58 protein-coding genes, 1 tRNA gene and 2 pseudogenes (1 of these 61 cut by a window edge) are annotated in these 54,949 nt (G+C 62.1%); 19 read left to right on the top strand and 42 right to left on the bottom strand.

Annotation, left to right across the window (positions count from 1 at the left end):
• Both OQZ28_RS12505 and OQZ28_RS12500 read left to right on the top strand, forming a co-directional pair.
• Positions 1–560, top strand: the 3' portion of a protein-coding gene (locus OQZ28_RS12505; protein ID WP_458136344.1) for an alpha/beta fold hydrolase. Its footprint begins 523 nt before the window's first position; only the last 560 of its 1,083 coding nucleotides appear in the window; its start codon lies off the left edge, out of view; its stop codon occupies positions 558–560.
• Between the two features lie 55 nt (positions 561–615).
• Positions 616–692: transfer RNA gene (locus OQZ28_RS12500), tRNA-Arg, on the top strand.
• Between the two features lie 160 nt (positions 693–852).
• Here the strand turns inward: OQZ28_RS12500 and OQZ28_RS12495 are convergent.
• The 4 genes from OQZ28_RS12495 to OQZ28_RS12480 all read right to left on the bottom strand — a co-directional run bounded on the left by OQZ28_RS12495 (position 853) and on the right by OQZ28_RS12480 (position 4,060).
• Positions 853–1,467 carry a hypothetical protein gene (locus tag OQZ28_RS12495; RefSeq protein WP_458136314.1) on the bottom strand — a complete coding sequence of 205 codons (615 nt, stop codon included), beginning with the start codon at positions 1,465–1,467 and terminating at the stop codon, positions 853–855.
• 121 nt (positions 1,468–1,588) lie between these two features.
• Positions 1,589–2,395 carry a hypothetical protein gene (locus OQZ28_RS12490; RefSeq protein WP_458136313.1) on the bottom strand — a complete coding sequence of 269 codons (807 nt, stop codon included), beginning with the start codon at positions 2,393–2,395 and terminating at the stop codon, positions 1,589–1,591.
• 72 nt (positions 2,396–2,467) lie between these two features.
• Entirely contained in the window at positions 2,468–2,710 is a 243-nt protein-coding gene (locus OQZ28_RS12485) for a hypothetical protein (protein ID WP_130732778.1), read from the bottom strand.
• A 57-nt stretch (positions 2,711–2,767) separates the two neighbouring features.
• Positions 2,768–4,060, bottom strand: coding sequence for a glycoside hydrolase family 68 protein (locus tag OQZ28_RS12480; protein WP_458136312.1), 1,293 nt, complete (start codon positions 4,058–4,060; stop codon positions 2,768–2,770).
• A 912-nt stretch (positions 4,061–4,972) separates the two neighbouring features.
• Between OQZ28_RS12480 and OQZ28_RS12475 the strand changes: the two genes are divergently transcribed.
• From OQZ28_RS12475 to OQZ28_RS12465, 3 genes are all read left to right on the top strand, one after another.
• Positions 4,973–5,824 carry a 23S rRNA (adenine(2030)-N(6))-methyltransferase RlmJ gene (locus OQZ28_RS12475; protein ID WP_458136311.1) on the top strand — a complete coding sequence of 284 codons (852 nt, stop codon included), beginning with the start codon at positions 4,973–4,975 and terminating at the stop codon, positions 5,822–5,824.
• Between the two features lie 213 nt (positions 5,825–6,037).
• Positions 6,038–6,934: a hypothetical protein gene (locus tag OQZ28_RS12470; protein ID WP_458136310.1), complete on the top strand. Its 897-nt coding sequence runs from the start codon at positions 6,038–6,040 to the stop codon at positions 6,932–6,934.
• Positions 6,935–7,130: 196 nt separating this feature from the next.
• Positions 7,131–8,333 (top strand): MFS transporter, encoded by a 1,203-nt coding sequence (locus tag OQZ28_RS12465; RefSeq protein WP_458136309.1) that lies wholly within the window; start codon positions 7,131–7,133, stop codon positions 8,331–8,333.
• Positions 8,334–8,681: 348 nt separating this feature from the next.
• On the opposite strand, the pseudogene OQZ28_RS12460 reads toward OQZ28_RS12465, so the two are convergent.
• The 8 genes and pseudogenes from OQZ28_RS12460 to OQZ28_RS12425 all read right to left on the bottom strand — a co-directional run.
• Positions 8,682–8,930 (bottom strand): annotated as a pseudogene (locus OQZ28_RS12460) (immunity protein Imm33 domain-containing protein); the annotation flags it as partial.
• Between the two features lie 119 nt (positions 8,931–9,049).
• Positions 9,050–9,682 (bottom strand): O-methyltransferase, encoded by a 633-nt coding sequence (locus OQZ28_RS12455; RefSeq protein WP_458136308.1) that lies wholly within the window; start codon positions 9,680–9,682, stop codon positions 9,050–9,052.
• 28 nt (positions 9,683–9,710) lie between these two features.
• Positions 9,711–10,331 carry a PadR family transcriptional regulator gene (locus OQZ28_RS12450; RefSeq protein WP_458136307.1) on the bottom strand — a complete coding sequence of 207 codons (621 nt, stop codon included), beginning with the start codon at positions 10,329–10,331 and terminating at the stop codon, positions 9,711–9,713.
• A 54-nt stretch (positions 10,332–10,385) separates the two neighbouring features.
• Positions 10,386–11,168, bottom strand: a complete 783-nt coding sequence (locus OQZ28_RS12445; protein WP_458136306.1) for a siderophore-interacting protein — start codon at positions 11,166–11,168, stop codon at positions 10,386–10,388.
• 391 nt (positions 11,169–11,559) lie between these two features.
• The gene (locus OQZ28_RS12440) at positions 11,560–12,291 is read right to left on the bottom strand and encodes a pirin family protein (protein ID WP_458136305.1); all 732 of its coding nucleotides are present in this window, start codon (positions 12,289–12,291) and stop codon (positions 11,560–11,562) included.
• Between the two features lie 150 nt (positions 12,292–12,441).
• On the bottom strand, positions 12,442–13,968 hold the full coding sequence (locus OQZ28_RS12435; protein WP_458136304.1) for an efflux transporter outer membrane subunit: 1,527 nt from the start codon (positions 13,966–13,968) through the stop codon (positions 12,442–12,444).
• A 4-nt stretch (positions 13,969–13,972) separates the two neighbouring features.
• Positions 13,973–15,049 carry an HlyD family secretion protein gene (locus OQZ28_RS12430; protein WP_130732786.1) on the bottom strand — a complete coding sequence of 359 codons (1,077 nt, stop codon included), beginning with the start codon at positions 15,047–15,049 and terminating at the stop codon, positions 13,973–13,975.
• A gap of 16 nt (positions 15,050–15,065) precedes the next feature.
• Positions 15,066–16,703: an MFS transporter gene (locus OQZ28_RS12425; protein WP_458136303.1), complete on the bottom strand. Its 1,638-nt coding sequence runs from the start codon at positions 16,701–16,703 to the stop codon at positions 15,066–15,068.
• Here OQZ28_RS12425 and OQZ28_RS12420 point away from each other — a divergent pair.
• Genes OQZ28_RS12420 through OQZ28_RS12410 form a run of 3 tightly spaced genes read left to right on the top strand, consistent with a single transcriptional unit; the run spans position 16,702 to position 18,700 of the window.
• On the top strand, positions 16,702–16,932 hold the full coding sequence (locus OQZ28_RS12420; RefSeq protein WP_458136302.1) for a hypothetical protein: 231 nt from the start codon (positions 16,702–16,704) through the stop codon (positions 16,930–16,932). The two genes, OQZ28_RS12425 and OQZ28_RS12420, sit on opposite strands and share 2 nt — an antisense overlap.
• Positions 16,933–16,961: 29 nt before the next feature.
• On the top strand, positions 16,962–18,155 hold the full coding sequence (locus OQZ28_RS12415) for a DUF3500 domain-containing protein (RefSeq protein ID WP_458136301.1): 1,194 nt from the start codon (positions 16,962–16,964) through the stop codon (positions 18,153–18,155).
• Entirely contained in the window at positions 18,152–18,700 is a 549-nt protein-coding gene (locus tag OQZ28_RS12410) for a hypothetical protein (protein ID WP_458136300.1), read from the top strand. Before OQZ28_RS12415 ends, OQZ28_RS12410 begins: the two co-directional genes overlap by 4 nt.
• Before the next feature lie 436 nt (positions 18,701–19,136).
• On the opposite strand, the gene OQZ28_RS12405 is transcribed toward OQZ28_RS12410, so the two are convergent.
• Positions 19,137–20,027 (bottom strand): AraC family transcriptional regulator, encoded by an 891-nt coding sequence (locus tag OQZ28_RS12405; RefSeq protein WP_034930645.1) that lies wholly within the window; start codon positions 20,025–20,027, stop codon positions 19,137–19,139.
• Positions 20,028–20,245: 218 nt separating this feature from the next.
• On the opposite strand from OQZ28_RS12405, the gene OQZ28_RS12400 reads away from it, so the two are divergent.
• The 6 genes from OQZ28_RS12400 (at position 20,246) to OQZ28_RS12375 (ending at position 24,573) form a co-directional block, all read left to right on the top strand.
• Positions 20,246–20,647 (top strand): VOC family protein, encoded by a 402-nt coding sequence (locus OQZ28_RS12400; protein ID WP_034930657.1) that lies wholly within the window; start codon positions 20,246–20,248, stop codon positions 20,645–20,647.
• Positions 20,559–21,662 carry a saccharopine dehydrogenase family protein gene (locus OQZ28_RS12395; protein WP_458136299.1) on the top strand — a complete coding sequence of 368 codons (1,104 nt, stop codon included), beginning with the start codon at positions 20,559–20,561 and terminating at the stop codon, positions 21,660–21,662. Before OQZ28_RS12400 ends, OQZ28_RS12395 begins: the two co-directional genes overlap by 89 nt.
• A 20-nt stretch (positions 21,663–21,682) precedes the next feature.
• The gene (locus OQZ28_RS12390) at positions 21,683–22,270 is read left to right on the top strand and encodes a DNA-3-methyladenine glycosylase I (protein ID WP_034930661.1); all 588 of its coding nucleotides are present in this window, start codon (positions 21,683–21,685) and stop codon (positions 22,268–22,270) included.
• A gap of 70 nt (positions 22,271–22,340) precedes the next feature.
• Positions 22,341–23,117, top strand: a complete 777-nt coding sequence (locus OQZ28_RS12385) for an SDR family oxidoreductase (protein WP_034930663.1) — start codon at positions 22,341–22,343, stop codon at positions 23,115–23,117.
• 60 nt (positions 23,118–23,177) lie between these two features.
• Positions 23,178–23,462 carry an SDR family oxidoreductase gene (locus OQZ28_RS12380; RefSeq protein ID WP_082266968.1) on the top strand — a complete coding sequence of 95 codons (285 nt, stop codon included), beginning with the start codon at positions 23,178–23,180 and terminating at the stop codon, positions 23,460–23,462.
• A 190-nt stretch (positions 23,463–23,652) separates the two neighbouring features.
• Complete coding sequence (locus OQZ28_RS12375) at positions 23,653–24,573, top strand: LysR family transcriptional regulator (RefSeq protein ID WP_034930666.1); 921 nt, start codon at positions 23,653–23,655, stop codon at positions 24,571–24,573.
• Between the two features lie 2 nt (positions 24,574–24,575).
• Here OQZ28_RS12375 and OQZ28_RS12370 read toward each other — a convergent pair whose 3' ends face one another.
• From OQZ28_RS12370 to OQZ28_RS12315, 12 genes are all read right to left on the bottom strand, one after another.
• A complete protein-coding gene (locus OQZ28_RS12370) occupies positions 24,576–24,809 on the bottom strand; it encodes a DUF2274 domain-containing protein (protein ID WP_010515992.1) in 234 nt (77 codons plus the stop codon).
• Entirely contained in the window at positions 24,809–25,978 is a 1,170-nt protein-coding gene (locus OQZ28_RS12365; protein ID WP_034930671.1) for a TraB/TrbI/VirB10 family type IV secretion system protein, read from the bottom strand. Before OQZ28_RS12365 ends, OQZ28_RS12370 begins: the two co-directional genes overlap by 1 nt.
• Positions 25,975–26,976: a P-type conjugative transfer protein TrbG gene (gene trbG / locus OQZ28_RS12360; protein ID WP_458136298.1), complete on the bottom strand. Its 1,002-nt coding sequence runs from the start codon at positions 26,974–26,976 to the stop codon at positions 25,975–25,977. Before trbG ends, OQZ28_RS12365 begins: the two co-directional genes overlap by 4 nt.
• Positions 26,973–27,656, bottom strand: coding sequence for a conjugal transfer protein TrbF (gene trbF / locus OQZ28_RS12355; protein WP_034930677.1), 684 nt, complete (start codon positions 27,654–27,656; stop codon positions 26,973–26,975). The genes trbG and trbF overlap by 4 nt, the downstream gene beginning before the upstream one ends.
• A 5-nt stretch (positions 27,657–27,661) precedes the next feature.
• Positions 27,662–29,089, bottom strand: a complete 1,428-nt coding sequence (trbL, locus tag OQZ28_RS12350; RefSeq protein WP_034930681.1) for a P-type conjugative transfer protein TrbL — start codon at positions 29,087–29,089, stop codon at positions 27,662–27,664.
• A gap of 5 nt (positions 29,090–29,094) precedes the next feature.
• Positions 29,095–29,829 carry a P-type conjugative transfer protein TrbJ gene (gene trbJ, locus OQZ28_RS12345; RefSeq protein WP_034930684.1) on the bottom strand — a complete coding sequence of 245 codons (735 nt, stop codon included), beginning with the start codon at positions 29,827–29,829 and terminating at the stop codon, positions 29,095–29,097.
• Complete coding sequence (gene trbE / locus OQZ28_RS12340) at positions 29,826–32,267, bottom strand: conjugal transfer protein TrbE (protein ID WP_034930687.1); 2,442 nt, start codon at positions 32,265–32,267, stop codon at positions 29,826–29,828. Before trbE ends, trbJ begins: the two co-directional genes overlap by 4 nt.
• Positions 32,268–32,280: 13 nt before the next feature.
• The gene (locus OQZ28_RS12335) at positions 32,281–32,556 is read right to left on the bottom strand and encodes a VirB3 family type IV secretion system protein (RefSeq protein WP_034930690.1); all 276 of its coding nucleotides are present in this window, start codon (positions 32,554–32,556) and stop codon (positions 32,281–32,283) included.
• The gene (locus OQZ28_RS12330) at positions 32,556–32,924 is read right to left on the bottom strand and encodes a TrbC/VirB2 family type IV secretion system protein (RefSeq protein ID WP_082266969.1); all 369 of its coding nucleotides are present in this window, start codon (positions 32,922–32,924) and stop codon (positions 32,556–32,558) included. Before OQZ28_RS12330 ends, OQZ28_RS12335 begins: the two co-directional genes overlap by 1 nt.
• Entirely contained in the window at positions 32,921–33,925 is a 1,005-nt protein-coding gene (gene trbB / locus OQZ28_RS12325; protein WP_200906093.1) for a P-type conjugative transfer ATPase TrbB, read from the bottom strand. The genes OQZ28_RS12330 and trbB overlap by 4 nt, the downstream gene beginning before the upstream one ends.
• A gap of 147 nt (positions 33,926–34,072) precedes the next feature.
• Positions 34,073–34,504 (bottom strand): ribbon-helix-helix protein, CopG family, encoded by a 432-nt coding sequence (locus tag OQZ28_RS12320; protein ID WP_034930719.1) that lies wholly within the window; start codon positions 34,502–34,504, stop codon positions 34,073–34,075.
• A gap of 7 nt (positions 34,505–34,511) precedes the next feature.
• Positions 34,512–36,512, bottom strand: coding sequence for a conjugal transfer protein TraG (locus OQZ28_RS12315; protein WP_034930692.1), 2,001 nt, complete (start codon positions 36,510–36,512; stop codon positions 34,512–34,514).
• Between the two features lie 188 nt (positions 36,513–36,700).
• Between OQZ28_RS12315 and OQZ28_RS12310 the strand changes: the two genes are divergently transcribed.
• The gene (locus OQZ28_RS12310) at positions 36,701–36,952 is read left to right on the top strand and encodes a type II toxin-antitoxin system Phd/YefM family antitoxin (RefSeq protein WP_012222748.1); all 252 of its coding nucleotides are present in this window, start codon (positions 36,701–36,703) and stop codon (positions 36,950–36,952) included.
• A 9-nt stretch (positions 36,953–36,961) separates the two neighbouring features.
• Complete coding sequence (locus tag OQZ28_RS12305) at positions 36,962–37,393, top strand: hypothetical protein (RefSeq protein ID WP_034930696.1); 432 nt, start codon at positions 36,962–36,964, stop codon at positions 37,391–37,393.
• Positions 37,394–37,404: 11 nt separating this feature from the next.
• On the opposite strand, the gene OQZ28_RS12300 is transcribed toward OQZ28_RS12305, so the two are convergent.
• From OQZ28_RS12300 to OQZ28_RS12255, 10 genes are all read right to left on the bottom strand, one after another.
• Complete coding sequence (locus OQZ28_RS12300; RefSeq protein WP_026018703.1) at positions 37,405–37,962, bottom strand: flavin reductase family protein; 558 nt, start codon at positions 37,960–37,962, stop codon at positions 37,405–37,407.
• A gap of 129 nt (positions 37,963–38,091) precedes the next feature.
• The gene (locus tag OQZ28_RS12295; RefSeq protein WP_034930698.1) at positions 38,092–39,831 is read right to left on the bottom strand and encodes a relaxase/mobilization nuclease domain-containing protein; all 1,740 of its coding nucleotides are present in this window, start codon (positions 39,829–39,831) and stop codon (positions 38,092–38,094) included.
• A gap of 201 nt (positions 39,832–40,032) precedes the next feature.
• A complete protein-coding gene (locus tag OQZ28_RS12290) occupies positions 40,033–40,701 on the bottom strand; it encodes a lytic transglycosylase domain-containing protein (RefSeq protein WP_034930701.1) in 669 nt (222 codons plus the stop codon).
• A 106-nt stretch (positions 40,702–40,807) separates the two neighbouring features.
• Entirely contained in the window at positions 40,808–41,146 is a 339-nt protein-coding gene (locus OQZ28_RS12285; RefSeq protein ID WP_010516012.1) for a DUF736 domain-containing protein, read from the bottom strand.
• Between the two features lie 43 nt (positions 41,147–41,189).
• Positions 41,190–41,777 (bottom strand): S26 family signal peptidase, encoded by a 588-nt coding sequence (locus OQZ28_RS12280; protein ID WP_010516013.1) that lies wholly within the window; start codon positions 41,775–41,777, stop codon positions 41,190–41,192.
• Positions 41,774–42,250 (bottom strand): DUF2840 domain-containing protein, encoded by a 477-nt coding sequence (locus OQZ28_RS12275; protein ID WP_010516014.1) that lies wholly within the window; start codon positions 42,248–42,250, stop codon positions 41,774–41,776. Before OQZ28_RS12275 ends, OQZ28_RS12280 begins: the two co-directional genes overlap by 4 nt.
• Positions 42,247–43,296 (bottom strand): replication initiator protein A, encoded by a 1,050-nt coding sequence (locus OQZ28_RS12270; protein WP_042710850.1) that lies wholly within the window; start codon positions 43,294–43,296, stop codon positions 42,247–42,249. Before OQZ28_RS12270 ends, OQZ28_RS12275 begins: the two co-directional genes overlap by 4 nt.
• Positions 43,293–43,589: a helix-turn-helix transcriptional regulator gene (locus OQZ28_RS12265; protein ID WP_053323123.1), complete on the bottom strand. Its 297-nt coding sequence runs from the start codon at positions 43,587–43,589 to the stop codon at positions 43,293–43,295. Before OQZ28_RS12265 ends, OQZ28_RS12270 begins: the two co-directional genes overlap by 4 nt.
• 97 nt (positions 43,590–43,686) lie before the next feature.
• Positions 43,687–44,172 carry a DUF2285 domain-containing protein gene (locus tag OQZ28_RS12260; protein WP_010516020.1) on the bottom strand — a complete coding sequence of 162 codons (486 nt, stop codon included), beginning with the start codon at positions 44,170–44,172 and terminating at the stop codon, positions 43,687–43,689.
• 97 nt (positions 44,173–44,269) lie between these two features.
• Complete coding sequence (locus tag OQZ28_RS12255) at positions 44,270–44,470, bottom strand: transcriptional regulator domain-containing protein (RefSeq protein ID WP_010516021.1); 201 nt, start codon at positions 44,468–44,470, stop codon at positions 44,270–44,272.
• A gap of 324 nt (positions 44,471–44,794) precedes the next feature.
• Between OQZ28_RS12255 and OQZ28_RS12250 the strand changes: the two genes are divergently transcribed.
• A complete protein-coding gene (locus OQZ28_RS12250; RefSeq protein WP_010516022.1) occupies positions 44,795–45,028 on the top strand; it encodes a helix-turn-helix domain-containing protein in 234 nt (77 codons plus the stop codon).
• A gap of 26 nt (positions 45,029–45,054) precedes the next feature.
• Here OQZ28_RS12250 and OQZ28_RS12245 read toward each other — a convergent pair whose 3' ends face one another.
• Positions 45,055–45,210, bottom strand: coding sequence for a hypothetical protein (locus OQZ28_RS12245; protein WP_019086285.1), 156 nt, complete (start codon positions 45,208–45,210; stop codon positions 45,055–45,057).
• 339 nt (positions 45,211–45,549) lie between these two features.
• Positions 45,550–45,873 (bottom strand): DUF736 domain-containing protein, encoded by a 324-nt coding sequence (locus OQZ28_RS12240; protein ID WP_006560122.1) that lies wholly within the window; start codon positions 45,871–45,873, stop codon positions 45,550–45,552.
• 871 nt (positions 45,874–46,744) lie between these two features.
• Here OQZ28_RS12240 and OQZ28_RS12235 point away from each other — a divergent pair.
• On the top strand, positions 46,745–47,347 hold the full coding sequence (locus OQZ28_RS12235; RefSeq protein WP_235450282.1) for a plasmid pRiA4b ORF-3 family protein: 603 nt from the start codon (positions 46,745–46,747) through the stop codon (positions 47,345–47,347).
• A 201-nt stretch (positions 47,348–47,548) separates the two neighbouring features.
• Here OQZ28_RS12235 and OQZ28_RS12230 read toward each other — a convergent pair whose 3' ends face one another.
• Positions 47,549–48,484: a DUF2493 domain-containing protein gene (locus tag OQZ28_RS12230; protein ID WP_053323106.1), complete on the bottom strand. Its 936-nt coding sequence runs from the start codon at positions 48,482–48,484 to the stop codon at positions 47,549–47,551.
• Between the two features lie 306 nt (positions 48,485–48,790).
• Entirely contained in the window at positions 48,791–49,861 is a 1,071-nt protein-coding gene (locus tag OQZ28_RS12225) for a DUF7146 domain-containing protein (protein WP_034932038.1), read from the bottom strand.
• Between the two features lie 89 nt (positions 49,862–49,950).
• Between OQZ28_RS12225 and OQZ28_RS12220 the strand changes: the two genes are divergently transcribed.
• Positions 49,951–50,226, top strand: coding sequence for an HU family DNA-binding protein (locus tag OQZ28_RS12220; RefSeq protein ID WP_010669131.1), 276 nt, complete (start codon positions 49,951–49,953; stop codon positions 50,224–50,226).
• Positions 50,227–50,303: 77 nt separating this feature from the next.
• On the opposite strand, the gene OQZ28_RS12215 is transcribed toward OQZ28_RS12220, so the two are convergent.
• The 3 genes and pseudogenes from OQZ28_RS12215 to tnpC all read right to left on the bottom strand — a co-directional run.
• Complete coding sequence (locus tag OQZ28_RS12215; protein ID WP_034927448.1) at positions 50,304–51,506, bottom strand: hypothetical protein; 1,203 nt, start codon at positions 51,504–51,506, stop codon at positions 50,304–50,306.
• Positions 51,507–51,644: 138 nt separating this feature from the next.
• Positions 51,645–53,672, bottom strand: a complete 2,028-nt coding sequence (locus OQZ28_RS12210; protein ID WP_051671982.1) for a ParB/RepB/Spo0J family partition protein — start codon at positions 53,670–53,672, stop codon at positions 51,645–51,647.
• A 22-nt stretch (positions 53,673–53,694) separates the two neighbouring features.
• Positions 53,695–54,834 (bottom strand): annotated as a pseudogene (gene tnpC / locus OQZ28_RS12205) (IS66 family transposase); the annotation flags it as partial.
• Positions 54,835–54,949 lie beyond the last annotated feature (115 nt).

Genomic DNA, 54,949 nt, shown 5'->3' with positions numbered 1-54,949 from the left:
CGATCCTACTCGCCCCCGCGCTGTGGGACCTGGACGCAGGCGCGCGCCTGACCACCCACCTGATGGCGGCCATGGCCCCGCGCTGGCGGCTGAGCGGGCGCGAACTGCCCGTGCACGTGACCGCAGCCGATGACCAGATGGCCCTTGCCCGCCTGTATTACGACCCGCTGACCCTGCGCGACACATCCACCACAGCACTCGCCGGGCTGACCGACCTCATGCATCAGGCCGCCCATGCCAGCGCCCGCATGCATGGCCCCGTGCTGGTGGTGTATGGCGGGCGCGACCAGATCGTGCCCGCCGCCGCCATGGCGCGGGCATGGCGGCACATGCCCGCGGGCACAAGGCTGGATTACATACCCAACGGCTACCACCTGCTGACCCGCGGGCGGGCGGGCGGCAAGGTGACGGCGGACATGACCAGCTGGATCCTGCACCCCGAGCGCTTCCTGCCCTCGGGCGGGGATGCGGCGACGGCGGCATGGATGGCCGAACCCGCAGGCCACGACGCCCCGCTGCCCATCCTGCCCGGACGGATGGACGCAATCGCGCCGCGATGATTTTTCCCGATTGGGGCTGGCGTTCCGGCCTGTGGCGATGTATGCAGGCGTGAGTGGACTCGTAGCTCAGCTGGATAGAGCGTCGCCCTCCGAAGGCGAAGGTCGAAGGTTCGAATCCTTTCGAGTCCGCCATTTTCCAGATAAAATATAATAATACCATTTATTCAGATGGCAGTTTGTTATCAGGTAAAAGTTTTCGGGTGTGCCTTTTTTCAAAGCTTTTTGAAAAAAGCTTTACCAAAAACTTTTATACTTCCAAGACATTACTGGTCCTGCCTTTTCAAACGGCCTTTTATCGCCGCAGCGTGGCAAAAGGCCGCAGTGGCTGCGGGGCAGGCGCGCAGTCATTCGCGTGCCATGACCGGATCAGCCCGTCAGTGACCTGCCGCAAGGCATCGCGCCCGGCCAGCAGGCGCGTGGCCTCGGCGTGGCGTATGGCGTCGTTCTGGCCCAGCAGGGTGGTTTCATAAGTCGCCTGCCGCGCCATTTCCACCTCCGGCATGGAGGAAAGCGGTGCGTAGGAGACCGGCAGGCTGACCTGCTGGCTGGTGGTCCGGCTGGCATCCGCAGCAATGCCAAAGGTGGGCGCGGTTGTCAGCGCGCCTACGCTAAACTGCCCTCCATGCGTAAAACTGCCTGATAGCTGGAGCGTCACATCCCCCACGATCGCGCCGATAACGGGGTCTGCCACGTTCTGGCGGCACTGGGCGGCGCGGATGGCGGCGGCAAAGCGCGTGGCCTGCGCCTGTGACCAGTCGGCAGGGTGCGAGACGGACACAATGCCCGCCTGCCCCAGCGTGGTTTCAAGCCCGGCCATGGCGGCGGGGATGGTTGTCGGCACGGGCCTGCCCTGCGCGCAGCCCCACAGGCACACCGCAAGAAGCAGTAAATACGAAAGTAATTTCATGATTTATTGCAGATTCCAGCAGTCATTTAAAAAAACAGAAATTTGCGGGGGCCGCTTTTTTCAAGAAGGCCGCGTTATTCCGAAGCTTTTCGACAAAAGCTTCACCAAAAACTTTTCCAGTTCACATCGCTTGCGGCCCGGCCAGATAGGCTTCATTGGCGCTGACCAGGGCATCCCAGTCCTGATGGGTGGGGCTGAGTACCCCCGCAGGCAGCAGTTGCCGCCACGCCAGGCCATGGGCTTCCATGAGGCGTGAGCGCACCCAGCGCCATGTCGCCTTCTGCCGCGTGCCCCATGTCAGCAGCGTCACCACATCCGTGTCGGCTGTGCCGGCATAGTCCCATAACAGCAGGCAGTGGCCGCCCGCGCTGCCGGGGGTGGGGTCGCCACGCCCGGCAGGAGTTGGCGTATCCCATAACGGCGGCGGGTTGCCGACAGCGTCGGTCCACATATCCGCCACGGCAAGCTGCACGCCCAGATAGGCTGCCGACAGCCCCGCTGTTACGTTACGGATTGCATTGAGGTCGGCAGGCTCCAGCGTGCCCCAGAGCGGGAACAGCGTCTGCCGGGCCAGCGCGTAGCCCTGTTGCAGGGCGGTGGTCAGCACATCCACTTCCACCCCGCCATGATCCGTGGCCGGGTTGCCAGGCACATAACCGGTGGAAAGCGCGTAGAACCGCACGGCATCAGGCGTATCCACCGCCACCTGGTAGCCCGCAAGTGCGGCAGTGGCGCGGATATGGTTGCCAATGCCCGCCGCCGTGCAGTTACCCAGCACATCATTGCCCAGCATGAGCGGGGCGGGATCGATGCCATCGCGGATCAGGCGCTGCGGCGCGGGGCGGGCCATGAAGCCCTTCATGGTCGTGAGCATGGGCTGGCGCGCCCGCCTTTCGGCAGGGCGGCAGCCAAGTTTGCGCAACATCATTTTTGCCCTGCTGTTTTTGAAAAGGCAGTGTTCTTCAGGATGTTTTGAAAAAATCGTCGCCCGAAAACTTCTTTACGGTTTCCTGTCCGTCGCATCGCCCTTCCTGTCGGAGGGCCGGTTCCAGCCACGCAGTTGCGCCATGGCGGTAACAACGGTCCACACGACCACCCATTTCGACCCGGCTGCGGGCGGCCGCCAGAAGCGCGCGACCACCGCGCAGCCGGAAATGAGGAAGGAGAAGATGACAACCACATCCGCGGCATACCGGGCTGGCAGGAGAGAGAGGATGGTCTGGGTCGTGAGCATGGTGTCCATGACGCATGGTTCCGGCAGGGAGGCCGCCTTGTCAGGCGGCCTCCCCTGTGGCTGGTGTCAGGTGGCGGGGCGCGGGTCGGGCTGGTTGCTTGCGGCCCATTCGTCAAAGGCGAAGATCTGCCCGTAATCATGCACCTCGGTCAGGAAGGTGCGGTCATCCTCCAGGGCTATGCGCACGGTGGGGGCAAGCGTGCCGCCAATGCGGTAGGTTGCAGGGTTCTGCGGGTCGGTGCCGGGGGCCGGCAGCGTGTCGATGAAGGACTGCACGTAGCCCATCGGGTCAACAAAATGGCTGTAGGTCTCGTAGGGCGCGGAAGACGGATTGCCCAGCACCAGCCCCGAACTGTTCAGCGGCGTGTAGGGGCCAAAAATGCCGTGGCGCGACACGAACCCGTACACCCCGTCCGGCCCTTCCAGCCCGCCGGTATAGGTGGAGTGGTGGCTGATGGTGAACAGGTAGGTCAGCCCGTTGCGGAACACCACATGCGGCCGTTCGGTCTGGTCGTTCACCCCAAGGGCGGTGACCAGGGCGGGCAGCATTTCCCAACGCGAGAAATCACCCTGCGCATAGGACGAGACCAACCGCGCAATGCCGATGGCGGCGGCGCCATAGCCTGCCCCTTCGCCCACGGTGTAGCCCGGCGGCAGGTGGCCCGCCTCGCGGTCGGTGATGACAAAGTCGCCGCGCATGCCGGGCACGTTGCCTTCAAACAGGCAGTAGACTTGCCCATCGGCGGGGTTGATGAACGGGTGCGGATCGCGGAAATCGAAATACGGGTCCTGGGAGGCATTGGCGTAATGCAGCCCGTCGGCCGAGAACATCTCGGTCGTGGCCGTGAAGCCCTCGAACCACACACCGCTGTCATCGGCATGGATCGTGCCGGTGGAAACGGAGGGCACGCTCTGGTTCACATCCGTGTTGACGGAAGTGTAGAACATGTCGACCACGTTCTCGCTGCCGTGGCGCATGACCAGGCTGCCCGACCATTCATCGGGCCGCAGATCAGCGCTGGTGTTGAGCAGGCGGCCGCCAAAGGTCCAGTCAATGCCGTTGCGGCTGTAGTAATAACCAATGAAGGCGAAGGCGTTGCGGTTGTGCCAGCCGGCTGCGTCGTCACCTGTCTGGGCGCGTTCGGCCACAAGCGACCACATGACGTACCAGCCCTTGAAGGTGACCGTCTCGCCGGTGATGCGGCGCAGGGCGCCCGTGTCCCACTGCCACAGGGCGTCATCCATGACCGGGAAATCCTGGGCGATGACGGGCATGGTGGTGGTGGGGTCATCGGCATGCACTTTCAGTGCATCGGCGATGGTCCAGGCGGACGGAAGGCGTGCATTGGAGGAAACCATGTTCTGATCCTCTCGTCAGGGCATTATTACTGCCCATGATCCATTTATATGCAGGTATACGTTCCGTATAATGCATTATTCATGCCATTATACTTGTCGTGTCAGGATAATCGCGCTGTCTTGTCGCTCCTGACATGATGAAATATAGGGCGCAGCCATGCAGGCAGCAAAAGAAAGCATGTACCGCTGGCAGCATTTCATGAAAGGAGGCAGGCGCCCTGCTGGATGATACGGGCAAGGCCTGCCGTTTGCGTACCTGCCCGACCTGACCGGGTGGTTACCACCAGCGCAGCGCGCGCCTGCGGCAGATGAAACGCCAATTGCAGGCCGCTGCCAGCTGGGCGCGAATCGTGGCCGGGCGATATCTTTCGGGCCGGATTGTGACGCGCAGTTCCGTGCCCCATGGCACGTAAAGCAGGCTGCGCGGGCTGCCGCCGGGCCGGTGGCTGAGCCCATGGCTTTTGCAGAAGCGTTTGTTAACGCCCGCTTTTCGCGCTTTCGGCACGAATTCAGGTCGCCGCAATGATGGCAGTTTAAGTAAAATTGATTGACAGCAGATCGTGTTATTTTTAAGGCAGGATTGTGGTGTTGCTCCACAATTGGGGGTGCTTTTTCCCCTTTCCTTCAGTTTTCTAAGGCCCTAAGCGCATGTCGTTTGATGGTATCGCTCTGACACGGACGGTTTCCCAACCTGCTGCCCAGCCAGTGCCTGCCCCTGTCCACCGCCGGTATTCCGCTGCGAGTGGCATCTTTTTCAGCCTGCTGATGGCCCTGCCCCTATGGGCGCTGGTGGCTTTCTTCCTGCGCTAGGCCGCCTGCGGCCTCAGGCCGGGTGGACAGCCACGCCAAAAGCACGATAACGCTTGCCGCGACACGGGCTTCGGCCCGTGAACGCATTCTGGCAGGACGGACTTGAATTACAGACACAGCTATCATGCCGGCAACTTTGCCGATGTCATGAAACATGCCCTGCTTGTGGCCCTGATCAAGGCGCTGTGCCGCAAGCCCTCGGCTTTTTCCGTGCTCGATACGCATGCTGGTATCGGGCTGTATGACCTGTCCGGCCCGCAGGCGCAGGCCACGGGCGAGTGGCGCGAGGGCATCGGGCGCCTGCTCGAGGCCCCGCTGGGCGTTGCGCAACAGGCCGCCCTTGGCCCCTGGCTGGACATCGTGCGCGACGTGATGCGCGCGCATGAGGGGCGGCTGTTCTATCCCGGCTCGCCCGCGCTTGTGGCCCACCTGCTCCGCCCCGATGACACGCTGACCTGTTGCGAACACCACCCCGACGACCAGCACGACCTGCGGCGGCTGTTCCGCCACAACCCGCAGGTATCGGTGCATGGCCGCGATGGGTACGGGGCCATTACCGCGCTGCTGCCACCCCGGCAGGCAAAGCGCGGGCTGGTGCTGATGGACCCGCCCTTTGAGGAGCGGGATGAATTTACCCGCCTGGCCCAGGCCATCATGACCGCGCGCAGGCGTTTCCCGGCCGGGATCGTGGCGGCGTGGTATCCCATCAAGCACCGCGCGCCGGTGCGGGCCTTCATGAACGGGCTGAAGGATGCGGGCCAGCGCAAGCTGCTGGCGGTTGAACTGACCCTGCGCCCCCCGCTCGACCCGACCCGCCTCAATGGCAGCGGGCTGCTCATCGCCAACCCGCCTTTCCGCTTCGAGAACGAGGCGCAGGCCATTCTCGCCGCCCTGTGCCCCTATCTGGGCGATGGGCAGGCAGAAGGCAGCGTGGAATGGATTGTAGGGGAATAACCCGCAGGCGGCACTTCATCATACCATGTGGTCAAAATAACGCCCGCGTGATGGAAAAGGCATCATATTGCCTGCCTGCCGCACTGACCTGACATGATCCTGCGCTTTTTACGCGAACGATGGCATTGGCTGCCTTTTATCATCATCATCGCATACTACGTGATCGTGACCGTTGCGCACAAACTTGGCCCGTTTGTCATTTCCCACAGGGACATGGCACATCAGAGCGGGCCGGATATCGTGGCGGAGCATTCATGTTTTGACGGGCAGCGCGTATCCGCGAGCGAGCGCGCGGCGCTGGAGGCCACCGTGTACCTTTACGTGGCCAGCCCTGATGGCAAGAACGATATCAGTGGATCGGGCACCGTCCTGCGCGACAGCCGCACGCCTCAAGGGCACAACCGCATCCTGACAATACGGCACGTAACGCAGCATGCCCTGCGCAAGCATGGCAGAATTTACGTTCTTGACCGGTTTGGCCACAAACTGAGCGAAGCGCGGCAGACTCCCGCCACCATCCTTTCAGAAAGCCAGCTGGCGCAGGAGCCTGACTCCGGCGTGCACGACCTGCCGGGTGATAACGCGGTCCTGCTCGACATGCAGCCACGCACGCCCGCGTATGACCAGATCAGCGGCGTTGACGTCGCGCCGCGGCTCTACAGGGGTATCATGTACGCGTGGTTTACCGATCCTGGCGCGCTGATGCCGGGCGTCTCCGGCGCGGCGCTGCTCAATGAGCACAACCAGGTCATCGGAATTGCCGAGGGCACGGGCGGCGGCGACAACCAGCATAGCCATGCCTTCGTAACACAGGTCTCCGCCCATGATATCCAGAAAGTATTTGAGCGGCAGGACACCGGCGAGAACACCATAGGGTCCGCAACCTTCTTTCACGGCTCCATAGCCGCTTTCATGCCACTTTCATGCCGGTGGCAGGTCCTGGCGTACAGGAGATCCTGCACCTGCAGCCAACCTTTGCCCCACCGGAAAACCGGGTCCATGTTCATGTTTTCGGATACCCTGAAGAATTGTACATCGCCTATCACGGGCAGATCCAGACCAGCGAGCCCGGCCCCATGCAGGAGATGGCGCGGATCATGCACGATCTGAGTGGCCTGTAAGGGCGCCCCCTCCACCACGCAATAAGATATATGTATAAAATTGCATGCATGCATAAAATATCATGTATTCGCATAAAATATATTGTCATTACATAGTCATTTTCCACACTATAAAATATCATACTCTGGCATATTCGCTTTTTTACCGACGCATATTGTGCGCCGCCCGTTCAAGGACATGTCTCTTGCCCATAGCGTTGCTCGCCCTGGCGATCGGGGCCTTTGGCCTTGGCACGACGGAAACCATCGTCATGGGGCTGTTGCCGCAACTCTCGGGGGGCCTGCATGTCTCCATCGCGCAGGCGGGGCTGCTGGTCTCGGGCTATGCCATCGGGGTTACGATCGCCTCCCCCGTGGTGGCCATCCTCACCAACAGCCTCTCGCGACGCGACACGCTGCTGCTGACCATGGGCATCTTCATTGCGGGCAATGCGTGCAGCGCGCTCGCGCCGGGTTACTGGAGCCTGATGCTCGCGCGCGTGCTGACCTCGTTCTCGCATGGCACCTTTTATGGCGCGGCCTCCATCATGGCGTGCCAGATCGTGCCGCCGCAAAGACGCGCCGAGGCGCTCTCGCTCGTCTATATCGGGCTGACGCTGGCCATGATCCTTGGCGTGCCGATGGGCACCGTGGTGGCGCAGCTCACCTCATGGCGCATGGCGTTCTGGCTGATCTGCGCGGTGGGCGTGGTGGCGTGGAGTGCGATGTGGTTCTGCATTCCGCGTGACCGGGCAACTGGCGCCACCATTCCCCTGGCCGCGCAGTTCCGGGCCATGCTGCACCCGCTGGTGGTGACCATGATGCTGGTTTCCATGTGCACCTCGGCCAGCATGTTCACGCTGTTTACGTACATCTCGCCGTTTTTGCAGGTGCGCACGGGGCTGGGCACGCATGTGATCGATGCCGTGCTGCTCATGATCGGGGGCGGGCTGTGCCTGGGCAACCTGCTGGGCGCCCGGCTGGCCGACTGGAAGATGCTGCCCTCCTGCGCGGGACTCATGGCGGCGGTGGCGGTGGTGCAACTGCTGCTTGTGCCCGGCAGCCTCATGAGCTGGAGCTGCCTTGCGCTGCTGTTTGCGTGGGGCGTATTCATCTATGCACCCATGGCGCCGCTCCAGACCTATGTGGTGGCGTGCGCAGGCTCGGCCCCCAATATCGCGGCGGCCATGAACCAGAGCTCCTTCAACTTCGGCAACGCCATTGGTGCATGGGCAGGCAGCCATATGGTGGTGACGCGGTGGTCCTATGCCGGGCTGCCGGTGCTGTCAGCGTGTTTTGCCCTGATCGGGCTGGGGCTGGTCGGCCTTGCCATCCATTTCCAGCATCGCACGGCCCAAAAGACGCTGCCTGCCGCGGTCGTGACCCACCCTGCCTCCGCCCGATCCTGACAACGCGGCAGGCGCAGGCCCTGTGTGCGCGCCTTCAGGGCAACGGCATGCAGCCTCCTTCAAGGGCTGCTGCCCCTGCGCTGTCCCTGTCGTTTACAGCGTCTGTCGTCGTCATTCCTGATCTGTCCAGATCAGTATTATACCGTAATGAACAATATTATTCTTACGCCATTAAAGCCCCCGATGCCATTGCCGGAGGTCGTTTGACACCATGATCATTTCTGAAAACGATCCGCGCCTGACGGCCTGAAGCCGGTTTGATAACGCATTAATTTTACGGATTGCGCCTTTTTTAAATAAGGCAATGACCTTCTGAAGCTTTTTGAAAAAAGCTTCACCAAAAACGTTCTATCGCTCATCAGTGTTTGTAGTGGCTGCTTTTCTCAAGGCTTCATTGTTCCATACGTTTTCATAATCTGGCGTAACCAGAAACGTCCATCCCGGTGCCTGGCCAAGATAGGGAATAACCATTTTGCACCAGTGCAGGAGATGGTGCGTGTGCAGTGGCACGAAAAACATTTCCTCGCCCGCCCATATGTACCACCCGCTTGTGCCGTTTTCGGGCCGGAGGCGTAATCCATTGACCGGCAGCAGGCCATGTCGCGATTGGCTCCCTGCATAAGTTTTCCGGCGGCAGCCACCTTACAGGAGGGCGCAACAGAAAATGCCGCCTTTCTTGAAAAAGGCGGCACCCAAAAACTTTTATCATCTGGTCTTTATACGGAGGCTGCGCCTTCAAACCGGCTGACCTCAACCCCCGTACCCACCGGCAGCAAAACGCTGGACATGCCAGGCAGGGCCCGGATGGCGCGCCCGTAGCGCTTTACGTCCTCCGTGCCCGGCCGGATCATGTTATCGGCCACGATGATCGCGCCGGGGTTGAGGCGGGGATAAAAGGCCTCAAGGCACGGCACGTACAGGTCTTTCCATAAATCAACGAACACGAAATCGGCCTTGTGGTCCATCTCGCCAATCATCGCCACGGCGTCGCCTACGCGAAAGTCGATAGACGCCGCAAGCCCTGCCCGTTCAGCCATCTCGCGGGCATGGGCGGATTTATAGGCGTGCCGTTCCATCGTAATCAGCCGGCCACTCCGCGCCCGCGCGGCCTCGGCCAGCCACAGGGCGGAATACCCAAACGACGTGCCCAGTTCGAGAATGGTCGGGCGCTCGAGGCTGCGGGCCAGGATGTTCAGAAGCTGCCCCGTCTCCGGCCCGATGGCGCGCATGCGCTGGTCGTGACCGCCATCACGCCCGCCGGGTGCTTCCACCCGTGGGGCGCTGCGTTCGGCACGCATGCGCTCATGGTAAAGGTCAAGAACCGGCTGGATCCTGTCATCCATGGTCATCCTCCTTCGTGGCCCGAAAGGGCGCGCCTCAGGCCTGGCCCAGCGCGCGGGCGGTTTCATCAAGCAGGGAGGCGATCTTTTCCTCGGCCTGCGGGTCAAGCCCACCATTGCGCAGCCGCAGGCGCAGGGCGGTCTTGAGGTTTTCCATCGCCCTCATGACGGGCACCGGCGCATTGCGGCCACCACCACGGCCCTGTGGCCCGGCCGTTGCCGCACGGGCAAGGATCGCCTCCAGCGCCGCGCGGTTTGCGGCCACGAACGCCTCGCCCTCGGGAGTGATGTGGTAGTTCTTGCGGCTTTCTTCCGCGCCGGGGCGGATGTAGCCCGCTTCATCAAGCCAAGTGAGCGTGGGGTAGATCACACCGGGGCTGGGCGTATAGCTGCCACCGAATTTTTCCTCGATGGTCTTGATCAGTTCATAACCGTAGGTCGGCTTTTCAGCGATCAGGCTGAGCACCAGCAGGCGCATCTCGCCATAATCGAACAGCCGGTTGCGCGGGCCGCCCCGGTGGCGACCATGGTGGCCACGGCCTTCGCGACCTTCACGGCCCTCGCCGCGCCCCGGATGACGGCCTGCGCCCTGCGCCAGCCCTTCGGGGGAGAAAACATGGCGGTGACGACCGCCTGCGTGTCTGTTTGCGTGTTTCATAAGTCCGATATAATTCCCGATATATCGTATGTAAAGATATATCGAGATATGTTTTCATTCTGACGCGCCCACATCGCTGATGGCCGCGTCCGCCTGCCCCTTCACCCAGTAGCCCGCGGCCCTGATCCACGCGGCAGGCACCTTCTTTTCCGCAATCAGGCACTGCCGCACGGCGCGGGCCACGCCAGCCTCCGCCCCGACCCAGACGAAACTCCGCCTGACAGGGGAGAGCTGCCGCAATACCGCCAGCAGCCCGTGCGCCTGGTCCGCCTCGGCCAGCGGGCGGTGCACCCAATGGGCGGCATGGGCGGCGCATGATGTAAAGACCTGCTCATCTTCCGGGCCGGGCACGGCAATGATGGTGGTGACCAGCGCCTCGGCAGGCAGGGCCTCCACGCGCCGGCCAATGGCGGGCAGCGCCGTCTCATCGCCAATGAGCAGCCAGTGGTCGATCCTGCCCCGGATGATGCGCGAGCCACGCGGGCCACCAATCTCCAGCACATCGCCGGGCCTTGCCGCCCGCGCCCACGCGGCGGCGGGGCCGCCTTCATGGTTGACGAAATCCAGCACCAGCGTGCCTGCCGCGGCATCATGATGCCGCGGCGTGTAGTCGCGCCGCGTCAGTTCCCCCGCATGGTCGGGCAGGAAGATCCTGATATGGTCATCCGGCGCGGGGCTGGTGAACCCGGCCAGTTCCGGGCCAGCCAGCGTGACCCGGATCATATGCGGGCTCAGGCGCTCGGTTCCCGCAACCCACAGGCGGCGGCGCAGTTCGTGCCGCACCCGCTCGATCACCGGCGCGCCATCAGGGTGGGCAAGGGGGGAAAGGGTCGTCATGCGTATCTCTCCTCATCATGCCAGCAGACTGGTGAGGGTGAATACACACACGCACAGTCCGCCAGCATGTCTGCTGTCAGTTTCTGTGCGTTGTTTCACGTTAACGCCTACGGGCCACGGCGCATGCGCCGGGCCTCAACTGCAACAAGCCAGACGCTTTTTCCCCGATCCTGTCAAGAGTGTCGTCTGCCGCGCACTGCCATCGCAGGCAACGAGCAAACCGATATACAGGTCACCGTGACCTCGCCTTATGGTCCCGCTTTCAACCGTAAAATCACCAATGCGATTAACAAGGTCACATATTACCCTGCAGAATCTTTCAGGTTTGGAGAACAGGGCATCGCTTCCGTCCATGTCGTTGTGCGCAACAGCGATAGCGTGGTGACAGGCTTCAAGCCGCGACATCAGCGAGCAGCACCACGGCCGCTTCATCAGCCATGACCGTAATGTCGGTCAGCCCGCTTATGGCCGCCGCATCGCCTGCCGGCAGCCCCTGCGTGCCGATCCGCACGGCACCTGAAACCACGAGCAGGTAGAGCACCCGCCCCGGCGCGGTGCCGTAAGCCGCCCCCTCCCCTGCCGGAATGGCCGCATGCAGCAGCCGCGCGCGCGCGGCGAGGGTGACGGGCGCGCCGTCCTCCACGCTTTCACCTTCCTCGGGGTCATCCTCGGGGAAGCCTGATGCAAGGATGCGAAAGCCGCCCTCTTCGAGTTCCGGCAGGGCCGGGCGCATCTCCTGCGCAGGCGTCATGCCCTGCGTGTCAGCGAGGAACCAGAACTGGATGAAGCTGGCCCCCAGCCCGCCCGCGCGCCACGCCAGCTGCGCACAGCCGCTGCCGGTGCTGGCCAGATGCAGCCCGCCCGTGCCGAGCGCATCCGGTTCAAAACCGTCCATGCCTGTAGCCAGCGTGCCGTCTGCCACCCATGTCACGATATCCACCGCCGCTTCGGGGCCAATGCGGTAGGTCTCGCCCGCAGGCAGCGTGCAGGCATTGACCGCGCGCAGGCGGCCCTCATGGCCATGCGCCGGATCGGCATAATCGGCAAAGGCGAAATGGCAGCGCAGCACCTGCCCGCCATCATGGGCCGTGCCAAGGCTGGCTGCGTGCCGGATCGTGATCATGTGCGCCCCTTAAAAGACTGTTTGAAAAGGCAGGGCCAATAATACCCTGAAATGATAAAAGTTTTTGGTGAAGCTTTTTTCAAAAAGCTTCAGAAAACGTCGCCTTTTTGAAAAAGGCGACACCCAGAAACTTTTCCTGTTTTTGATCAATTAGCCATGCTTGCGGGTCTTCTTCTGTTTTTCAGGATAGAGGTTCTCCCACCCGCCACCAACCGCGCGGTACAGATTGGTCACCGACAGCGCCACATGGGCGGTGGCATCCGCTTCCGCGCTCTGCGAAGCCAGCAGCGCGTTCTGCAACGTCAGCACGTTGAGAAAATCGGATGATCCCTGCACGTACTGCGCTTTGGCGGTATCGACCGCGATTTCGTTCTCGTGCACGGCCTCGACCAGTTCATCGCGGCGGCGCTGGGCTGCGGTGAAATCGGCCATGGCGTCATCAATCTCCTGCCACGCCTTGAGCACGGTGCGCTGGAACATGGTGGCCGCCTCCTTCTGCTGGGCGCGGCGCAGGTGCAGCTGCCCGGTCAGGCGGCCACCCTCGAAGATGGGCAGCGTTGCCGTGGGGCCAAAGCCATACTGGCGCGAGGCCCATGACCCCAGGCCGCTGAACTGGAGGGCCTGCACGTCAAGGCTGCCCGAAAGGGTGACGCGGGGGAAGAAATCGGCAATCGCCACCCCGATGCTGGCCGTGGCCGCATGCAGCCGGTCGGCGGCCATGCGGATATCGGGCCTGCGCTCGGCAAGCTGGGAGGGCAGCCCCACGGGAATGGCGGCGGGCACGACGGGGATGGTGCCCGGCGGCCCGAGTTCGGCATCGAGCGCGCCGGGTTCACGCGCCACGAGAAAGCTCAACGCATTGAGCCGGTGCGTGACCTGCGCCCTGAGCGGGGCGAGGCGGGAGGTGAAGGTATGGAGCTGGCCGGTGGCCTCCGCCACGTCCAGCCGGGTCGCGGCCCCCTGCTCAAAGCGCAGGGTGGTCAGCCGCACGCTGTTATCAGCCACCGCGATGTTATGTTCAAGGATAGCAAGCTGCACCTGTGTGGCGCGCAGGTCGATATAGTCCTGCGCGGTCTCGGCCATGAGCGAGACGAGCGTGTCGCGCCGCATTTCCTCGGTGGCGTGCATGGCCGCCGTTGCGGCTTCCACCTGCCGGCGCACATGCCCCCACAAATCCACCTCCCACGAGGCGTTCATGCCATATTGCGGCAGGTTGAAGGATGGGTTGCCCACGCTGCCGGGCAGCGCCGTGGGGCCAAAGCCCTGCGTGCCCGAGGCAATGGACCCTGCCCCCTCACGCTCCATCGTGCCCAGCAGCCCCAGCACGCCGTTGGTCGAGGCCCGCTCGCGCCCGTAGGAGGCATTGGCCTCGGCATGCGGCAACTGGGCGGCACTGGCGATGCGCCGCTCGGCAACACTCTGCATCAGCCGCAGGCTGGCGGCTTTAAGGTCAAGGTTGGCGCTGGCCACCTCGTTTTCCAGCCGGGTGAGGATGGGGTCGTTGAACAGCGTCCACCATTGCGGGTCGGTGGTGGCCATGGTGACCTGGCTTTCCGCTGGCGGCTGGGTCGTGCGCCACTGCGCGGGTGCCTTGACCTGCGGCTTGTGGTAATTGGGGCCAACCGTGCAGCCCGCCACCGCCAGCGCCGAAAACCCTGCAAGAAGAAAGCGCTTCATGGCCTTACTGCCAGACATAACGGGTGTCATTGGCATGCGGGCCTTCAGGGGTGGAAGATGTATCGATATTCGCCTCGACCGACATGCCAACGCGCACCTTGTCGGCCAATGGCTGGCCGGGATCAAAGGTCAGCTTGACCGGAATGCGCTGCACCACCTTGGTGAAGTTGCCAGTCGCATTATCGGGCTGGATGGGCGCAAACGCCACGCCCGTGGCAGGCGCAAGTGAGTCAACATGCGCCTTGAGCGGATGCCCGGGAAACGTATCGACCCAGATGGTCGCGCGCTGGCCGGTCTGCACCTTTGTCAGTTGCGTTTCCTGAAAATTGGCCAGCACGTAGGCCGCATGCACGGGCACCACGGCCAGGATGCCCGTGCCCGGATGCACGTAATTCCCCACGCGCACCCCACGCTCGCCCACCACGCCATCCATCGGTGCGGGAATGGTGCAGTAGGACAGGTTGAGCGCGGCCTGCGTCTCGTCACCTTGCGTGCGCACCAGCACGCCGCGTGCACGTTCAAGCTGGCCCTGCAGCACCGCCACCTGCCGTATTGCGGCATCCACCCCGGCCTGGTCACGGGCGATGGCGGCCTCGGCTTCCTTTTCCTGCGCCTCGGAATGCTGCTTCTGCTCGATCGTGCCCGCCCCGCCTGATGACAGGTTTCGGTACCGCGTGGCATTCTGGCGCGCGAACATCAGGTCCGCCTGATCGGCCAGCACGGCGGCGCGGGCCTGGGCTATGACGGAATCCTGCCGCGCGATTTCGGCTTCAAGGTTGGCGACATCACCCTGTGCTGCCTGCCTGTTGCCGCGTGCCACCTCAAGGGCGGCGCGGTAGTCGTCATCCTCGATATGGGCGAGTTCCTCGCCCGCATGCACCTGCTCGTTATCCTGCGCGATCACCCGGTCGATGCGGCCCGAAACCTTGGGCGCGACGGTGGGGAAGTCCGCCGTAACATAGGCATCATTGGTGTACTGGTTGATGCCATCGCCATTGACCAGGCGCGTGCCCCCCCAGGCCACAAGGGCCAGCACGGCGGCGGCACAGCCTGCGTAAAGCAGCGGTTTCTTGTAAATCATGATCAGTAATTCCGGATTAACGGGCAGGGGTATCGGGTGAAGGGGCCTGCGGCGGATAGACGCGGCGCGGCAGGATGAGATTCATGGCCGCATAGCCAAGGCAGACCCAGATCAGGATGTAGTAGATATCGTTCAGCGCCAGCACGAGGGCCTGCTCATGCACGTAGGTATGGAAGACCTGCAACGTGTTGCGGGCCACATGCACGCTGTCGGGCGAGGTGGCGGCAAGCTGGCTGTTGATGGGATCGCCCATGCCCTGCAATGCCAGCTGGTGCGTGCCGTGATGGTCGAGCAGCATGGTGGAATGGTACTGCTCGCGCCGCCGGGTCAGCGCGCCAAACAGGGCGAAGGCCACGGCATTGGCCAGCCCCTTGAGCATGTTGACCATGCCCGAAATGAACGGGCCATCGGCGGGACCCATGGCCATGGTCGCCAGCATGAGCGTGGGGATGACGGTCATGGGCTGGCCAAAGACCTGCAGGATCTGGATCAGGTAGAAATTGTCACGCACCCAGTCCACCGTCAGCCATGTGCCCAGCCACGCAGCAGTGGCAAGGCACAGCATGCCGCCTGCCAGCACGAAGCGGCAGTCCACCTTGCGGCTGTTGCAGATGGCCGCGATCAGCGGCAGCATGATGAGCTGCGGCAGGGCCACCACCAGCGAGACCGGCGCCGCCTGGATGGGCCGGTAGCCCCGCACGGCCTCAAGGTAGGTGGCGGGAATGTTGCCCATGATGGAACAGATGGCCAGGATGCCCACCAGTGACAGAAGCGACGCCTGAATGTTGCGCGAGCGCCAGTACTGAATCCTGAAATACGGGCTGGGGTGGTAGGCCTCGTTGATGACGAACACGATGAACGCGGCGCCCCCCCAGAAGGCGAGGTCGGTAATGACCGGCGAGCGGAACCAGTCCAGCCGGTCGCCCTGGTACAGCACGATGACCAGCGAGCAGATGGCCGGCAGGCCCACGAGGATGCCAAGCCAGTTGAATTTCTCGAAGCGCTCGAAATGCATCGGGTCGCGTGGCAGGCCATAGGCCATCATGGCGATGGCAAGGGCGGCGGTGGGAATGATCTCCCAGTACAGCCAGTGCCAGCCCACATGCTCGAACCAGAACGCCTCGAGCGGCAGGCCCAGATTGGGGCCGAATGTGGCGCTCATGGCATACCCCCCGATGCCGAACACGCGGATCTGGGGCGGCAGGTATTTGAGCATGACGGTCATGAGCACCGGCGGCAGGCAGCCCCCCGCCAGCCCCTGGAAGGCCCGCAGGATGCACAGCGATGTGACATCGGGCATGAAAGGGGCCGGGATGGAAAACAGGGCGAGCGCCGCCGTCATGAAAATGGAAAAGCGGTAGATCGAAAACGTCATGTAGAACCACGGCGTAAAGGCCATGGCGGCGATGTTGAATGCCTCATAGATGGCAATGACCCACGTGCCCTCGTCGTGGCCGATATGCATGGCCCCGCGGATATCTGACAGGCCGATCTCGGTCACATGCTCGTTGAACCCCGCCACGTGCACGGCCAGCAGCATGCCAAGGCAGCCAATGACCGTGCGCAGGCCAAAAGGCGGAATATAGGAAGGCCGTGGCGGCGCGGCATGGATGACCGGCCCACCCGCCGCCAGTGCAGGAGCGACAGTGTTCATGCCGCCACTTGATCCCCAGACGCAGGCAGCGGACAACCCTCATTTGCCGCAGGTAATGATTTCGATTTGCGGAAGGGACGGATCTGGCGGTTTTCATGGCCGCCCCCTTGTCGTGCAGCCCTGGGGCAGGCAGTTTGATAACCGGATAAAAGTTTTTGAATGCCGCCTTTTTCAAAAAGATGGTGTTGTTTCGAAGCTTTTTGAAAAAAGCTTCACCAGAAACTTTTGATGGTTTCTTTATGGAGAGCAGGGGACAGGATGAAGACTGGATCATGGATAGCGGGCGGCCTGTTCTGGGCCGCATTACCTGCCCTTGCCCACGGCGCGCCATCACCTTCCACCCCGCCTGCCACGCAGAATGCCCCACCCGCAAGCCAGACGGGCGAAGCGGTAGAGGCCGCCCGGTCGTTCCTTGAATCCTTTGATCCGCAGGCCCGCAGGGGAGTGCAGTTTCCTTTCGTGGCACAGAAATCAGGCACGCTGGCCCGCTTCCGCCGCAGCGCGCCCGACCAGCCCGCCCTGCCCCTAACCGATGCCCAGGCCCACGCACCCATGAAACAGGGGCCCGGCATGGGGCCGCCGGGCGGCTTTGTGGGCGAGCGTTACGGGCAGTCGGTCTGGTCCAACTTTCCCGTAAGCGACGTGCCGCGCCCCGGCGTGCAGATGGGCCACCTGACACCGCAACAGCACACCGCCGCCCTGCACCTGCTCCAGACCCTGCTGAGTGCGAAGGGCTACCAGAAGGTGCGCGACATCATGGGCGCCGACCAGGCCCTGGCCGATAGCGGCACGCCATTTGCCTCGGGCGAGGCGGTCTATACCATTGCGATTTTTGGCGAACCCTCAGCCACAAAACCGTGGATGGTGCAGTTTGGTGGCCATCATCTGGGTCTGAATCTGGTCATTGATGGCCCGCACGGTGCCATGACCCCCACCCTGACCGGCGCGCAGCCGGCGCTGTACCAGCGCGATGGACAGATGGTGCGCGTGCTGGCAGGCGAAAGCGACAAGGCCTTCGCCCTGCTGGACCTGCTCGATGAAACGCAGCGCAGGCAGGCCATCCTGCCCTACAAGGTGGAGGATCTTGTGCAGGGGCCGGGCCATGACGGGGAAACCCTCGTGCCCGAAGGCATCAGGGGCGATGCGCTAACTGCCGCGCAAAAACAGGCATTGATGGACATCATCGGCGAATGGGCCGGGATCATCAACGACGCCTATGCCGCCCCGCGCCTGGCGGAAATCAGGGCCGGGCTGGAGCAGACATGGTTTGCCTGGAGTGGCCCGACCACCCATGAGCCCGACCGCAACGGATCTTCATATTACCGCATTCAGGGGCCGCGGCTGCTGATCGAATTCTCGCCCCAGGGCGTTGGCGGTGACCCGACGCTGCATGTCCATACCGTCTATCGCGACCCGACCAATCGTTATGGCAGCCGGTTTACCCACCCATGAGCCGCGCCGGGCACGCATGTCTTGCCGCCCTTGCGCTGCTGGCCCTGCCGGCTTCGGCTCAGGCGCACCGGCTGGATGAATATCTGCAGGCCACCACCTTTACTCTCGCGCGCGACCATATTGCCCTGCATCTCCGCCTGACACCCGGCGTGGATGTGGCGCCCGGCCTCATCCGCCAGGTTGACCGCAACGGCGATGGCAGCCTGTCGGTGCGCGAGCAGCACTCCTATATGGCCCATGTCATGCAGAGCCTGTCGCTTTCCCTCAATGGGCGGTCTGGCCAGCTTGTTGTGCAGGCCATGACGTTTCCATCCCTTGCCGCAATGCGGACAGGCACTGGCGTCATTGATCTTGAGTTGACGATGCCTGCCCGCCTCCGGCAGGGCGACAACCATCTGGCCTACCGTAACCGGGGTGATGGGCCCGACACGGTCTGGCTTGTAAACTGCCTGATGCCGCAGGATCCTGCCATCCATGTCATGGGGCAGCACCGCGCGGCCGATCAGTCATCATACGAGCTGGATTTTTCTGTCAGCACACCGTGAAATGATAAAGGTCTTTTGGTGAAGCTTTTTTCAAAAAGCTTTGGGAGACATCGCCTTTCTGGAAAAAGACGACACCCGGAAACCTTTACGTGTTTGTCAGACAGTTGGCTGGAACGCAAAAAGCCACCCTTTTGGGGTGGCTTTTTGTTTGTCTTATCAGACGGAGATATCTGGTTGCGGGGGCAGGGTTGCTTCTCAGCTTGCAGCAATCACAAGTTGAGAGTAAATCGGTATTAAGAGGCTGTTTTAATGAACTTTTTTCTGCCCATACATGAACTCTTACTGAAAATAAATCGCCCCTGCCCTCATAAAACGTAGAATTTATGCATCCAAAGCCACGTCAGCTTCCGCCTCATTTATGCCCTCAGGAAGGACTACGGCTTTTCCAAAAGCGGACTTGGCCTGCATGCCGTTCCATAATCATAGTGAACAGCAATTAATCCCTGCCAGATGTCATCCGCCGTAGTCGCACAGCGTCTCTGGAGGGAGGAAGGCCAAACTGTCGTGCATAGTCTCGGCTGAACTGATTGGGACTTTCATATCCAACATGGAAGGCAGCGAACGTTATATTGCCTTCGCCCGCGATCAGGAGCGATCGGGCATGGAGCAGCCTTACACGCTTCTGATACTGAAGCGGGCTCAGTGCGGTCACAGCCTTGAAGTGGCGATGAAAGGTGGAGATACTGAGTGCTGCCATCTCTGCCAGGTCGCTGACACGTAGCGGTCTGGCGAAATTTTCCCGGATCCAATGGACTGTATTGGCAACCCGCGAAAGGGCGGTGTCAGGTGTGGCGATGTCACGCAGCATCCAGCCGAGCGGTCCCTGAAGGACGCGGAACAGGATCTCGCGTTCGTAGGCTGGCGCAAGGGCGGCAATTTCATCCGGGTGTTCCATCAGCCGTAGCAGACGAACCCATGCATCCAGTAGCTCCGGGGTAACAGGTGCGACCGAAAAGCCGGGACTGGAGGGATCGCTCCCGGCAGGTTCAGGCAGATCTGCCAGCAGACTGGCGATAATGGCGGGCGTCAGCGTCAGGCTCACCGCCAGGTAGGGCTGGCCCTTTTCCGACGGATGCAAGGCGCCGACGGCGGGCAGATCGACCGACATCACAAAATAGGTCGCTGGATCATAGCGAAGGGTCCGGCTGCCCACTGTCATGGTTTTTGACCCTGTCAGGATCAGGTTGATCATGGGATCATAGACGGCAGCGAGTTGATGCTCCGGGATTTCACCCTGCACCATGGCAACCCGCGGAATGCCTGTCTCTGTCCGACGGTTTTCTGCCCATGCGGCCAGTCGCCTGAGTTCCTGAAGCTGCGTTTCCATACCCGGCGTTGTTTCACAGCCCTTTCCCCCGATCAACGGAAAAGCAGAAACAGGCAGGTTTCAGAGAGAAACGTGAGAGCAATCATCTGCTGCCGACATTATCTCTTGTTCCTCCAGGTCGGGCGATAAGCTCCGACGAGTATTGGCATGGGTTTCGGCGGCAACCGAAATGCCAGGCCATCGAAGTGTCTGGCTGTTATAATCTTTGAGGATTTCCCATGCTCGATCATATCTTTCTGACGGTAAGCGATATCGACCGATCGATCGCCTTTTACCAAGCCGTACTTCCACACCTCGGAATCACAAACCGCCTCGATTACGATGGAAAGAATGCGCCAACTGACCACCCGGATCTCAAGGGTTTCGGTGCCGGGGGCCGCATGTTCTTCTGGTTGCAACAGGGAGCGGCAGCAGCCGGGGCGGTCCATGTCGGCTTTGTCGCGGAATCTGCCGCCATGGTGGAAGCGGCCTTTGAGGCTGCTCTGGCGGCCGGCGCAACCGGCATCCACCCCCCGGGGCCGCAGCTTCATTATGACCCGCGATACTATGCCGCCCAGGTCCGCGATCCGGACGGCTACAGCCTCGAATTCGTCTACAAGAGCTGGCAGCATGGCCGCTGAGGCAATGTGTATGATTTCCACTGAAAATCCCTCGCGGATACTGATGATCTATGGGGCTTATGGTTATACCGGCCGCATGGTTGCCGAGCATGCGAAAGCAGTCGGTCTTTCCATCATTCTCGCCGGTCGCAGGGCAGACGGGCTTGAGGAACTCGCGACCCGGCTTGGGACGGATTATCGTGTGTTCAGTCTCGAACAGAACACCGCCATCGATCTGGCCCTGTCAGATGTGACGGTGCTGCTGAACTGTGCAGGCCCTTATCGACGCACGGCTGAGCCACTGATGCGGAGTGCCATTCGCTGTGGGGTTCATTACCTTGATATCGCGGCGGAACTGGACAGCTACCGCGTTGCCGCGCAACTGGATACGATTGCCGGCGCCGCAGGCGTCATGCTGCTTCCGGGCAGCGGCGGCAGTGTTGCGATGCTGGGATGCCTCGCCGGGCATACGGCGGAACGCGTGCAGGCCCCCCAAAAAATCGCCATTGCGCTGAATGTCTCTGGCACCATGTCACGTGGCTCGGCAATCAGTGCTGCGGAAAATGTAACGCCGGAAACGCTGATCTGCAAAGACGGCCATCTTGTCGCATGTCCGGCACCTGATCAGAGGCCTTTTGATTTCGGCCATGGTGCGGTGTCATGTTTTCCGGTGACACTTCCAGATCTCATCACGATCGGACGGGCAACCCATATTCCGGATATCGAGACATTCGTGCATATCTCGGGGAATGCTTTTCCGGGCGGCGACCTCGCACTTCTTCCCGATGGCCCAGGCGCGCAGGAACGGAAAGCACACCGCTATCAGGCAGCGGCCGAGGTAACGGGAGCGAATGGCATCACGGTCCGTTCGGTTCTTGATACGGTGAACGGCTACACCTTCACGCCTCTGGCCGCAGTCGAAGCCGCGCGCCGCGTGCTTGGGGGAGAAGTCCGCCCCGGCTTCCAGACGCCTGCCTGCCTGTTTGGGAACGGGTTTGCCGGGACCATCGCCGATACCCGCATCGTTGACCTGTAATTCCATACAAGAGACGCTTCATGGATTATAAATGTCGTTGTGCCTGGGCCAGTTCGAGCCCCCTGATGCAGGATTACCATGATACCGAATGGGGCGTGCCAGAGCGTGATCCGCGCAGGCTCTGGGAAATGCTGATGCTCGAAGGCTTTCAGGCAGGACTCTCTTGGGAGATCGTGCTGCAAAAACGTGCGGCGTTCCGGGAGGCCTTCGCGGGCTTCGATCCCCGGAAAGTCGCTGCCTTCACCACAGAAGATGTCGGGCGACTGATGCGGAATGCTGGTATTATCCGTGCACGTGCCAAAATCGAGGCGACCATTCGGGGCGCACAGATTTTCAATGCGATGCAGGAGGCCGGGGACGATTTCGCCGCCTTCTGCTGGTCGTTCACAGACGGCAGACCATTGGACGGGACAGGGTCCGACACGGAAACTGAGTTATCCCGGACTATCTCGAAAACACTGAAAAAGCGGGGATTCAAGTTCGTCGGCCCGACCATCGTCTATGCCTGGATGCAGGCGGTTGGCATCGTCAACGATCATTCCCCATCCTGCTTCCGCAGAGACGCCGTTGAGAAAATGTCGGCGGGATCTGATTACTGCAGACAGTAAGCGCAGCCACCAGGACGACGTCGCATCGTCATTCTTCTTTCTTAGACGTAATCTGGAGTTATCACGCAAGATGAAAAACGAGTTTGATAAGAAGAGAGTGCTGGTCACAGGCGGCACGAAGGGAATTGGCGCGGCGATTGCCCATCGATTTGCCGCATCAGGTGCACAGGTTGCAACAACGGCGCGCGCGCCCTCGGCCTCCCAGGATGCCGATCTCATGTTTGTCGCGGCTGATCTCGGGACAACCGCGGGCGTTGATGCGGTTGTGAAGGAAATTGAGAACAAATGGGGCGGACTTGATATTCTCATCAATAATCTTGGAGCCACGGCTACGCCTCCCGGCGGCTTCGAGACACTGACAGATGCGTTCTGGCAGCAGGTACTCGATATCAATCTGATGGCGCCAGTCCGTCTTGACCGTGCCTTCATTCCGGGGATGCTCGAAAGAAAGAACGGCGTGGTCATTCACATAGGCTCAATCGCCCATATCATGCCGCCATCACAGTCGACACTGGCCTATGCTTCTGCAAAAGGCGCACTACGAACTTACAGTAAGGGCCTTTCGAGGGCGGTTGCAGCAGGCGGCGTAAGGGTAAATATGGTGTCACCAGGTTTTATCGAGACGTCTGGTGCGCATGGGATGATCACGGAAATCCAGCAAAATAGGCACATATCCGAGGATGCTGCACGTCAGTACGTCATGAATATGATTGGCGGTATCCCTGTTGGTCGCCCGGGCCGTCCTGAAGAAGTGGCGGAACTTGTTGCGTTTCTGGCTTCTGACCGCAGCGGCTATATCGTCGGAGTGGATTACCTTCTGGATGGCGGCACTATTCCAACAGTGTAGCGAGCCGGTTTAGGGGCCGCAACGGCTGGGGCCCTCGCGGACCAGGGTGCCGATGTCGCGATCAGTTATGTAGCATCGGTCGAGAAAGCTTCAGCTGTCGTCGAAGGTCTGAAAGACAAAGATAAGCGTAACATCACGGTCAACGTCGTTCAGGCCGGAATAATGGATCCCGATATGGCCGCCGGCTCAAAGGGCCATCTGCCACCAATCATCATGGAATCTCACGCGATCCAGAGGTTTGCCAAAGTCGACGAAGTTGCCGCAGCGATCGTTTTTCTCGCTGGCCCTGATGCCGGTTTTATCACCGGATCGATCATCGATGTCGGTGGCGGATTTAACTCCTAACAACCAGGAAACTTGTCATGCGCAGTTCCCGAATGAATCCTCAGGCATAAAGTTCTCTTTGACGAGATATAAAAAATTCCCAACACAAGGTTAAATAGGTGAATAAATATACTATGAGTTTCCGAATGTATTCTATACAACTGAAGCTTCTCTTTTCGGACATAAGTCTGACAAGACAGCGACCGCAATAATGCGTCGCCCGCCGTTCGATCTGTGGCAATTGCTGTGCGTGCGGGCAATCGCCCAGCACGGCAGTATCCACGGGGCGGCGCGTTTCCTGAACACCCGGCAGTCGGCTGTAAGCCGATCCCTGCACAACCTGGAGGAACGGCTTGAGGTCAGGCTGTTCACCCGCTCCCCGGTCGGTGCCGCACCAACTGCGTTCGGCCAGGAATTCATCCGCTGGACCCAGACGATCCTGGACAGCGTGGCCGGCATGAACGCTCGCGCGCAGCGAACGGGCAAGGGTGAGAATGGCCAGATCTCGATCGGCATCCAGACCTGCGTCTTGCCCGGAAGACTCTCAGCCTTCACAGCCGAGTTCCGCGCTACGCATTCGGATATCGTCTTCCATTATTCCGAAGGCACCGGCAAGAGACTGCTGCGTCGACTACAGCGCGGGCAGATCGATTTCGCGGTCGTCACCCGGCGCAATCTGGTCCCTGCGTTACGGGTCATGCCTCTGTGGAGCGACCGCATCGTCGCGGCGCTCCACACCAATCATCCTCTGGCGACACGACGGGAAATCTCATGGCAAGATCTGCGTCATGAAACATTCCTGATCGGACGCGACAACGCGGGTCAGGATTTCGAAACACTCATCCAACGTAAGCTCGAGGAGCCAGGCATCCGTCCGAAGATCCGGCGTCATGATATCGGCAGCAACAGAATCATCGCACTCGTCCAGAACAAGGAAGGCGTTGCCCTGCTGCCCGCCTCGTGGCTGCCACTGATCCGCGATCAGCACGGGCATGACATCGCGATCACGGAAATCCGGGACGCCGGCGGTTCCTCCCATCTGGAATTCGGCATTGTCTGGAGGCCCGACAACGAAAATCCCTGCACCCGGAGCTTCGCCAGATATGTAGAAGCCCATCAGCCGTTGCCATGAGACTACTTTGCCGACGGTGCTGCTTTTACCTGCCTCCGTGCCCTGGCGAACCCTTTGTCCGACATCATGAACTGCCGAAGCATGGGTGCGATCAGCCGAGCCGGATCCATTGCTCCAGCGCTACCGGAAAGAAGTGCCGCATAGGCAAGCAGGTCACGATGGATATCAGCGGGTAGCGCCACTGTCATTCTGACCGGTTTCTCATCGGGAAGTTCCCGGATTTTCAATTCTGTCATCAAGGATGTCCTCCGTTCTGATAGGGTTTGAGCAACAGGTCGCGTCTGAGAATAACGGCAAAGGGTAGTCCCGGCCGGTCGGTCAGGGTGGGCTGGACGTTCAGGCTGCGATCGATCAGCCGGTTGCCGACCATGGAAAACCCGTTGCTGGCGCCGGAACGGATGGCCTGGGCCAGATTGTTCTCGCTCTGGCTGGTCCCCGCCTCTGACCCCACGCTGAGCAGGGTCGTGACCAGAGCGGCTTTGAACAACTGCCCCCAGTGATTGTTCACCTCGTCAGCCAGTCCAGACTGGCCTATGGCGTCCCCGCCGGGCAACTTCTCCAGCACGAGGCTCTCGCCGTTCGGGTATATCAGCCGCGTCCAGATAATCTGGGTGCGCTGCTGCCCGAAGGAGATGCCACTGTTATAGGCCCCGAACAGCAGGCTTCCCTGGGGGATCAGCAGGAAACGGCCAGTGGGGCTGTCATAGACGTTCTGGGTCACATGCCCGGTAATCTGGCCCGGCAGGTCGGAACTGATTTTCGTGTTCAGCGCGCCGGCAATCACCGTACCGGCCTGGAGAACATCGGGCGAGGCAGGCGCCATGATGCGATCGGGGCTGATCGTCGCACGATCAGGCTGCCCTTCCAGAAAGGTGAGGTTCCCAGCTTGTGGCCCGGTCGTGGTGGACGCCCGCCCCTGAGTGGCGGGAGCGCCCGGTGCGGGCAGCATCGTCTGTTCGCCAGCGCGGTCACGTTCCCCCGTCTGCACGAACAGACGGCTGGCGATCGCGGCCTCGACCTCCTGCGCGGCACGGCGATCATCCCCGCCTGATGCGGCTTTCCCCTGTGCCTGTGCTTTCAGGATGGTGTGTCCGAGATCGCCGGGCAGGGCAGGACCGAGCTTCGGCACACCATTGCCGACATAGTCTGAGGGCAGCCCCGCGAGCCCATCGGCCGATGGACGCACATCCGTGTCCTGGCTGGCGGCCGGTGGCGCTTTGTGGCTGCTGTTCTCAAGCGCGTAGCCAAGTGCCAGACCAAGGGCGAGCATCCCTGCCCCACCCAGCGCCCAGACCACGGTGCGGTTAAGACGCACCACACGCGGTCGTTCCGCCCGCAGGCGCAGATCGGGTGGGGGGACCGCGGTCGTGGAAGATCCTCCGGTCGCAGGAGCCGCCCCGCTCATGTTCGACGTCCATCGGTGCGGACGATGCGCACCCGTTGCTCGGAATGTTTGTCGCCCAGTCGCAGTTCGGCTGCGGCGAACAGCCGGTCCACGATCATCCAGTTCTGCCGCACCCGGTAATTGACCAGTTCCGGGCCACCATCGGCTCCCAGCACGAACAGGGGCGACAGTTCGCCCTGCCCGATCCCGGATGGAAAAGCGATATAGACCTTGTGGCCGTCATCGAAGGCGCGGCTCGGAAGCCAGGGCGGCACACCACCCTTCACCGGCTGGATGGCATAGCGGAAATTCAGGGTATCAAGATTCAGCCCCGCGTCCACGGGGGCAGCATCATCGGCCGCATTGTCCTGCCGATGCAGGGCAATCAGGTCATCCTCGGGATAGTCCCACGACACCGATGCCATATAGGTCGCGGGCGTGGAGCGCAGTTCCGCCAGATAGGTGCGCCGATCCGTGTTGACGATCAGGTTGGTGGTGAGGTCCGGGCGGGTCGGCTTGACCAGGATATGGATGCGTTTGGTCGCCCCTGCCCCGCTTTCGGTATCGCCAATGATCCAGCGCACAGTGTCACCTGCTGCCACGGGGCCAGTGCCGACCAGCTTCTCCCCTTGCTGGAGCATGATGTCGGTGATCTCGCCCGGCGAGGTATAGACCTGATAGAGGGCGCCCGGAGAATAGGGATAGACCTGCACCGCGTTGATGAACCCGGCTCGCGTGGGCTGGATGCGCGCCGCCAGATTGGCCTGTGTCACACGCGTTGTGGGGTCGGCGACTTCGGGGGCAGGATGGATCGTGCGTCGTGAGGGCAGCGGCTTGAGCTGTCCCGGCAGGGGAAGCGGTTTCGGGACTTCCACCACCTGCACCGGTTTCGGCGGGTCCGGCAGACGTGTTGCCTGAACAGCGTCATCGTAACGGATGACTGGCGGATGGTAATGCTGCGCACATCCGGCCAGAGGCAGGATCAGCAGCGGCAGGACACGAAGAGCACGACAGATCATTGGCCCAACTCCTTCGACCAGTTGATGGCGGAGACGTAGATGCCCAGAGGGTTTTTCCGAAGATGATCAGCGTCGCGGGGTGTGCGCAAAACGATGGAGACGATGGCGGTCCAGCGCTCGGTGCCGGTGAACGCGCCGTCGCGGTAATGGCGCTCGGTCCAGGCCACGCGGAAGCTGCCGGGCGAGGCGCGGATCACCGAAGCGATGTCCACCTCGACCTGCTCGTGCCCGATCCGCGAGAACGGATCGTTGAGGCGGGCATAATCGTTCAGCGCCTGCGCGCCCGACGTGGTGGTGAAATCATAGGACCGTAGCCAGTTCTGGCGGACCACCACAGGGTCCGACGACAGGGCGCGCACGTCGTGGACGAACTGCGCCAGATACCAAGCGATCTGCGGATCGGCGGGCATATACCCCGCTGTCGCGGGGGCTACGACCTGCGCGTGGCCCAGACGGTCCACCTGCACCACCCACGGCGTGATGGTGCCGCGCGCGGACTGCCAGACCAGCCCAGCCCCAAGGCCTGCGGACAGGAACAGCGAACCAAAGGCCATCAGCCGCCAGTTGCGGGCCTGCACGCGGGCGGAGCCGATGCGTTCATCCCAGATCTGGGCCGCTTTCTGGTACGGGGTCACGGGTTCGGGCGTGGTCCCGTAGCGGGTGGTGGAGCGACGGAACATCGTCCTCATTCCTTTTCTGACAGATCGATTGAGGAAGATCCGCCCCCGCCGTCGGCGGAGCGAATGACATGCGCGGCCTCGGCAGCATGAGCGGCGGCATTGCGGCGCTTCATCTTCTGCGCCCAGCGGGGCGGTTCGCCGGAACCGCCACCATCTCCACCAGACGGACCCTCACCGGTAGGGCCGCCACCCGTGGGGCCACCCCCTTCTCCGGCAGGACCACCCCCACCTGATGGAAACGGCCCGCTGCCACCGGTTTCGTCACCCTCTCCACCGCCCATCCCGCGCGCGGCCCAGCGTCCACCGGCGGCATAGCTTTCTTTGAGGGATGAACCGGCACGTGAGGCCGCCCCTTTGACGGCATTCGCGACGTTCGCGCCGACGGCCCGGCCCATACCTCCGATCCCGGCGGCCATACTGCCCGCGCCGCCAGATGCGCCAGCAGCACCAGCCGAATAGGCGGACGTGGCTGCCCCGGCGATCGCGGCCCCGCCCCGAGCGGCAGCAGCGGTCGCACCGAGGGCTGCGACACGACCGGTGGCAACAGCCCCAACACCGGCGGCCGCAGCCGCGCCCATGGCGCCGACGGCCATACCCGTGCCGACGGCCGCTCCCGCGCCAAGCTGTGGTGCGCCGGAGATCAGCCCATTGGCGATGCTGCCCCCAAAAATGGACAGACCAACAATTGCAAGCGAGGCCAGCACCACCGAAACGGACTGCCCAATCGTGGGAACGTCGCTGCCGTAGGAGGTTGAGAACTGGGCGAACAGAACGGACGCAATGGCGGAAATGACCGCCAGCACCATGATCTTCACACCCGACGATACAACATTGCCCAGCACCTTCTCGGCGAGGAAGGCGGTGCGATTGAACAGGGCAAAAGGGATCAGTACGAACCCTGCCAGCGTCGTCAGCTTAAACTCGATCAGCGCCACGAAAAGCTGCACGGCGAGAATGAAGAACGCCGCCAGCACGATCAGCCAGGACAGACACAGCACGAAAATCTGGATGAAGTTCGTAAAGAAGGCGACGGGACCAAGGAGATTATGAACCGAGTCCAGTAAGGGCTGCGCCGCCGTGAACCCTGTGGACGCCAGACGACCGGGACGCAGGAAATCACCCAGCGCCAGGCTGCCGCCACCAACCTTCAGGCCGAGGGCCGCAAAACTGTCGAAGACGATCTTCGAGAGCGCATCGAAATCGTTGATGACCCAGGCGAAGAAGCCGATATAGAGCGTCTTCTTCACCAGACGCTGGATGATGTCCTCATCCGCCGCCCAGGCCCAGAACAGGCCGGCAAGAGCAATGTCCAGCACAGACAGCGTACCTGCCAGCGAGATCACATTCCCCTTCACCAGACCGAAGCCCGTATCGATGGTGGTGGTGAAGGTGTTCAGAAAGGTATCGATAACGCCGACATCGTTCATGGCCATGGCGGTCAGTTCCCTCTACTGCCGAACATGGACACCGAAGTCGGGCTATAGGCGTTATATTGGGAAAAATGCTGGTACTGAGCCTCGCTCTCGGCTTCGGTGGCAGCATTTCGCGCCCGCTCCAGCGCCATAGCCCGCCCGTTGGCGGCGAGTTCGGCCTGAATGTCAGACAACTGGCGGGACTGCAGCGCGAGAAGCTGATTGCCAGCCTGCGCCGCCTGCAGGGCACCTGTGGAATCCTGGCTGGCCGAGACAAGCTGGGTCATGGCGCTATTGTCGGAAGGAATGTTCCCCACCACCCGCGCCTGCAGTTTCAGGGCATCCTCAAACCCGCCTACGGAATTCTGCCACCTTGTCTGCGCCTGGCTGAACAGGGCGCTGTCGGACATGCCCGACGAGACGGATGTATAGGCCTGCTGGTACTTCTGCTCGACGGACTGGACGCTGTAGGCGATGTTCTGCGCCTGCGCGAGCAGTGCCGTGGTCTGGGAAATCGTCGATTGCAGCGTCGAGAGAGTCGATAGCGGCAGGCTCGCCAGATTACGTCCCTGATTGACCAGCATCTGTGCCTGGTTGGCCAGCGAGGTGATCTGATTGTCGATCTGCTGGAGGGTCCGTGCCGCGATGAGAACATTCTGGACATGGTTGGCTCCGTCATACACCGCCCATTGTGCCCGGGCCTGTGGAACGCCAAGCGACAGCAGAGCCGCCGTAGCGCAGAGAAAGACCACCTGCCTCATGACACAGATCCTCCCCGCAGAAGGTCTGCAGCCCACGCTATGCCACGCGCGTCAAACCAGGCCGGGAGAAATCCGGGACGGCCATGTTCCGCCAGCACCGCATCGATCTGCCGGTGATCGTCCTTGCCGGATGCCGCGCATAGGGCAAGTGCTACCGGCCCGAGCCCCAGTTCAAACAGCCGGTTTCCCCGCTGCGTCTGGCAGTAATACTCCCGCTTGGACGCCGCGCGCGCGATGATGGCGATCTGCCGCTCGTTCAGCCCGAAATCGCGATAGAGGACCGCGATCTGGGGTTCGATGGCGCGCTCGTTCGGCAGGAAGATCCGCGTCGGGCAGCTTTCCACCACGGCCGGCGCAATCGGACTGTTGGCGATGTCGGACAGGGACTGCGTGGCGAAGATGACGCTGGCGTTCTTCTTGCGCAGCGTTTTCAGCCATTCGCGCAACTGGCCGGCGAAATCCCCGTCATCCAGAACGAGCCAGCCCTCATCGATGACCAGCAGCGTCGGGCGGCCGTCCAGACGGCCCTCAATGCGGTGAAACAGATAGGACAGCACGGAAGAGGCAGCCCCGGAACCGATCAACCCCTCGGTTTCGAACACCACCACATCGGCATCTCCCAACCGCTCGGCATCGGCATCAAGCAGGCGGCCATAGGGTCCGCCCAAGCAGTATGGCGCCATTGCCTGCTTCAGGGCGTTGGACTGGAGGAGTGCCACCAGACCAGAGATCGTGCGTTCATGGCTGGGCGATGACGCCAGGGAATTGAGAGCCGACCAGAGGTGAGACTTCACCTCGGGGGTCGGCGTCACCCCTTCACCGACAAGGATCTGCCCCAGCCATTCACTGGCCCATTTGCGCTCATCGAGATCGTCAATCTGTGCCAGCGGCTGAAGCGATACACTGCCACCCTGTTCTCCCGACAGATCATCATCGGTTAAACCGCCACTGAGATCGTGCCAGTCGCCTCCCATTGCCAATGTTGCCGCGCGCATCGACCCGCCAAAGTCAAAGGCGAAAATCTGCGATCCCGCATAGCGACGGAACTGCAACGCCATCAGCGCCAGCAGGACAGATTTGCCAGCACCCGTTGGTCCCGCGATCAGCGTGTGACCAACATCCCCAACATGCAGGGAAAACCGGAATGGCGTGGCTCCGGCGGTCCTGCCGTAGAACAGCGGGGCTGCCCTGAAATGCCCATCCTGCTCCGGCCCGGCCCACACGGCGGAGAGGGGAATCATGTGCGCCAGATTCAGTGTCGAGACCGGGGGCTGACGCACATTGGCGTAGACATGCCCCGGCAGAGATCCCAGCCACGCCTCCACCGCGTTGAGGCTTTCCGTCATGCAGGTGAAGTCGCGGCCCTGAATGATCTTTTCGACGAGGCGAAGTTTTTCCGCCGCGATGCTGGCGCTGCCATCCCAGACCGTGATGGTCGCGGTAAGATACGCCTGTCCGACATCGTCAGCACCAAGGGATTGCAAAGCCAGATCGGCGTCGGCCGCCTTGTTGGCGGCATCATTATCCACCAGCACCGACGCCTCGTTGGTCATCACTTCCCGGACAATGGCCGCAACACTCTTCCGCTTTGCGAACCACTGCCGTCGGATCTTCGTCAGCACCTTCGTGGCATCGGTCTTGTCCAGCAGGATCGCGCGCGTCGACCAGCGATAGGGCATGGCCAATCGGTTCAGATCGTCCAGAATTCCGGGGAAGGTCCGTGACGGGAAGCCAGTGATCGTCAAGGTCTTGAGGAAGGCATCGCCCAGTTTTGGCTCCAGGCCGCCCGAAAGCGGCTGGTCCACCAGCAGGGCATCAAGGTGCATCGGGATTTCCGGCACCCTGACACGCTGGTTACGGGTGGAGGTCGTGGAATGCAGATAGGTCAGGGTCTCGCCGTCATCCAGCCACGCCGCTTCGGGCATGAAACCGTCCAGCAGGGCCAGCAGCCGATCGCTGCGATCAATGAAGGCATTCAGGATGCCGTGCGGGTCCGGCCCGTCACGCTCCCGGCCCTCATAGAGAAAACGTTCGGCGCGGCCTGATGATTCCGCAGGTGGCAGCCAGACCAGGGTCAGGAAATACCGGCTCTCGAAATGCGCGCCCTCATCCTCGAACTGCTCCCGACGTTCCAGGTCGACCATCTGACTGGCCGCATCCGGGAAATCGCTCTCGGGATACACTGTCGCTGGGACGCGCTGCGCTTCCACGAACACCGCCCAGCCTGAGCCCAGACGCCGCAGGGCATTGTTCAGCCGTCCCGTGACACCCACCAGTTCGGCGGGCGTAGCGCTGTCCAGATCGGGACCACGTATCTTTGCCGTGCGCTGAAAGCTGCCGTCCTTGTTCAGGACGACACCCTGTTCCACGAGCGCGGCCCACGGGAGAAAATCCGACAGGAGGGCAGCACGGTTGCGATATTCGCCAAGGGACATCATCGCCCGACCCTCCTTACGCCCGCAGCCAGGCGGGATAACGGAGATGCCGCCGTCCCACCTCGATGAAGAAAGGATCGCGCTTCGCTCCCCAGACCGCGAGCCCGTGCCCGACGATCCAGAACACCGCCCCCACCAGCCACAGGCGCAGGCCCAGCGCGATCGCTGCCGCCAGCGTGCCGTTGGCAATCGCGACGGCACGGGGCGCACCACCCAACAGGATCGGGTCGGTCAGCGAGCGATGCACCGGGACATGAAATCCCGGCACCGCGTCATCCTCATATCCCACCATCAGATCAGTGCCCCGCCGGAGAACGAGAAGAACGACAGGAAGAAGCTGGACGCGGCAAAAGCGATGCTGAGTCCAAAGACAATCTGGATCAGGCGGCGGAAACCACCCGATGTTTCCCCGAAGGCCAGGGTCAGACCGGTCACGGTAATGATGATCACCGAGATGATTTTGGCGACCGGTCCCTGCACGGATTCCAGGATCTCGTTCAGGGGTGTTTCCCAGGGCATGCTGGATCCTGACGCCCATGCCGATGACGCGAAAGCAAGCGACAGCAGCATGGAGGTTCCGAATACACGGAGATCCGGCACATGCCGGTCAGGACGTGCGACAACGCACACGATGGCGCGCAGACGTGAAGGCGGCATCATGATGACTCTCCATTGGCAATGCGGGATGTTTCGGGAGACGAGAGGCTGACCGGACGGATGAGATAGGCACCCGTCACGGGATCGAGGCCGTCGATTTCAGCCAGTTCGGACAGGCGACGGGCCGTGCCGCGCCCCGAAAGCACGGCGATGACATCGATGGTTTCGGCGATCATGGCACGTGGCACCGTGACCACCGCCTCCTGGATCAGCTGTTCCAGACGATACAGGGCCGCCAGTACCGATCCGGCGTGCAGCGTGCCAATGCCACCCGGATGGCCAGTCCCCCATGCCTTGACCAGATCGAGCGCTTCGGCCCCGCGCACCTCACCGATGGGAATACGGTCGGGACGCAGGCGAAGGCCGGACCGGACAAGATCCGAAAGGGTAATCACACCTTCACGGGTCCGCAGGGCAATGAGATTGGGCGCCATGCATTGCAGTTCGCGCGTATCCTCGATCAGCACGACGCGATCGCCGGTTTTCGCGACCTCGGCCAGGAGGGCATTGACCAGTGTGGTCTTACCCGTCGACGTGCCGCCCGCGACCAGGATGTTCTTCCGTTCTGCGACAGCGCGACGGAGATAATCCGCCTGCCCTGCAGTCATGATCCCGGCCTTGACATAGTTGTCGAGGGTAAAGACGGCGACTGCGGGTTTGCGGATGGCAAAACTCGGAGCCGTCACTACTGGCGGCAACAGCCCTTCGAAGCGTTCGCCAGTCGGTAGTTCCGCCGATACGCGCGGCGCTGCTTCATGCACCTCCGCCCCCACATGGTGTGCGACCAGACGCACGATGCGCTCGGCATCGGCAGGCGCGATCGTCTCCCCCGTGTCCGCCATGCCGTCAGCCAGACGATCGATCCACAGCCGCCCATCGGGATTGAGCATCACTTCGACGATCGCGGGATCAGCGAGATGCCGGGCAATCGCCGGCCCCATAGCCGTACGCAGCATGGACATGCCGCGCTGTCGGGCACCACTTTCAATCGGTGTAACCGCCATGGGAATCCCCGCTTTTTCGGATCATCCGGCCTCTCCGGACGACGACGGGGATCATTAGAGAGTGCTGTTTTCTCCCGTTTTCAACAGCATTTTCCTGCGATCGTACAGGATCGTAGTGAATGCGGTTTTTACTTGCAGATCGCGGGATCAGGTTTCCGATGCAGGAGGCACATCCTCCGGGATCTCTTGCCGGAAGAGTGGCCCCCGGCTGAGTCGCCGCCCAAGGGCGGCCACGAACGCCTCGTAACGTTCCGCCCCCTGCGCCCGCGCCGCCGCTGCGGCCGGTTCCGGCAAGGGCGGACTGACCGTCATCCAGTAGCGGATGAACAAGGCCAGCGTCTCAAGGCTGATCCCGAGATCACGCTCCATGCGGGCGACCTGCCGGTCGAGACGGTCCAGCCGGCGGCTCATTGCCGCTTCCCGCCGCTCGTCAGCATCGGGCGACAGGAAGGATGCGATGGCCGCCTCCGCCACCAGGGACAGGGAAAGATCACGCCGCGCCGCGTGCGCGGTCAGGGCATCCAGCAGCTTCGGTTCCAGGTAGACCGACAGCCGCGCCTTCTTCGGGGATGTCCTCATCACGCTCTCACAACCCGAGATCGTTGCCACGGTCGAGCCCGGCCTGACGCGCAATCCGCGTCAGATCGGCACGGTCCCGCGCTTCCGGATTCGGTGGTGGTTCCTCACCAAAAAGGTCCGGTGCCGCACGCGGCTTGCGTTTGCCGGCATCCGCCGGGTCATGTTCGCGCGACCATTTCCGCCCCGTGCCGAGCGATTCATCACTATCGGCATCATCGGGCTTGTCAGGCGTTTCCGACACCTTTGCCTGTTCGGATGATGGCTGAGCAGGACGCGGGCGACCACTCCAGTCATCGGGCCGGACGGGCCGGAGCAACTGCGTGGGATCGGGCGGCGGCAGGACGCGCTCGACGAAGCGGCGATCCTGGAAATACCGCGCCTTCCGTGCGCGGATCGGCGGACACCCCGCCACCATGACCACTTCCTCCCGTGCCGGGAGTTGCTGGACCTCGCCTACCGTCATCAGGGGCCGCGCGCTTTCCTGACGCGAAACCATGAGATGCCCGAGCCAGGGCGACAGCCGGTGCCCGGCATAGTTCTTCTGCGACCGGATCTCGGTGGCCACACCCAGACCGTCAGATACGCGCTTTGCTGTACGTTCGTCGTTCGTGGCGAAACTGACCCGGACATGGCAATTATCGAGAATACTGTTGTTCTGGCCGTAGGCTTTATCGATCTGGTTCAGGCTCTGGGCGATCAGGAACGCCTTGATCCCATAGCCCGCCATGAAGGCGAGCGCGCTCTCGAAGAAATCCAGACGGCCAAGAGCGGGAAACTCATCGAGCATCAGCAGCAGGCGACGCCGCCCCTCCCGGCCTGACAGATCCTCCGTCAGCCGCCGCCCGATCTGGTTGAGGATCAGGCGAATCAGCGGCTTGGTGCGGCTGATATCCGAGGGCGGGATGACAAAATACAGGGAAACGGGCTGCTCGCCCTCCAGCAGGTCGCCGATCCGCCATTCACAGCGACTGGTGACGGTGGCCACCACCGGATCGCGGTAGAGGCCGAGAAACGACATGGCGGTGGAGAGCACTCCGGAGCGCTCATTGTCGGACTTGTTCAGCAATTCCCGCGCCGCCGACGCCACGACGGGGTGAGGCCCTGCCTTCCCGAGATGCGATGTCCGCATCATGGCGGACAGGGTCGCCTCGATCGACCGCTTCGGGTCGGAGAGGAATTTCGCCACCCCGGCGAGCGTCTTGTCGTCCTCGGCATAGAGCACATGCAGAATCGCACCGACCAGCAGGGCATGGGAGGTTTTCTCCCAATGGTTGCGCCGCTCCAGTGATCCCTCGGGATCGACCAGGATGTCGGCGATGTTCTGCACATCGCGAACTTCCGATGCCCCGCGCCGCACCTCCAGCAGCGGGTTGTAGGCCGAGGATGCCGGATTGGTAGGATCGAACAGCAGCACCCGCCCGAAGCGATTCCGGAAACCGGCGGTGATCTGCCAGTTCTCGCCCTTGATGTCATGGATAATGGCCGAACCCGGCCAGGTCAGGAGCGTGGGGATCACCATCCCCACACCTTTGCCCGTGCGCGTCGGTGCGAAAGTCAGGACGTGTTCGGGACCGTCATGCCGGAGATAGGAGCGGCGGTATTTCCCCAGCACGACGCCATCCTCGCCCAGCAGCCCGGCCGCGCGGATTTCCGCGTCTTCGGCCCAGCGGGCGGAGCCATAGGTCGCGGCCCGCTTCGCCTCGCGGGCGCGGTGGACGGACAGCGCCACGGCCGCTGCAAAAGCCAGCACCCCGCCCGAACCCGCGATCCAGGCGCCACGCGCGAAGACCGCTGGTGCGTAGGCGTCGAACTCGTACCACCACCAGAAAAAAAGCGGCGGAGCGTAGACCGGCCAGCGATGCAGAACCGTGAACCACGGTTGACCGAGTTCCGGTTGGAACGCGAGTTCCCAGGCCGTCCATTGAGTGGCCGTCCACCAGGACAGCACGATCATGGACAGGACCAGCAGAGCCTGTCCCCACTGGATACGTGTTCCCGGCTGGTCCATCGAGTCCTCCCCTCGTTATGGGAGACAGCGAAGAACCGGGATTTTCCCGCGTGCAAGCATGATCCGGCACCCATCGTACCAGAGCGGGCTAGAGCGAAGAAATACTTGCGCGTTGCGGAATCCGGTCTTGCACGCCCGACCAGGAATCCGTATCTTACGGAAGATAGATAAAAAGGAAGGGTGGTTCCATGTCTACGACCGTGACCTCATCCGACGTGCAGAAAAATTTCGGCGCCTATCATGACCGTGCGCTCACCGAACCGGTGAAGGTCACGAAGTATGGTCGGGAGACGGTTTATATCGTCTCCGCCCAGACCTTTCACGCATTGAAACAGGCCCAGCGCGAAGCCATTGCCGCGACCGATCTCAACGATCATGAGATTGCGCTGATCGAAGCTGCGGAGATCCCCGAGGAACACCGCTACACTGTCGGTCAGTAAGCGCGCATCGTGCCCATTCCCGAACCGACGCCAGGCCTGGTCATCTCGTATTCCTATCTCTGGCATAACCAGCATCGCGCCGGAGCCGAGGAGGGCCGGAAAGCCCGGCCCTGTGCCATTGTGGTTGCTGCCGCCGATGCTGACGGCGACTGCCAGGTTTATGTGGTGCCGATCACCCATTCCCAACCGGACGACCCACATGCGGTGGCACTCCCGGCAAACGTCAAACGACGCCTTGGGCTGGGTGACGAGCCATCCTGGATCATAACCGCAGAACTCAACCGGTTCGTGTGGCCGGGCTATGATCTGCGGCCCATCTCACGCAACCAACCCGACTGTTTTGCCTGGGGCTTCCTGCCGGTGGACATATTCGCGGCGGTCAAGCGAGGGATCGTCGCTCACCAGAAGGATCGAAGCCTGCGGCAAACCCCACGGGAATAATCATCTGGGGATTACGATTTACGTGTCAGGACACTCGGCGGCAGTTTCGGGCGCATCATCGTGCGCCGGTCCAGCACAGGCCCGTCGGTCACAAAGGTGCCATCGCCAATGCCATGCAGGGGTGACCTCCCCTTGCTATGCGGGTCGGCATGCGCAGCGACCCCTTCAAGAATGACGATGCCATATGGCTCGATGATGTCGACGACACGGCATTCGATATTCGCGAGACACTTATCGAGAAGCGGGGCTTTCACCTTGTCAGCCTTCCGACGCGCAAGACCGAATTTCTCGAACTTGTCCGTATCCTTCCCGGAGCAGAGACCGATCCCCACGACAGTGTCGAGCATGTCTGCGGACGGAATGGCGATCACACATTCGCGCGTCTTCTCGATCGCCTTCCATGAGTAATTCCAGGGACCGGTGGTAATCGCGAAACGCGCGTCGAAATCCAGCACCATGGTCCAGGTGATCGTCATGACGTTGTCGCGCCCAGTGTCATGCGTGGTCACGAGCGTTACCGGCCCGGATTCCAGAAAGGTAAAAGCTCGATCAAGGGGAAACGGCTGCATGGCAGTCTCCATCAGGTTGTCGCCGATCCTAAACTGGTAGCAGGGCACCTGCGTGCTCTGTATTGCGCTGCGTCAACGGTATCATGAAGAACAGGAAGTACATGCGAAGAAAAATCAGAGCATCAGACTTTACAGCCCAAGCCCGCGTTTCCGCGCGAACGACCAGTCGATCCCCCCATCCCCGCGCATGATGCCTGACACCTCCCGCCCTCGCTGCTTTTCCAGCGACGGCGACCATGGCACCAACTCGAAGCCCAGCCCGTCGTCGATCATGGCGAACCGGCCCGACGCCAGATTGAAACGCTGGCGGTAGGTGCCGGCAACGGGGTCACCCTCCCCGCTCCGCCGGAACGGCATCCCCGATTTCCCGGCGAGGCTCCGGCCCAGCGTCTCCAACTCCCACTGACGCAGCGTGGCGATCAGGTTCCGGGCATAACGGATGCTTCCGCCGTCGCGGCTGGCCAGCCCCTGCTCCACCAGATGATCCGTCCGCTTTTTCATCGCCTCTTTGACCTCGGCTCCGAACCCGGTGGACGCCAGGGCAAGAGGCTCCCGCGTGATCGCCTGCCGGTCGAGCCAGCTAGCGCCCTCCGCCGTCACCTGCCGCTCCAGCGTGACGTCGGAACGCACAGCCAGCGCGACACGATCACGTCCCTGTTTATCGCTGAAACGCCGCAATTCCACGATCGAACCGACCGCTCCGTCACCAGCGGCTTCAAGGTCCGGCAGACGGACATGATGCGTTCGCCCATCAATTCCATCGATGACGGCATAGGCCGTGCCACGCAGCTCATCGTCGAGACCACGATCAACCAGCCGGCCGATGACGGGATCGGTGGTATCCTCGGCGGCGATTACCCATGATGATGCGGCACGGTCGATCTTCTGCTCCGTCAGCCCCCGGTGGATCCGTTTGATGATATCGTTGCGCTCGCTGATCTCCCGCAGCGTGGCTTCCGCACTCTCGTCCATCCGCCAGCGATCCGGCCTGACTTGGTGCGCCAGCCCCATGGTTTCCAGACGGCGCAAGCGACCCAGCTTCACGGTGGCAAAAGCGTCCGGTGTTTCGCCCGGCGCGCGCCCCAGAGCGATGACACCATCTTCCCCGGCGTCCCTCTGAAGCTGACGGTCAAGCTGGGTCCAGCGATCGGCATTCACCTGCCGCTCGACCGCCTGGTGGATGTCGTGATCAGTGCGTGGCCCGAGTTCCAGCGTCACCAGATCCTGGGCACGAGCACGCATTCCTTCGCGGATATAATCACGGGCGATCACCAGGTCGGAACCGTCCTCCGCAACGCCCCGGACGATAACGTGCAGATGCGGGTGTGCGGTGTTCCAGTGATCGACGGCGACCCAGTCGAGTTTCGTGCCGAGATCGGCCTCCATCTGCCCCATCAGATCCCGCGCGAAAGCCCGCAGATCCGACATCTCCGGTGCGTCCTCCGGAGAGACAATAAAGCGGAAATGGTGGCGGTCGCCATCGCATCGTTCCGCGAAGTCTGACGCGCGGATGTCGTCGCTGTCCTTGCCGAACAGGCGCGCGTCCTCCCCGTCTCGCGTCACGCCCTCCCGACGGAGATACCGCAGGTGTGCTGCCAATGGTGTGGCGCGCGGGGCATGGCGCACGACACGGGCCTTGATCACGACGCCCCGTGAACGGCTGGTCAGCAGGCGATTGGCGGCATGGGCGGCGGCTCTGCCGCGCCCGAAACTGGAGCGACGCCCGGCACTGATTTTCCCAGCGCGGGAGACCCGACCACCAGCCCGCTGCACGGATGCCAGCACCTGCGTCACGAAGGGGCGCGCCTGACGGCCGCGGGTGGAGCGGATACGGCCTGGCCGGACCCGGAATTCCTCGTCCCTGCTCATGGAGAAAGCCCTACACCGCGCGAAATATCGCGTCGGATCAAAGAGATGATACCTCGACGCGAGGTGCGGGAAATCCACGCACCTCGCGACAGGACTTCAAAAACACCGGAAAACCGCCACCCCAACCGAGCCGCGATGTGCGGCCTTTTATCCAGCCCTCGCCCTCGCCCTCGCTTTTTTCCGATCTTTCGCGGTCCTCACTCACGATTTCCGTCCCTCTTGAACCGACAAAGGTGAGACATTGGGAATGCCGCTGAAATGTCCAACGAACAGCGTCCGTACTGCATTCCCACTGCCATTCCGCTGCATGATTTCAGCGCGCGGCATGATGATGTCTGGATGATCGGATGGCGCGATAAAGAGCCAGGCAGCCTGCCATTCACGCCTGGGCCATACCGTCCGCGATGTCCCCTGCCCTGCGAGCGGACTATCGCCACGCAACCGTGCCCTGACCGCTTCCACGTAAGCCAGTGTTTCCTGCGGTAGCGGTCGGCCCGTCGCCAGATGTTCGTCGTAGCGGCCCGGTCCCGCATTGTAAGCTGCCAGAAAACCAGCATCGCCGTAACGCTCATGCAGCATGCGGAGATAGGCAGCACCAGCAAGAATGTTGTCATGCGCATCAAACGGATCGGCACCAAGAGCGAGCATCCTGCGTAAATCCGTCCAGGTCGCAGGCATCAGTTGCATGAGCCCCATGGCACCTTTCGCGGATACGGCCTTCATGTCACCAGCGCTTTCGGATTGCAGGACAGCAGCAATCCATTCTGGTGGAACCTGCATCCGCGCGGCTGCCTCCGTGATCAGAAAATCATACGTTTTAGCCTGCGCTGACATGGGTACACATACCATCCATCCCAAGGCGAACAGCATGCCGGCCGTCTTCGCTGTCACTCTCCGGCATCTGCTTACGGCACCACGAAGACAGACCGGAAAGAGAAAAGACATCCAGCCGTGTGGCACTGTTCCGTGAACACGATCAGCGCCGGTCATCGCGTTTCACCTGACGGTTCCAGACCAGTTGCCAGTCACGCCCTCCACGACCGACCTGAAACAGGCTGGCACGAATGGGTTGCGTGAAAATTGGATCATCCAGCAGCACGGAGACATATTCGCCCGCTCGTTCGCCGGTACGTGTCCATCCTGCGCCGACCTCAGGACCGGCATCCCCGTCGCCGAGATGAATACGATAATCCGGCGCGTTTTCTGCCGTTCCTGCCCCAACCGACAGGAAGGTGAGTTCTGCATCCAGTGCCAGTGTCCGCAGCCTGCCTGCAAATCCGTCAGGCGTGCGTATGAAAGATCCGATCTGGGTCATGACAAAGATTCCCCTGTTTCGAAGTCAATTGAAAAATGGGCCGTCATTCGATTGGCGATTCATGGCGGGGCGCAAAACTGCGCGATGGCATGAACAATGGTTCGGGCGGCGGAGGCTCAGGATCGCCCGTCGTAATCCACAAAGGGATGGCGCGCCCAAGCACACTGTCGGCAGGAAGTGGACCGAAATATCGCCCGTCGAGACTGGCCGGGACTGCCGGGTTCATGACGAAAACCTGTCCCGCCACAAGATGCTGACAGCCCTGCCAAACCGGTAGAACCCGTCCCCGATGATCAGCGGCTCTGGCCTCGCCGACCAGATGCCCGTCAACCGTCACGCTGTTGCCCGAACGACAGACCGTCTGTCCCGGCAGGGCTGCCACGGGCTTGAGCAGCGGCACGCCGAACGGCAGATAGCCGCGCTCGGACAGCAATAGCGCCTGCTGCTCCGGCAGGCGGATGGCGACAATATCGCCAACATGCAGGGCACTCCCAGGACGCAGGCGATACAACCCGGTCGGCACACTCGCCGTTTCGTTCCAGATCAGACGGGGTGATACATGAATCGCAGCGGAAATACCGATGGCCACCGTCGCGAAATAGGTTGTGAAAAACCATGCACGACGGGTCATGACAGTGCCCTCCGCCGCAGCCATGCTTCATGTCGTTCGCGCGTATACGGTCTGTGCACCTGCCCTGCTGTCATCCGCTGGTGCAGATGTCGCCAGTGATCGGGACAGACCATGCATGGATCGATCTTCTGTGCTTCGACGCCGTCAATGGCTTCCAGCACCTGCCGGACCTTCGGCCAGCCATTTTGTCGCAACAGGCTTTCCGCCCCGGGACGCACAAACGGCACGGTCTGGCGTGCTTCATGAGCCTCAACAGCACGCACGATATCGATACATGACATGACGGTGCCAAAATCATTGGCGGTCCAGCGGATGAATGCGAAGACATTGCCCGGCGCAAAGCTCAGCAGCCGCCGCCGGCGATCAAGGATGCGGTCCTCGACCGGATGCCCAAAGCGGATCCAGTGCTCGATCCGCTTCTCGATCCATGTCAGTTCAACAGTGGTCGTGACGGCACTGCGGGCGGCGCTCATGACGTCCTCCCGACGGTTTTTCCACCGTTTCTGGGCACCTCTACATCAGTACCGTTAGATTCTTTATAGTTAGATTCTAAGTTAAGGTTACCATAACCTGTTGATCCGGCGATCTTAATCGGTCCTTTTTGGGACTGATGGCACGCGGTCATTCCGATCGATGGCATGTGGTGACTCACATCCAATGGCACGTGGTGTTTCACACATCGCCCACCGCTCCCTGTGGATAATCCACGGGGCCGGAAAACCAGCAGATCGCCGTTTTTTGCACCCGTTTCGATGGCAAGCTGATAGCCCGGCAGGCTCTGCCGCATGACCAGATCATGCAACTCAGCGGTGAAGCGGGAAAACCCGGACAACGTGGCGGATTTGGCATGCAGGTGGGTAAAGGCGAAACGCCAGCCCCGGCGCTGCTGACCGGCGTGCTTGCGCACCAGCCGGTAAAGCCAGCGTTCCACGCCACCGGTAAGACGGAAATAGGCCGGATCAATCCGCAGAACGAGGCTGTCCTCCAGCAATCCAGCGTAAAACCATTCCGGAAGCGTGATCTCGACCCGGCCGGCCTGGCCGTTGGCTGCGGCATGCCGTTCCTTCCACTGGTTCAGCCAGGAAAAGGCCTGCAGGTATCCACCCTGTCGCCGCAGCGTTGTGCGCACGGTCGTTGCCTGCAGCCGTGCCAGCCCTGCCCGCAGCCGGTCATAGTCGCGTGCGCCCGTCCCACGTCCGATGAATGTCAGGATTTCGCGCGGGGTGGCGGTCATGAAGGGCGAGGTCCGCAACCCCGTATCACGGGCCTCAATGATCTGGCTCGCGGCCCAGATCAGGATATCAGCGTCCCATATGGTTGCCATACCCCGCTCATGGGACGCTTCCACCCGGATCGAGACTTCACCCATGGTAAGGTCAATCGGCACGAAACGTGGCGATTTGGCGAGGCTGAAAAACGGCCATGCCATGAGATCCTGAACATCACGCGGCGGAAAGTCTCCGGGCAATGCCTGGAACACCCCTGTTGCCCGACGGGAGATTGAGAACAGGGCGGTCATGCGCGCTGTCCTCTCGTGGCTGAAACGTAACGGGCCTGGACACGAGCCATGGCGGTACGCCGGTTATGCGGCAGATCCACTGCACTATCTTCGGCGGTCGACAGACGCACATTGAGATCGGCCCAGGCGCAGAGGTCTTCCACGGCGTAAACAATGCGACCACCAATCTTGCGATAGAGCGGGCCGGTTCCAAAGGTGCGGTGCTTTTCAAGAGTTCGTCCGGACAGCCCGAGGAAATTCGCGGCATCCGGCGTGCGGAGATAGTGGGGTGGCAGTGTCGGCAGGACACGCATATCGGCCTCCATGTCGCCTCAAAGGACCGCCGCGCAGACCCGGCGGTTTCTGACGACACGGTGCAGGAAGAGGCCCGACTGGGGGGGATGACAAAGTTCAGGGGGAGAAACTGTCACCACCTCGCGTGCGACCCTGCAGCAGGGAAAGATACCCGCCATTCAGCCAGATCTCTCCGTCGCGCAGAAGACGATAAAGCGCTTTGTAATAAGCCGTTGCCCGCCATTCGTCGGCCGACATTCGGTTCAGATCGACACGGAAAAGCGCGCTGGCAATACGCCGATAGGGAATCCCCGCCTGCCTGCCATCATGGGCACAGAGCATACGCACCTGCCGCTGGCGCTGCTGGGCGCTCAGCCGGAGATGGTTCGACGGGGAGCCCAGGGGTTCACGAGCCAGAAAGCGGCGCATACGGACCACGCTCTCCATCCGGATGTCGAAGAACGCATCGTCAGTCAGGATGAAGGATCGCGCCTCTCCCAAGTGCTCCGCAACCAGCAGGCAACGGAGCCGTTGTCCCTGCACATCCAGCACAGCATGACGCCCGTCCGATGCGTCGTACGTTACCACGATATGGGGCGCCATCAGGGCATGCGTCCGTGCGTCGGCCCGCAGAAGAACAATCTCCGGGGCGATTTCAGGCCGCCAGAAAGCAGGTGACGTGGATGCAGGCTGCTCCGGGTCAACAAGGAAAATCCAGCCCCCATCGTCGCGCCATGGCGATCAGAAGGTCCGGATCACCCCGCGCCTGGGGAACCGTCCGGTCATAATCGTCATGATAGCGAGGATTACGCCGCAGCCATTCCTGGGCGAACCCGGCGGGATCGAGGGGTTCCAAGGTACGTCTGAGCGACGTCGCATCCCAGGTATAGATGGCCGGCACGCGGGCCTCCAGGCGGATTTTCGGGAGTCAATCCACTATCCGCAGGGAGGAAAAGGTCGGGTAGTCCCAAAGAATCGAGCACGTGATACCTGATAAGACACGCTGCTATAAGATATTCACATAGATCCAACCGACGAATACAAGCAGAAACTCCGTTCGGTCCACGGTCTGTCAGGTAAGATACACTGGTCTGGACAGACTCGCCCGATGCTTTCAAAGCATCACCTGATCTTCTGGCAGCATCACATGTTCAGAAAACGATACGATAAGGACGTGTATTATAATACGTAGCACGATAATACACAAATCGTTCCTATCCTGCAGATGGACATTCGCAGGATCTTCGGCACCAATGTGCGACATTACCGGCTGGCGGCAGGACTGAGCCAGGAAGCGCTTGCCGTGCGCATGGGCGTTGATCGCGCCTATATCAGCTGGATTGAAACAGCGCGGCAGAACGCCACCCTGCTCACTGTGTGGCAGGCATCGCAGGCCCTTGGCGTCAGACCCGCCGACCTGCTGGACGAAAGTCGTCTTCCGGCTGACGATCAGAAATAAGCCTTCTTACCCTGCCGTGTCCGCCCTCAATGGGGCGGTGTCGGCCTGTCTGATTCGACACGGGTCTGCTGCGCTAGCGCCACTTTCAATTCTCGCTCGATCTGCCGGCGCTCGCGACGGCTGAGGTGAAAGCTGGTCAGTTCGGCCCGCAGCATCTGGATGTGGTCGTGTAACGTGGTCATCGTCCTGCTCCTTTCGTTTCTCGAAGACAGGACGGACGGCTCATGCCGGGGCGGACCGGGTCAGGGATCGCCGCAGGCGACCGGCTCGCCGGCGCGTGGGGGAGCCGATTTTGTCTGGCGCGCCCGGCACGGGTGCGTCGGGCAAAATTGGGGGGACCACGCGTCCTTGACGCGGTTCGCCCTCGCGCATGGTACAATGGGAAGGCTGAGGGAAAGCCTCGTATTCCTCCTGCGTCTCATGTCGGGCGATCAGCGCTGCCGCCCGCGCCCTGGAAGAGCGCGCCAGAAAGCCCGGAAGGCCCCGCCCGGAGAGACCGGGCGGGGTTGGTCGTGGGAGGTTCAGTCCCCGTTCCGGCTGCGCGGCCGGGTCCAGATGAGGGAGTAGCCCTCGCCTTCCTCGTCAGTGAACAGGTTGGCGAAGATTGGGGCTGCGAAAGAGGGATCGTCCAGCTTCAGGCTCAGATAGGTGCGGCCTTCGCTGGAGCGGCGGGTCCATGCGGCACCCAGTTCCACGCGCCCGAGATAGACGCGGTAGTTGGGGGCGTTGTCGTTGGCGCGGTTGGTTTCGGCCACCAGGCGGACGTTGCGGGCCTGCAGGGCCAGGGTGACGATTTCGCCTTCGAAGCCTTCGCCCACCTTCTTGAAGGAACCGATGTTAGCCATTGTTGTGTCTCCATGCTGTTATCGGGCCGCGACCACCGTGGCCTCGATGGCGATCGACCAGCCGGAGGCGAGCGGCAGAGCACCCTTCAGGGCCGCAGCGCAGCGGAGGACGGCAGGGCCGGAACTTTCTTGTCCCGCGAGGAATGGCGGCGTAGCCGACAGGGGAAGAAAGTTCTGGCACGCCGTTGCGGCCAGCCGATCGAGGCGCAGCCGGTCTTCGGCTAGATCAGCCATCCGACAGAGGCCATGGTGTGCGGATCCGACAGCCCCCCAGGAGATGCGATGCCGGCATGACTGGTCCGTAAGAGGGGGGACGATGCAATCTGACGCGAGACTGTCACACTGCCACTGTGGGAAACGGGCCCCGTCCGGTGGTCGTTTTTTGCCATCCCCGATATTACGCCCCCTTTCGTCGCTCATGGGCAGGGTTGCGTCGTGCGGTGGGACAGGCCCCACTCCCGACACAGGTGCATCCCGTCAAAGCGGGCAGGATGACCCCTCTTTCGCAGCCTGCCGTCCCGGCCCTTTCGCCGATGGGGATGCCATGGGCTTTTCATCCATGGACCGTCCCCGCAGGCGCACGGGGCTACCACCGAAATCCGTCCCGCCGGTTCTCCGGGCGGGGCCGACCAGGGGTGGACGAACGTGTCTCCAGCCATCAGACTCGCAGCGGCTGGGGAGCCCGACGTCATTGCGGATCAGGCGTCAGATTGGCTATTTTCACAGACCATCGTGGAAATCACGCCCACCACGCTATGTGAAAACCGTGCCGAGAAATCGGCACCGGTCTTACTCCCCGCCACACGCAACATTCTTGACTTTGTCAGGCATTGCCGATTTTCTTGGAACCATGTTTGGACCTCCCAACGCTATGCAGATCAGAGTCTCGATCGACGAGATCGAACCAGCCGTCTGGCGGCGTCTCGTCGTGCCAAGTGAATGGAACCTGGAGCAGCTTCACCTCGCTATCCAGGCGGCCTTTAACTGGTGGAATTATCATCTCCATGAGTTCGAGATCGGGGGACTGCGTTACGGAAATGCCATTGAGGCTGCGGAAGGATCGGCCATCGGCGATCCCCAGGTCTTTGACGAGCGCCAGGTCCGGTTGCGCGATTTCCGCAACGCGGGCACGGCGTTCACCTACGTCTATGATTTTGGCGACGACTGGCACCATACCGTAGAAATCGAAGATCTGCTTTTCCTCGAAAGCGCTCCCCACCACGCGACCTGTGTTGACGGCGCGCGTGCCCGCCCGCCCGAGGACGTTGGCGGCATTTCAGGCTATGAGCGATTTCTGGAGGTACTCGGCTCCCCCAAGGATCCCGAGCATCGGGAAACCAAGGCCTGGTGTGGTGGCCATTTCGATCCCGAGTGGTTCGATCTTGCAACCGTCGACAAGGATGTCCGAAACGCGTTGAAGCCGAATGTGAAAAGAAGGCTGCATCAGCCGAAACCGAAAAAAAGCAAGTTATAGATATCACTAAGTTAATCAGGCGTGTTTTAAGGTAAAGGTCAATGTTGTCGATCGGGATCGACGGCAGAATATGCTACAATCCGTCATTGGATAGCCGGATTGGACGCGTCATGCCTTATTTATTTTAAGCACTGAAAAGCAGTCAACGCGCCAGCTCGATGCTACCATGCCGATTTCTCGGCACGGTTTCCGCACTACCTGTCAGATGCCACTCTCTTTCTGAAATCTCCAGACCGGGATACCCATCTGCTTCGCCTTGTCGGCCAGATTGTCCTGAATGCCAGATCCCGGGAACACCATGACCCCGATGGGCAGGACTTTCAGCAGGGCGTCGTTGCGCCGGAACGGAGCCGCCTTGCCATGCCGGTTCCAGTCGGGTTTGAAGGCAATCTGCGGAATTTCGCGATGGTCCGCCCAGCGAGAGGCAATGAATTCCGCCCCCTTTGGTGAGCCGCCGTGCAGCAGCACCATATCGGGATGCTTCTCACGCACCTTGTCCAGACGCTTCCAGATCAGATGGTGGTCCTCGTAATCAGGGCCGCCCGTGACCGCGATCTTGGGGCCGGGAGGTACGAGAAGTTCGGTTTCGGCCTTGCGGCGGGCGTTGAGAAAATCACGGCTGTCAATCATCGACGCCGTCAGGGTGCTGCGGCAGACCAGCGAGCCGGAGCGTGGCCGCCAGGGCGACATCGTCAGGCGTTCGAACTGGTCGCAGGCGAGGTCGCGGAAGATCTCATACGCGTTGCGTCGCTCCAGCAGGGTCAGCCCCTCGGCGATAAGACGTTCCAATTCCACGGAGCGGATCTCGCTGCCATCCTGTTCCTGCTGGCTGCGCTTCTGCGCCTGCTCGTTGCGGTCAAGATCACGCTCCACCTGCCCGACCATGCGGTGAAAGACATTGACGGTGGACCAGAGCAGCGGTTCGAGATCGGGTTCCAGCCGCGTGTCGGTCAACGTGGCGGACAGGGCGTCGAAGATATCGGCAACCGCGCCCTCGATCTGGCTGGCGTCGGGCAACGGCCTCGGGTCCGGCTCATCCTCGAAGGGACGGTGGCCGTAAAGCTGGAGTTCCGCCAGCACGTGGCCGGTGGAAGATGTGGCGTGCGCGGGTTCGAAATCGTCCTGTGTGCGGGTCATGGGTCTGTCCTCCGGTTCTGGCCGCGCCCCTCGCGGCCTTTCCGGGGGCGGATAGCGGCAGACGAAGGCCGGGCCGGAACCGCGCAACGCGCGGCCGGAACGCAGTGAAGGATGGCAGGGAGACGGCTATTTTGCTTCGCGATGCAAAGCGCGGCACGCGCGGCGGAAAATAGCCGTCTCCGCCATTGCAGGCCCGGTCTGGCTGACGCCCGCTCCCCTTCCAGAAAGGCCGCGGGCGCGCCTCATCCGGAAACGGGACAGCCCCGCACCACACCGGAAAGAAGATACCCCCTTTCCTGGCCCGCCTCAGTGCGTGACCGGATGCAGAAACCGCGCCACGTCCTGCGGGGCAAGCTGGGGATGCAGGATCGCCCGCATCGCGCCACGCCCGAGATAGCGGAGATCATCGTTAAAGTCCGCCAGACGCGGTGACAGCACGAGGCACTCGATCCCGGCCTCCTGCGTCCGGGCCTGCAGGGTCATCACCGCATGGTCTCCGGCGGGATCGTCATCGCGCAGCACGTAGAGACGGCGGAGCGTGGGTGGAAACGCCATGGCGGCGAGATGCGCCGAGGACAGGCAGGCGGCCAGTGGCAGATCGGGCATGACCTCATGGAGCGAGAGCACCGTCTCGATCCCCTCGCCTGCCGCCAGAACATCGGATGTCGTACCAAAACGCACGGCGTTACCGAGCAGGTCGCCCATCGCCCGTCGCGGCATTTCGACAGGCGCCTTGCCGCGCCCGTCGTGCGCCAGCCAGGTGCGATGCACGCCGGTCACGCGACCTTCGAGGTCGGTCACGGCGGCGATTATCGCGGGCCAGGTCTCGGTCGGACTGTCGGCATCGGCCCGGTAGTAGCAGTCGGGGTGGAAACGCAACGCGGCCAGCCCTGAGCGGCCCGTCAGATCGCGGCTTCGCAGATAGACGTCTGCAATGTCCGACAGAGATCTGCTGGCATCCCACAGACGGCGTGCAGCGTCCGTACTTGTGCCGCCCGTCTCTGCTCGCTGCGATGGGGCGGTCCGCAGACGATCCCCCGCCCGGTCAGTTTCGGGATGCGGTAACGCCAGAAAACTGCGCGCCTCGTCGGCGACATCACGAAAATCCAGCAACCCGAGGCTTTCACGGATGATGTCGAGCAGATCGCCATGCTGCCCCGTCGCGCCATCCGTCCATTTCCCCGCGCGGCCACGCCCGTCCAGACCACCATGCAGGCGGACATAGAGCGACCGTCCCGGGGTGTTATGAACATCCCCGACCAGCCAGTAATTGCCGTGCCGCCGCCCGGCCGAGAGGTAATGCCGGCAGACCGCCTCGGCGTTCTCGGCCAGCCCGCGGGCCAGATCGCCAGCATCCCATGACTGCGTATTGGTCATCTCACCCTCCCTGCAGGCTTGATGCCGCCATGATTCCCCCGTAACGGCAGAGGCAACGGGCACAGGCCCGAATGCAAAAGGATAGTCCCATGAAGATTGCCGATCTGGTCGATCATATCGCCACCACTACCGACACAAGCAAGACCGATACCCGTAAGGTGCTGGATGCCCTGGTCGAAGCGATGACCACCGCCGCCAAGGCCGGTGATGAAATCACCCTGCCGAACTTTGGCAAGTTCAAGGTCAGGGAAGTCGCCGCCCGCGAAGGCCGCAACCCGGCCACGGGTGCGACCATCCAGATCGCGGCCTCGCGCAAGCTGGCCTTCACGCCTGCCAAGGCGCTGAAAGACAGCCTGAACGACTGACCTGCCGACAGGCAGAAGGCGGCGGACCCTGTCCGCCGCCCCTTCCCCATCACGCTGGCCTCTGATGATGGGCGCGTTCATCCCACCTTCTCCATCAGCTTGCGTGCCCTGCCCTCCAGATCCAGTCGTGTGTCCTGGTTGGTCTTCGTCCGCGCCAGTGCGGTAATCCCCTGCACGAAATCGAACACGCTCTCGGGCTTGCGGCCTTCCTCGTGCAGCACGGTTTCGATGATCTTCGTGGTTTCCGGTTTAGAGAACCCACGACGACGCAGGAAACTTTCCCGATCGTCATCGGTTCTGGCCACCAGCGCCTTGCGCGAGGCCTGAATGCCAGAGACGAACGAGGCCGGACTGGCCGTGGCGAAATTCCGGAGCGCCGGTGTCGCCTGATGCACGAAACGCGAGGCTGCAAACTTGCTATGCCGGATCGTGATCTGTTCGAAATTTTCCACGCCCCAGAGCATCCTGTTTTGACACACTCCGCGCAGGTAAAACGACGCAATCCCAAGGCTCTTGCTGCCGACCTCGCTGTTCCAGGCATAGAAGCCCCGGAAATAGAGATCGGGGTCGCCGTTAGGCAAGCGGCCAGCGTCGATCGGGTGCGTATCGTCGACGAGGAATAAAAAAACGTCCCTGTCTGATGCGTAGAGCGTGGTCGTTTCCCTGGTGATATCCACATAGGGATTATGGGTCATGGTAGCCCAGTCGATGACACCCGGCACCTTCCAGTTGGTATCGCCCGTGCCATCGCCAGCGATCTTGCGCACCGCGCCGACCAGTTCGTGGTCCCAGATGCGGCCGTAATCGGGGCCCGTGACGGCGCGCAGTTCCACGCGCCCGTCTTCCGTCTCCAGCGTTTTGACCAGTTCGGCGCGGTGCGACAGCAGCCCGTGCTGCAGATTGATCGCCGCCAGTGGGGCTGGCAGGTTACGCAGGTACGACGATGGCGCGCCGACCAGGCTGCACATCTGGCCGAACGACCAGTGGGTGGGCGCGATCGGGTCATTCTGCCCCGGTACGGTCAGGGTCAGGCGCTCGGCATTATCGCGAGATGCTTCCACACGGATGGCGCGGCTTTCCACTGTGCGGGCGGTGGCGCGCTCGGCACGGGCCAGGGTCGCGGCGTGCAGATCGGACAGGGAGAGATACCGCTCGTCGTCGGGGCGCGAGAACCATTCGGACGATACGCGGGCGCTGCGGGTGCCACGGGAGGGATCAATCCGGAAGCCGCTGGACGCGGCGCCACGGGACGCAGGGGGCAGGATGGTGGTCGTGATCATGGAAAACTCTCCTCTTATGCCGGTTATTCGGCACCAGAGGCGAAGCCGCCCTCTCCCTCTTTCCGGGACGTCGGACATGAAAAAAGCGGCTTCCGGGCACCGGAAGCCGCTGTCTCACTATTCCAAAAATCCATTGCGCTATTCGGCAGCAATGGCCTCCATATCCCCGCCTGCCGTCGCTGTTTCAGCCTGTGCCTGATCTGCCAGTCCCACAGTCCGCAACGCCTCGGGCAGCCAGCCCGAACCATCAAGCAACCGCTCGGCCTCGCGGGCCATGTCGGGCTTCTTCAGGTGGGCGATGCACTCTGCCGCATCGTCACCGCGTGCGTCGCGCACCGCCTGGAGGATACGGGCCTTGGTCACCCGGCCGAGATAGTTCTCGAACGTGGGCTGCCAGCCTGCCTCGACCAGATCGAGGCTGAGGGCCGAGGCCAGACGGTCTGCCCGCTTGAGGCGCTCGGTGACGCTGCGCTGGGATACCGCGCCATAGGCGGGCATGCGCTCGTAAAGCGCATTGATGCCGAAGGACAGGCAATGGGCCAGCAGAGCCATGCGACTGGTATCATCCAGCCCATCAATCCAGCGCCACAGCGCATCCTCGTCCTCGGGCAGATCGTGCTTCCAGCCCTCGTTGCGCTGGCGCAGCGCGTGAGCCGGCAGGCTGTCCGGCATGTCCGGCGAATGGACCGGCAGCGGGATTTCCCGGACATAGGCTTCCAGGCAATCTGCACCCGGCGTCTGCCAGTACACATCACGCACCAGCGTATGCAGCAGTTCGGTCAGCGCGATGTGCGGGTTGCTGGCAAATGCGTCCCGCAGGGCCAGCGTGCGCCAGGCTGTCAGCTCGGTGAGCAACCGGTCAGGCAGCGGCCTGATCCCGTCTTCTTCCTCGGGCTCAACGTCGGGAGAGATGCTGTAGCCCTCCCCGCCCACATCGCCGCCATCATCAGCAATACGATCATCCTGTCCGTCATATACAGCGTGATCATATTCACCGGTGCTGCCGACATCATCGGCCTGTTCCTGCTCCGCCGGCATGTCCTCCGGTAATACGAAACCCCGCTCCACCTGCAGCGTGCCATCGCTGGCGATGCTGACGAACGCGCCAGCCCGCGCCATGTCGTCAGGATCGAACGCCAGAGGCCGTTCTTCCAGGGCAAGAATGGCGTGTTCGATCTCGCCCAGCCGTGCATCGACCTCGTTCGGATATTCATCGGCCTGGGCGTATTCAGCCTCGATGGTTTCCTGCTCGGTATGCAGGGCTTCAAGACGGGCCGTTTCTTCATCCGACAGCGGCACTTCCTTGCCGTCGATTTCCGCAAACTGCCGTGTATGACCCCATGGGAACGACAGGGCCGCCTCAACCCATTTCCAGCCTTCGGCACGGATGTCGTCGGCGGCTGCTTGCAGCTTTTCGATGACCAGCCGGTCCAGAATGGCCGGATCCTGCAGCCAGCCGCCGTCATCGGCCTCGAACAGGTCGCGCATGATGGGGCCACCCGCTACGATATAGGCCTCCAGCCCCACGAAACGGGCACGGGCGTCCGAGGTCCGCACGGTCTTTTCCGTCAGCATGCGGCGGATGACATAGGGCTCACGGTTATGACTCTGGGACACGATGTCCCAGATCTGTTCCTGGCGGGCATGGTCATCGCTGATCGAAAAGGCAATAAGTTGGTCGAGCTTCATGCCATCCTGCTCATATACATCCAGCAGTTTGTCGGAAACGGTCATCAGCCGCAGACGCTGTTTGACCACGGTCGGCGTCACGAAGAACGCGGCGGCGATTTCTTCCTCGGACATGCCCTTCTCCAGCATGTCACGAAAGGCGCGGAACTGGTCCAGCGGATGCAGTGCCACCCGCTGCACGTTCTCGGCCAAGGAATCATCCTCGGCAAGAATGGCCGATCCGGCCTCGCGCACGACGCAGGGCACCGGGGCGGTCTTCGCCAGTTTCTTCTGCTTCACCAGCAGTTCAAGGGCACGGAAGCGCCGACCGCCAGCGGGGACTTCGTAAGTGCCGGTCTCAGCCCCGGTGTCGTCGAGAACGGGACGGACATTCAGGCTCTGCAGCAGCCCGCGGCGCTCGATATCGCGGGCCAGTTCCTCAATCGACAGGCCGGACTTCACACGCCGCACATTGGACTGGGACAGCACCGTAATCATCCGGCGAGAGACGCGGGCGTATTCAGGCGGCGATGGTATTGTGGACCTGCTGGTGGGCTTTCCAGTGCCAGGGCAGGAGTTCATGGAGGCGTGGATTGGGGATGTCATTGATCCGTGCCAGGACATCAGCGAGCCATGCATGGGGATCGACATCGTTCAGGCGCGCGGTGACGATCAGGGAATACATGGCGGCGGCGCGCTCTCCGCCACGATCGGACCCGGCGAACAACCAGGCTTTCCTGCCCAGGGCGATGCCGCGCAGGGCGCGTTCTGCTGCATTGTTTGAGAGGCAGATCCGGCCGTCAGTGAGGAATCGTGTGAATGTATCGGCACGTCTGAGAAAATAGTTCATGGCGTGGGCAACGGGATTTTTTGTCGACATGCGCCGGCAACACTCCCGCATCCAGTCGAACAGATCGTCGACCAGAGGGGCTATGTCTGTTTGACGGACTGCCAGCCGATGTTCTGGGGGCGTACCGTTGATGGTGCGCTCGGCCTGGAATATGGCGTCGATCCTGCCTACTGCCTCTATGGCGAGGGGCGCCTTGTCCCTCTCGGCGATTTTGAACAGCCCCCTGCGTCCATGCGCCCAGCATCCGGCGGAGACAACCGGCGCGGGTTGGCGTCCCGGTTTCGCCAGAGTATTATAACCCGCATAGGCGTCTGACTGCAGAATGCCGGTCCAGCCGGTGAGATGGTCCGTGGGATGTTCGCCCTTGCGGTCCCGGGAATACCGGAACCAGACGGCTGGCGGTGCTGGCCCACCAAATGGACCATCATCACGCACATAATTCCACAATCGTCCGGTGACTGTCCGGCCTTTCGCCAGAACCGGCACGGTGGTGTCGTCCGCGTGCAGGCGTTGTGCCGCCAGCACATGCGCCCGGATCAGCGTAGTCAGGGGGGCCAGCGTCGCGGTGCAGGCTCCCACCCAGTCGGCCAGCGTTGATGTGTCGAGATCGATCCCTTCGCGGGCAAAGGCATCGCTCTGGCGGTTCAGCGGCAGATGCTGCAGGAACTTGTCGCACAGGATGGTCGACAGCAGCCATGGGCCGGCGCGTCCGCGCGCGATCGGATGGAAGGGGGCGGGTGGCTGGGTGATGCTCTCGCAGTCCCGGCAGGTGAACTTCTCCCGCACCGTCTGGATGACCTTATGTGGACGGCCGGTTCGATGCAATGGATCACATTTGTTATCTCTCTGCGTTTCTCTAAATCTTGTTTTCTCGGTGGAATGCATCGCTGCTCGCAGGATGCGGGGATCCGGTCAGGTGCGCCCT

The sequence above is a fragment of the Komagataeibacter sp. NFXK3 genome (genome assembly GCF_054182245.1).
This window is presented reverse-complemented; position numbering and strand designations above follow the sequence as displayed.

What these genes read in the sequence shown, in the direction of transcription:
- OQZ28_RS12495 (WP_458136314.1), bottom strand. Translation starts at nt 1,467, where the DNA reads ATGAAATTACTTTCGTATTTACTGCTTCTTGCGGTGTGCCTGTGGGGC.
- OQZ28_RS12490 (WP_458136313.1), bottom strand. Translation starts at nt 2,395, where the DNA reads ATGATGTTGCGCAAACTTGGCTGCCGCCCTGCCGAAAGGCGGGCGCGC.
- OQZ28_RS12485 (WP_130732778.1), bottom strand. Translation starts at nt 2,710, where the DNA reads ATGGACACCATGCTCACGACCCAGACCATCCTCTCTCTCCTGCCAGCC.
- OQZ28_RS12480 (WP_458136312.1), bottom strand. Translation starts at nt 4,060, where the DNA reads ATGGTTTCCTCCAATGCACGCCTTCCGTCCGCCTGGACCATCGCCGAT.
- OQZ28_RS12470 (WP_458136310.1), top strand. Translation starts at nt 6,038, where the DNA reads ATGGCACATCAGAGCGGGCCGGATATCGTGGCGGAGCATTCATGTTTT.
- OQZ28_RS12455 (WP_458136308.1), bottom strand. Translation starts at nt 9,682, where the DNA reads ATGACCATGGATGACAGGATCCAGCCGGTTCTTGACCTTTACCATGAG.
- OQZ28_RS12450 (WP_458136307.1), bottom strand. Translation starts at nt 10,331, where the DNA reads ATGAAACACGCAAACAGACACGCAGGCGGTCGTCACCGCCATGTTTTC.
- OQZ28_RS12445 (WP_458136306.1), bottom strand. Translation starts at nt 11,168, where the DNA reads ATGACGACCCTTTCCCCCCTTGCCCACCCTGATGGCGCGCCGGTGATC.
- OQZ28_RS12440 (WP_458136305.1), bottom strand. Translation starts at nt 12,291, where the DNA reads ATGATCACGATCCGGCACGCAGCCAGCCTTGGCACGGCCCATGATGGC.
- OQZ28_RS12435 (WP_458136304.1), bottom strand. Translation starts at nt 13,968, where the DNA reads ATGAAGCGCTTTCTTCTTGCAGGGTTTTCGGCGCTGGCGGTGGCGGGC.
- OQZ28_RS12430 (WP_130732786.1), bottom strand. Translation starts at nt 15,049, where the DNA reads ATGATTTACAAGAAACCGCTGCTTTACGCAGGCTGTGCCGCCGCCGTG.
- OQZ28_RS12420 (WP_458136302.1), top strand. Translation starts at nt 16,702, where the DNA reads ATGCCGCCACTTGATCCCCAGACGCAGGCAGCGGACAACCCTCATTTG.
- OQZ28_RS12425 (WP_458136303.1), bottom strand. Translation starts at nt 16,703, where the DNA reads ATGAACACTGTCGCTCCTGCACTGGCGGCGGGTGGGCCGGTCATCCAT.
- OQZ28_RS12415 (WP_458136301.1), top strand. Translation starts at nt 16,962, where the DNA reads ATGAAGACTGGATCATGGATAGCGGGCGGCCTGTTCTGGGCCGCATTA.
- OQZ28_RS12410 (WP_458136300.1), top strand. Translation starts at nt 18,152, where the DNA reads ATGAGCCGCGCCGGGCACGCATGTCTTGCCGCCCTTGCGCTGCTGGCC.
- OQZ28_RS12405 (WP_034930645.1), bottom strand. Translation starts at nt 20,027, where the DNA reads ATGGAAACGCAGCTTCAGGAACTCAGGCGACTGGCCGCATGGGCAGAA.
- OQZ28_RS12400 (WP_034930657.1), top strand. Translation starts at nt 20,246, where the DNA reads ATGCTCGATCATATCTTTCTGACGGTAAGCGATATCGACCGATCGATC.
- OQZ28_RS12395 (WP_458136299.1), top strand. Translation starts at nt 20,559, where the DNA reads ATGACCCGCGATACTATGCCGCCCAGGTCCGCGATCCGGACGGCTACA.
- OQZ28_RS12390 (WP_034930661.1), top strand. Translation starts at nt 21,683, where the DNA reads ATGGATTATAAATGTCGTTGTGCCTGGGCCAGTTCGAGCCCCCTGATG.
- OQZ28_RS12385 (WP_034930663.1), top strand. Translation starts at nt 22,341, where the DNA reads ATGAAAAACGAGTTTGATAAGAAGAGAGTGCTGGTCACAGGCGGCACG.
- OQZ28_RS12375 (WP_034930666.1), top strand. Translation starts at nt 23,653, where the DNA reads ATGCGTCGCCCGCCGTTCGATCTGTGGCAATTGCTGTGCGTGCGGGCA.
- OQZ28_RS12370 (WP_010515992.1), bottom strand. Translation starts at nt 24,809, where the DNA reads ATGACAGAATTGAAAATCCGGGAACTTCCCGATGAGAAACCGGTCAGA.
- OQZ28_RS12365 (WP_034930671.1), bottom strand. Translation starts at nt 25,978, where the DNA reads ATGAGCGGGGCGGCTCCTGCGACCGGAGGATCTTCCACGACCGCGGTC.
- trbG (WP_458136298.1), bottom strand. Translation starts at nt 26,976, where the DNA reads ATGATCTGTCGTGCTCTTCGTGTCCTGCCGCTGCTGATCCTGCCTCTG.
- trbF (WP_034930677.1), bottom strand. Translation starts at nt 27,656, where the DNA reads ATGTTCCGTCGCTCCACCACCCGCTACGGGACCACGCCCGAACCCGTG.
- trbL (WP_034930681.1), bottom strand. Translation starts at nt 29,089, where the DNA reads ATGGCCATGAACGATGTCGGCGTTATCGATACCTTTCTGAACACCTTC.
- trbJ (WP_034930684.1), bottom strand. Translation starts at nt 29,829, where the DNA reads ATGAGGCAGGTGGTCTTTCTCTGCGCTACGGCGGCTCTGCTGTCGCTT.
- trbE (WP_034930687.1), bottom strand. Translation starts at nt 32,267, where the DNA reads ATGATGTCCCTTGGCGAATATCGCAACCGTGCTGCCCTCCTGTCGGAT.
- OQZ28_RS12335 (WP_034930690.1), bottom strand. Translation starts at nt 32,556, where the DNA reads ATGGTGGGATATGAGGATGACGCGGTGCCGGGATTTCATGTCCCGGTG.
- OQZ28_RS12330 (WP_082266969.1), bottom strand. Translation starts at nt 32,924, where the DNA reads ATGATGCCGCCTTCACGTCTGCGCGCCATCGTGTGCGTTGTCGCACGT.
- trbB (WP_200906093.1), bottom strand. Translation starts at nt 33,925, where the DNA reads ATGGCGGTTACACCGATTGAAAGTGGTGCCCGACAGCGCGGCATGTCC.
- OQZ28_RS12320 (WP_034930719.1), bottom strand. Translation starts at nt 34,504, where the DNA reads ATGAGGACATCCCCGAAGAAGGCGCGGCTGTCGGTCTACCTGGAACCG.
- OQZ28_RS12315 (WP_034930692.1), bottom strand. Translation starts at nt 36,512, where the DNA reads ATGGACCAGCCGGGAACACGTATCCAGTGGGGACAGGCTCTGCTGGTC.
- OQZ28_RS12310 (WP_012222748.1), top strand. Translation starts at nt 36,701, where the DNA reads ATGTCTACGACCGTGACCTCATCCGACGTGCAGAAAAATTTCGGCGCC.
- OQZ28_RS12300 (WP_026018703.1), bottom strand. Translation starts at nt 37,962, where the DNA reads ATGCAGCCGTTTCCCCTTGATCGAGCTTTTACCTTTCTGGAATCCGGG.
- OQZ28_RS12295 (WP_034930698.1), bottom strand. Translation starts at nt 39,831, where the DNA reads ATGAGCAGGGACGAGGAATTCCGGGTCCGGCCAGGCCGTATCCGCTCC.
- OQZ28_RS12290 (WP_034930701.1), bottom strand. Translation starts at nt 40,701, where the DNA reads ATGCTGTTCGCCTTGGGATGGATGGTATGTGTACCCATGTCAGCGCAG.
- OQZ28_RS12285 (WP_010516012.1), bottom strand. Translation starts at nt 41,146, where the DNA reads ATGACCCAGATCGGATCTTTCATACGCACGCCTGACGGATTTGCAGGC.
- OQZ28_RS12280 (WP_010516013.1), bottom strand. Translation starts at nt 41,777, where the DNA reads ATGACCCGTCGTGCATGGTTTTTCACAACCTATTTCGCGACGGTGGCC.
- OQZ28_RS12275 (WP_010516014.1), bottom strand. Translation starts at nt 42,250, where the DNA reads ATGAGCGCCGCCCGCAGTGCCGTCACGACCACTGTTGAACTGACATGG.
- OQZ28_RS12270 (WP_042710850.1), bottom strand. Translation starts at nt 43,296, where the DNA reads ATGACCGCCCTGTTCTCAATCTCCCGTCGGGCAACAGGGGTGTTCCAG.
- OQZ28_RS12265 (WP_053323123.1), bottom strand. Translation starts at nt 43,589, where the DNA reads ATGCGTGTCCTGCCGACACTGCCACCCCACTATCTCCGCACGCCGGAT.
- OQZ28_RS12260 (WP_010516020.1), bottom strand. Translation starts at nt 44,172, where the DNA reads ATGGCGCCCCATATCGTGGTAACGTACGACGCATCGGACGGGCGTCAT.
- OQZ28_RS12250 (WP_010516022.1), top strand. Translation starts at nt 44,795, where the DNA reads ATGGACATTCGCAGGATCTTCGGCACCAATGTGCGACATTACCGGCTG.
- OQZ28_RS12245 (WP_019086285.1), bottom strand. Translation starts at nt 45,210, where the DNA reads ATGACCACGTTACACGACCACATCCAGATGCTGCGGGCCGAACTGACC.
- OQZ28_RS12240 (WP_006560122.1), bottom strand. Translation starts at nt 45,873, where the DNA reads ATGGCTAACATCGGTTCCTTCAAGAAGGTGGGCGAAGGCTTCGAAGGC.
- OQZ28_RS12235 (WP_235450282.1), top strand. Translation starts at nt 46,745, where the DNA reads ATGCAGATCAGAGTCTCGATCGACGAGATCGAACCAGCCGTCTGGCGG.
- OQZ28_RS12230 (WP_053323106.1), bottom strand. Translation starts at nt 48,484, where the DNA reads ATGACCCGCACACAGGACGATTTCGAACCCGCGCACGCCACATCTTCC.
- OQZ28_RS12225 (WP_034932038.1), bottom strand. Translation starts at nt 49,861, where the DNA reads ATGACCAATACGCAGTCATGGGATGCTGGCGATCTGGCCCGCGGGCTG.
- OQZ28_RS12220 (WP_010669131.1), top strand. Translation starts at nt 49,951, where the DNA reads ATGAAGATTGCCGATCTGGTCGATCATATCGCCACCACTACCGACACA.
- OQZ28_RS12215 (WP_034927448.1), bottom strand. Translation starts at nt 51,506, where the DNA reads ATGATCACGACCACCATCCTGCCCCCTGCGTCCCGTGGCGCCGCGTCC.
- OQZ28_RS12210 (WP_051671982.1), bottom strand. Translation starts at nt 53,672, where the DNA reads ATGATTACGGTGCTGTCCCAGTCCAATGTGCGGCGTGTGAAGTCCGGC.